At 63.8% G+C, this 55,043-nt stretch carries 59 protein-coding genes (1 of these 59 only partly in view); 22 read left to right on the top strand and 37 right to left on the bottom strand.

Annotation, left to right across the window (positions count from 1 at the left end; all coding sequences use genetic code 11):
* The first annotated feature begins 80 nt into the window (after positions 1 to 80).
* The gene (locus C7411_RS01890) at positions 81 to 1,031 is read left to right on the top strand and encodes a LysR family transcriptional regulator (RefSeq protein WP_110382860.1); all 951 of its coding nucleotides are present in this window, start codon (positions 81 to 83) and stop codon (positions 1,029 to 1,031) included.
* A gap of 201 nt (positions 1,032 to 1,232) precedes the next feature.
* Here the strand turns inward: C7411_RS01890 and C7411_RS01885 are convergent, their stop codons facing one another.
* Positions 1,233 to 2,060, bottom strand: a complete 828-nt coding sequence (locus C7411_RS01885) for an SDR family oxidoreductase (RefSeq protein WP_110382859.1) — start codon at positions 2,058 to 2,060, stop codon at positions 1,233 to 1,235.
* Between the two features lie 99 nt (positions 2,061 to 2,159).
* Here C7411_RS01885 and C7411_RS01880 point away from each other — a divergent pair, with 99 nt between their 5' ends.
* Positions 2,160 to 3,068, top strand: coding sequence for a LysR family transcriptional regulator (locus C7411_RS01880; protein WP_110382858.1), 909 nt, complete (start codon positions 2,160 to 2,162; stop codon positions 3,066 to 3,068).
* Positions 3,069 to 3,632: 564 nt separating this feature from the next.
* Here the strand turns inward: C7411_RS01880 and C7411_RS01875 are convergent.
* Positions 3,633 to 4,574, bottom strand: coding sequence for a LysR substrate-binding domain-containing protein (locus tag C7411_RS01875; RefSeq protein ID WP_165822728.1), 942 nt, complete (start codon positions 4,572 to 4,574; stop codon positions 3,633 to 3,635).
* 254 nt (positions 4,575 to 4,828) lie between these two features.
* On the opposite strand from C7411_RS01875, the gene C7411_RS01870 reads away from it, so the two are divergent.
* Entirely contained in the window at positions 4,829 to 5,245 is a 417-nt protein-coding gene (locus C7411_RS01870) for a limonene-1,2-epoxide hydrolase family protein (RefSeq protein WP_110382856.1), read from the top strand.
* A 713-nt stretch (positions 5,246 to 5,958) separates the two neighbouring features.
* On the opposite strand, the gene C7411_RS01865 is transcribed toward C7411_RS01870, so the two are convergent.
* Positions 5,959 to 6,363, bottom strand: coding sequence for a winged helix-turn-helix transcriptional regulator (locus C7411_RS01865; protein WP_110382855.1), 405 nt, complete (start codon positions 6,361 to 6,363; stop codon positions 5,959 to 5,961).
* Between the two features lie 90 nt (positions 6,364 to 6,453).
* Here C7411_RS01865 and C7411_RS01860 point away from each other — a divergent pair, with 90 nt between their 5' ends.
* Together C7411_RS01860 and C7411_RS01855 are read left to right on the top strand one after the other, a co-directional pair.
* A complete protein-coding gene (locus C7411_RS01860) occupies positions 6,454 to 7,047 on the top strand; it encodes an FMN-dependent NADH-azoreductase (protein ID WP_110382854.1) in 594 nt (197 codons plus the stop codon).
* Positions 7,048 to 7,170: 123 nt separating this feature from the next.
* Complete coding sequence (locus C7411_RS01855; RefSeq protein ID WP_110382853.1) at positions 7,171 to 7,686, top strand: DUF2867 domain-containing protein; 516 nt, start codon at positions 7,171 to 7,173, stop codon at positions 7,684 to 7,686.
* Positions 7,687 to 8,012: 326 nt separating this feature from the next.
* On the opposite strand, the gene C7411_RS01845 is transcribed toward C7411_RS01855, so the two are convergent.
* The 4 genes from C7411_RS01845 to C7411_RS01830 all read right to left on the bottom strand — a co-directional run bounded on the left by C7411_RS01845 (position 8,013) and on the right by C7411_RS01830 (position 10,077).
* Positions 8,013 to 8,258: a hypothetical protein gene (locus C7411_RS01845; RefSeq protein WP_110382851.1), complete on the bottom strand. Its 246-nt coding sequence runs from the start codon at positions 8,256 to 8,258 to the stop codon at positions 8,013 to 8,015.
* A 15-nt stretch (positions 8,259 to 8,273) separates the two neighbouring features.
* Positions 8,274 to 8,690 (bottom strand): type II toxin-antitoxin system VapC family toxin, encoded by a 417-nt coding sequence (locus C7411_RS01840; protein WP_110382850.1) that lies wholly within the window; start codon positions 8,688 to 8,690, stop codon positions 8,274 to 8,276.
* Positions 8,677 to 8,910, bottom strand: a complete 234-nt coding sequence (locus tag C7411_RS38010) for a FitA-like ribbon-helix-helix domain-containing protein (protein WP_110382961.1) — start codon at positions 8,908 to 8,910, stop codon at positions 8,677 to 8,679. The genes C7411_RS01840 and C7411_RS38010 overlap by 14 nt, the downstream gene beginning before the upstream one ends.
* 306 nt (positions 8,911 to 9,216) lie before the next feature.
* The gene (locus C7411_RS01830) at positions 9,217 to 10,077 is read right to left on the bottom strand and encodes an SDR family oxidoreductase (protein WP_110382849.1); all 861 of its coding nucleotides are present in this window, start codon (positions 10,075 to 10,077) and stop codon (positions 9,217 to 9,219) included.
* 114 nt (positions 10,078 to 10,191) lie between these two features.
* Between C7411_RS01830 and C7411_RS01825 the strand changes: the two genes are divergently transcribed.
* Positions 10,192 to 10,923 (top strand): TetR/AcrR family transcriptional regulator, encoded by a 732-nt coding sequence (locus tag C7411_RS01825; protein WP_110382960.1) that lies wholly within the window; start codon positions 10,192 to 10,194, stop codon positions 10,921 to 10,923.
* Positions 10,924 to 11,165: 242 nt separating this feature from the next.
* On the opposite strand, the gene C7411_RS01820 is transcribed toward C7411_RS01825, so the two are convergent.
* From C7411_RS01820 to C7411_RS01810, 3 genes are all read right to left on the bottom strand, one after another.
* Positions 11,166 to 11,975 carry a TraI domain-containing protein gene (locus C7411_RS01820; protein WP_373682554.1) on the bottom strand — a complete coding sequence of 270 codons (810 nt, stop codon included), beginning with the start codon at positions 11,973 to 11,975 and terminating at the stop codon, positions 11,166 to 11,168.
* A 391-nt stretch (positions 11,976 to 12,366) separates the two neighbouring features.
* Entirely contained in the window at positions 12,367 to 12,780 is a 414-nt protein-coding gene (locus C7411_RS01815) for a (R)-mandelonitrile lyase (protein ID WP_110382848.1), read from the bottom strand.
* Positions 12,781 to 12,789: 9 nt separating this feature from the next.
* Entirely contained in the window at positions 12,790 to 13,122 is a 333-nt protein-coding gene (locus tag C7411_RS01810) for a carboxymuconolactone decarboxylase family protein (RefSeq protein ID WP_110382847.1), read from the bottom strand.
* A 103-nt stretch (positions 13,123 to 13,225) separates the two neighbouring features.
* On the opposite strand from C7411_RS01810, the gene C7411_RS01805 reads away from it, so the two are divergent.
* Positions 13,226 to 14,185 (top strand): LysR family transcriptional regulator, encoded by a 960-nt coding sequence (locus tag C7411_RS01805; RefSeq protein ID WP_110382846.1) that lies wholly within the window; start codon positions 13,226 to 13,228, stop codon positions 14,183 to 14,185.
* A gap of 436 nt (positions 14,186 to 14,621) precedes the next feature.
* On the opposite strand, the gene C7411_RS01800 is transcribed toward C7411_RS01805, so the two are convergent.
* The 18 genes from C7411_RS01800 to C7411_RS01725 form a co-directional block, all read right to left on the bottom strand.
* On the bottom strand, positions 14,622 to 14,993 hold the full coding sequence (locus C7411_RS01800) for a type II toxin-antitoxin system RelE/ParE family toxin (protein ID WP_110382845.1): 372 nt from the start codon (positions 14,991 to 14,993) through the stop codon (positions 14,622 to 14,624).
* Positions 14,990 to 15,232 carry a type II toxin-antitoxin system ParD family antitoxin gene (locus tag C7411_RS01795; protein WP_110382959.1) on the bottom strand — a complete coding sequence of 81 codons (243 nt, stop codon included), beginning with the start codon at positions 15,230 to 15,232 and terminating at the stop codon, positions 14,990 to 14,992. The genes C7411_RS01800 and C7411_RS01795 overlap by 4 nt, the downstream gene beginning before the upstream one ends.
* A gap of 422 nt (positions 15,233 to 15,654) precedes the next feature.
* On the bottom strand, positions 15,655 to 16,068 hold the full coding sequence (locus tag C7411_RS38005; RefSeq protein ID WP_243413012.1) for a rhodanese-like domain-containing protein: 414 nt from the start codon (positions 16,066 to 16,068) through the stop codon (positions 15,655 to 15,657).
* Entirely contained in the window at positions 16,008 to 16,271 is a 264-nt protein-coding gene (locus C7411_RS38000) for a rhodanese-like domain-containing protein (protein WP_243413011.1), read from the bottom strand. Before C7411_RS38000 ends, C7411_RS38005 begins: the two co-directional genes overlap by 61 nt.
* Positions 16,255 to 16,737: a rhodanese-like domain-containing protein gene (locus C7411_RS37995; RefSeq protein ID WP_243413010.1), complete on the bottom strand. Its 483-nt coding sequence runs from the start codon at positions 16,735 to 16,737 to the stop codon at positions 16,255 to 16,257. Before C7411_RS37995 ends, C7411_RS38000 begins: the two co-directional genes overlap by 17 nt.
* Positions 16,738 to 16,833: 96 nt before the next feature.
* Complete coding sequence (locus tag C7411_RS01785; RefSeq protein WP_243413009.1) at positions 16,834 to 17,844, bottom strand: ABC transporter substrate-binding protein; 1,011 nt, start codon at positions 17,842 to 17,844, stop codon at positions 16,834 to 16,836.
* Positions 17,845 to 17,943: 99 nt separating this feature from the next.
* Positions 17,944 to 18,681: an ABC transporter ATP-binding protein gene (locus C7411_RS01780; RefSeq protein WP_110382843.1), complete on the bottom strand. Its 738-nt coding sequence runs from the start codon at positions 18,679 to 18,681 to the stop codon at positions 17,944 to 17,946.
* A complete protein-coding gene (locus C7411_RS01775) occupies positions 18,674 to 19,501 on the bottom strand; it encodes an ABC transporter permease (protein ID WP_181431296.1) in 828 nt (275 codons plus the stop codon). The genes C7411_RS01780 and C7411_RS01775 overlap by 8 nt, the downstream gene beginning before the upstream one ends.
* 10 nt (positions 19,502 to 19,511) lie before the next feature.
* Positions 19,512 to 20,885, bottom strand: coding sequence for an LLM class flavin-dependent oxidoreductase (locus C7411_RS01770; protein ID WP_110382841.1), 1,374 nt, complete (start codon positions 20,883 to 20,885; stop codon positions 19,512 to 19,514).
* 40 nt (positions 20,886 to 20,925) lie between these two features.
* A complete protein-coding gene (locus tag C7411_RS01765) occupies positions 20,926 to 22,590 on the bottom strand; it encodes a rhodanese-like domain-containing protein (protein ID WP_110382840.1) in 1,665 nt (554 codons plus the stop codon).
* Between the two features lie 90 nt (positions 22,591 to 22,680).
* Complete coding sequence (locus C7411_RS01760) at positions 22,681 to 23,904, bottom strand: acyl-CoA dehydrogenase family protein (RefSeq protein WP_110382839.1); 1,224 nt, start codon at positions 23,902 to 23,904, stop codon at positions 22,681 to 22,683.
* 74 nt (positions 23,905 to 23,978) lie between these two features.
* The gene (locus tag C7411_RS01755; protein ID WP_110382838.1) at positions 23,979 to 25,136 is read right to left on the bottom strand and encodes an LLM class flavin-dependent oxidoreductase; all 1,158 of its coding nucleotides are present in this window, start codon (positions 25,134 to 25,136) and stop codon (positions 23,979 to 23,981) included.
* Positions 25,137 to 25,168: 32 nt separating this feature from the next.
* Positions 25,169 to 26,791: an ABC transporter substrate-binding protein gene (locus C7411_RS01750; RefSeq protein ID WP_110382837.1), complete on the bottom strand. Its 1,623-nt coding sequence runs from the start codon at positions 26,789 to 26,791 to the stop codon at positions 25,169 to 25,171.
* A 1-nt stretch (position 26,792) separates the two neighbouring features.
* A complete protein-coding gene (locus C7411_RS01745; protein ID WP_110382836.1) occupies positions 26,793 to 27,872 on the bottom strand; it encodes an ABC transporter ATP-binding protein in 1,080 nt (359 codons plus the stop codon).
* On the bottom strand, positions 27,862 to 28,881 hold the full coding sequence (locus C7411_RS01740) for an ABC transporter ATP-binding protein (RefSeq protein ID WP_110382835.1): 1,020 nt from the start codon (positions 28,879 to 28,881) through the stop codon (positions 27,862 to 27,864). The genes C7411_RS01745 and C7411_RS01740 overlap by 11 nt, the downstream gene beginning before the upstream one ends.
* The gene (locus tag C7411_RS01735) at positions 28,878 to 29,741 is read right to left on the bottom strand and encodes an ABC transporter permease (protein ID WP_110382834.1); all 864 of its coding nucleotides are present in this window, start codon (positions 29,739 to 29,741) and stop codon (positions 28,878 to 28,880) included. Before C7411_RS01735 ends, C7411_RS01740 begins: the two co-directional genes overlap by 4 nt.
* The gene (locus C7411_RS01730) at positions 29,738 to 30,763 is read right to left on the bottom strand and encodes an ABC transporter permease (protein ID WP_110382833.1); all 1,026 of its coding nucleotides are present in this window, start codon (positions 30,761 to 30,763) and stop codon (positions 29,738 to 29,740) included. Before C7411_RS01730 ends, C7411_RS01735 begins: the two co-directional genes overlap by 4 nt.
* Entirely contained in the window at positions 30,756 to 32,372 is a 1,617-nt protein-coding gene (locus C7411_RS01725; RefSeq protein ID WP_243413008.1) for an ABC transporter substrate-binding protein, read from the bottom strand. Before C7411_RS01725 ends, C7411_RS01730 begins: the two co-directional genes overlap by 8 nt.
* Before the next feature lie 269 nt (positions 32,373 to 32,641).
* On the opposite strand from C7411_RS01725, the gene C7411_RS01720 reads away from it, so the two are divergent.
* Positions 32,642 to 33,457: an IclR family transcriptional regulator gene (locus tag C7411_RS01720; RefSeq protein WP_110382831.1), complete on the top strand. Its 816-nt coding sequence runs from the start codon at positions 32,642 to 32,644 to the stop codon at positions 33,455 to 33,457.
* A 553-nt stretch (positions 33,458 to 34,010) separates the two neighbouring features.
* On the opposite strand, the gene C7411_RS01715 is transcribed toward C7411_RS01720, so the two are convergent.
* A complete protein-coding gene (locus C7411_RS01715) occupies positions 34,011 to 34,406 on the bottom strand; it encodes a type II toxin-antitoxin system VapC family toxin (RefSeq protein WP_110382830.1) in 396 nt (131 codons plus the stop codon).
* A complete protein-coding gene (locus C7411_RS01710; RefSeq protein WP_110382829.1) occupies positions 34,403 to 34,669 on the bottom strand; it encodes an AbrB/MazE/SpoVT family DNA-binding domain-containing protein in 267 nt (88 codons plus the stop codon). The genes C7411_RS01715 and C7411_RS01710 overlap by 4 nt, the downstream gene beginning before the upstream one ends.
* Here C7411_RS01710 and C7411_RS39110 point away from each other — a divergent pair.
* Complete coding sequence (locus C7411_RS39110; RefSeq protein WP_480285498.1) at positions 34,599 to 35,264, top strand: CppA family protein; 666 nt, start codon at positions 34,599 to 34,601, stop codon at positions 35,262 to 35,264. The genes C7411_RS01710 and C7411_RS39110 overlap by 71 nt on opposite strands.
* Positions 35,265 to 35,739: 475 nt before the next feature.
* Positions 35,740 to 36,141 (top strand): DUF3597 domain-containing protein, encoded by a 402-nt coding sequence (locus tag C7411_RS01695; protein WP_110382827.1) that lies wholly within the window; start codon positions 35,740 to 35,742, stop codon positions 36,139 to 36,141.
* Between the two features lie 257 nt (positions 36,142 to 36,398).
* Here C7411_RS01695 and C7411_RS01690 read toward each other — a convergent pair whose 3' ends face one another.
* A complete protein-coding gene (locus C7411_RS01690) occupies positions 36,399 to 37,604 on the bottom strand; it encodes a hypothetical protein (protein ID WP_110382826.1) in 1,206 nt (401 codons plus the stop codon).
* 173 nt (positions 37,605 to 37,777) lie between these two features.
* Complete coding sequence (locus C7411_RS01685; RefSeq protein WP_110382825.1) at positions 37,778 to 38,770, bottom strand: DNA-binding protein; 993 nt, start codon at positions 38,768 to 38,770, stop codon at positions 37,778 to 37,780.
* 60 nt (positions 38,771 to 38,830) lie between these two features.
* On the opposite strand from C7411_RS01685, the gene C7411_RS37990 reads away from it, so the two are divergent.
* Complete coding sequence (locus C7411_RS37990) at positions 38,831 to 39,253, top strand: type II toxin-antitoxin system VapB family antitoxin (protein WP_243413007.1); 423 nt, start codon at positions 38,831 to 38,833, stop codon at positions 39,251 to 39,253.
* Entirely contained in the window at positions 39,214 to 39,654 is a 441-nt protein-coding gene (vapC, locus tag C7411_RS01675) for a type II toxin-antitoxin system VapC family toxin (RefSeq protein WP_309147566.1), read from the top strand. The genes C7411_RS37990 and vapC overlap by 40 nt, the downstream gene beginning before the upstream one ends.
* Before the next feature lie 57 nt (positions 39,655 to 39,711).
* On the opposite strand, the gene C7411_RS01670 is transcribed toward vapC, so the two are convergent.
* Positions 39,712 to 42,150: a TOTE conflict system archaeo-eukaryotic primase domain-containing protein gene (locus C7411_RS01670; RefSeq protein ID WP_110382823.1), complete on the bottom strand. Its 2,439-nt coding sequence runs from the start codon at positions 42,148 to 42,150 to the stop codon at positions 39,712 to 39,714.
* A gap of 110 nt (positions 42,151 to 42,260) precedes the next feature.
* Between C7411_RS01670 and C7411_RS01665 the strand changes: the two genes are divergently transcribed.
* Positions 42,261 to 43,238, top strand: coding sequence for a site-specific integrase (locus C7411_RS01665; RefSeq protein ID WP_243413006.1), 978 nt, complete (start codon positions 42,261 to 42,263; stop codon positions 43,236 to 43,238).
* Positions 43,239 to 43,304: 66 nt separating this feature from the next.
* Here the strand turns inward: C7411_RS01665 and C7411_RS01660 are convergent, their stop codons facing one another.
* On the bottom strand, positions 43,305 to 43,442 hold the full coding sequence (locus C7411_RS01660) for a hypothetical protein (protein ID WP_243413005.1): 138 nt from the start codon (positions 43,440 to 43,442) through the stop codon (positions 43,305 to 43,307).
* A gap of 400 nt (positions 43,443 to 43,842) precedes the next feature.
* On the opposite strand from C7411_RS01660, the gene C7411_RS01655 reads away from it, so the two are divergent.
* From C7411_RS01655 to C7411_RS38820, 9 genes are read left to right on the top strand one after another with little or no spacing between them, the layout of a single operon-like run.
* Positions 43,843 to 44,604 (top strand): GntR family transcriptional regulator, encoded by a 762-nt coding sequence (locus C7411_RS01655; protein ID WP_110382822.1) that lies wholly within the window; start codon positions 43,843 to 43,845, stop codon positions 44,602 to 44,604.
* Positions 44,601 to 46,340, top strand: a complete 1,740-nt coding sequence (locus C7411_RS01650) for a fumarate reductase/succinate dehydrogenase flavoprotein subunit (protein ID WP_110382821.1) — start codon at positions 44,601 to 44,603, stop codon at positions 46,338 to 46,340. The genes C7411_RS01655 and C7411_RS01650 overlap by 4 nt, the downstream gene beginning before the upstream one ends.
* An 11-nt stretch (positions 46,341 to 46,351) precedes the next feature.
* The gene (locus C7411_RS01645; RefSeq protein ID WP_110382820.1) at positions 46,352 to 46,597 is read left to right on the top strand and encodes a 4Fe-4S dicluster domain-containing protein; all 246 of its coding nucleotides are present in this window, start codon (positions 46,352 to 46,354) and stop codon (positions 46,595 to 46,597) included.
* A 44-nt stretch (positions 46,598 to 46,641) separates the two neighbouring features.
* Positions 46,642 to 48,075 (top strand): ABC transporter substrate-binding protein, encoded by a 1,434-nt coding sequence (locus tag C7411_RS01640; RefSeq protein WP_110382819.1) that lies wholly within the window; start codon positions 46,642 to 46,644, stop codon positions 48,073 to 48,075.
* 49 nt (positions 48,076 to 48,124) lie between these two features.
* Entirely contained in the window at positions 48,125 to 48,985 is an 861-nt protein-coding gene (locus C7411_RS01635; RefSeq protein ID WP_110382818.1) for an ABC transporter permease, read from the top strand.
* Positions 48,982 to 49,797, top strand: a complete 816-nt coding sequence (locus tag C7411_RS01630; protein WP_110382817.1) for an ABC transporter ATP-binding protein — start codon at positions 48,982 to 48,984, stop codon at positions 49,795 to 49,797. Before C7411_RS01635 ends, C7411_RS01630 begins: the two co-directional genes overlap by 4 nt.
* Before the next feature lie 32 nt (positions 49,798 to 49,829).
* Positions 49,830 to 50,825, top strand: a complete 996-nt coding sequence (locus C7411_RS01625; RefSeq protein WP_110382816.1) for a HEAT repeat domain-containing protein — start codon at positions 49,830 to 49,832, stop codon at positions 50,823 to 50,825.
* Positions 50,822 to 51,175, top strand: coding sequence for a gamma-butyrobetaine hydroxylase-like domain-containing protein (locus C7411_RS01620; protein WP_110382815.1), 354 nt, complete (start codon positions 50,822 to 50,824; stop codon positions 51,173 to 51,175). Before C7411_RS01625 ends, C7411_RS01620 begins: the two co-directional genes overlap by 4 nt.
* Positions 51,172 to 51,423, top strand: a complete 252-nt coding sequence (locus C7411_RS38820; RefSeq protein ID WP_110382814.1) for an ATP-binding cassette domain-containing protein — start codon at positions 51,172 to 51,174, stop codon at positions 51,421 to 51,423. The genes C7411_RS01620 and C7411_RS38820 overlap by 4 nt, the downstream gene beginning before the upstream one ends.
* Before the next feature lie 279 nt (positions 51,424 to 51,702).
* On the opposite strand, the gene C7411_RS01610 is transcribed toward C7411_RS38820, so the two are convergent.
* The 3 genes in view from C7411_RS01610 to C7411_RS01600 are tightly spaced (at most 18 nt apart) and all read right to left on the bottom strand, a layout consistent with a single transcriptional unit that may run on beyond the window.
* Complete coding sequence (locus C7411_RS01610; protein ID WP_110382813.1) at positions 51,703 to 52,131, bottom strand: UPF0158 family protein; 429 nt, start codon at positions 52,129 to 52,131, stop codon at positions 51,703 to 51,705.
* Between the two features lie 10 nt (positions 52,132 to 52,141).
* Entirely contained in the window at positions 52,142 to 53,281 is a 1,140-nt protein-coding gene (locus C7411_RS37980; protein WP_243413004.1) for an SWIM zinc finger family protein, read from the bottom strand.
* A gap of 18 nt (positions 53,282 to 53,299) precedes the next feature.
* Positions 53,300 to 55,043: the 3' portion of a DEAD/DEAH box helicase gene (locus tag C7411_RS01600; protein WP_110382812.1), read on the bottom strand. The gene runs 935 nt beyond the window's last position; 1,744 of the gene's 2,679 nt are visible here — the last part of the coding sequence; its start codon lies off the right edge, out of view — the gene reads right to left on this strand; it ends in the stop codon at positions 53,300 to 53,302.

Below are 55,043 nucleotides of genomic sequence, written 5' to 3'. Positions count from 1 at the left end.
TGGATCGGCACAGCACAATGCTGCGCCGTATGCAGCAATTATGGGTTGCAGCAATGCAATTTCATGCTAATTTTAGAGCCATGAATCTGGACCAAGGTCGAGCCGACGAACTCGCCGCATTACTTGCTGTTGCACGGGAAGGCTCGTTCGTCGCAGCGGCCGCGGCACTCCAACGCCATTCGACGGTCATTTCCAGGCGCATCAGCGCGCTGGAGCAGCGCCTTGGCGTGCGCCTGCTCGAAAGGACGACGCGAAGCGTTCGCCTGACAGAAACCGGCGCGCGGCTCGCCGAACGGCTGCAGACGGCAGCTGACGCCATTTTCGAGGCCGAGCAGGAAGCCGCGGCCGGCGGCGTCGAATTGCGCGGCCGCCTGCGCCTGGCCTTCCCGGCGGCGATGGGACGACAATGGCTCGCGCCTGCGCTACCGGCTTTCGCACGCCAATATCCGGGGCTCGAAATCGAGGTTGACTATGCCGAGCGCTATGTCGATCTTGTCGGCGAAGGTTTCGATGCCGCATTGCGTCTCGGTACGCTGGGCGACAGCCGACTGGTTGCCCGCCGGCTCGGCGATCACCGGATTGTTCTTGGCGCTTCGCCGGATTATCTGGAGCGCCGCGGGATTCCCGCCTCTCCAACGGCATTGACGAGCTACAATCTGCTGCGATACACCGGGCCTGTGTCGACGCCTGAATGGCGAATGCGCAAGGGCAACCTGCGCGAGACGATCCTGCCCGCAGGGACTTATCGTTCAAACGACATCGGCGCGCTGCTTGAAGCGGCGCGCCAGGGGATCGGTATCGTCGGTTTTGGCGACTGGTCAATGGCGCGCGACTTCGCTGCGGGTACATTGATCCGCGTTTTGCCGCAATGGCGTTTTGAGGTAGACGAAGGGATCTATCTGGTTCGGCCATCCCGGCAGTTTACCCCGGCGCGGACCGAGGCTTTTATCCAGTGGATCACCACGCTCTTTGCCGGCGGCCTTCCCTGGGACAAACAAATGGAAGCCACACCTGAAGCACAGCAGTCGTGACGGGGACACCAGGGAAACCTGCCAACATCAATCGCCCTGCCTTCAATTTCTGCACGCCGATAGTTTGAGCCTCGGGCCGTCGTCGTCCGATTTGAACGTCGAATAGCGAAAATCAAGCGGTCCGCGCCCCGCGTCCGCGAGGCGTTTCCCGCCCGACGCTGGCGCCGCGTGCGCACGGGCGGCTCCACCGCCGCGCGGTCGTTACGCATGCTCCATCACGGAAAGTGCGACCGCCTTCTGCGGCTCCAGCACGGCGAGGCGTTTGATCAACGCGGCGCGGACCGACTCGTAGGCGGACCTGCCGAGCGCCACCCGGAACGGCGGAGACGGACTGTCAATCGCGGCGAGCATCGCATCGACCGTTTTGCCGGCATCGGCGAATTCGAAATAACCCGCGTCGATCGTGCGCCGCAGTTCGCGCACCGGCGTGCTGTCGTACGCGTCGAGCGGCGCCGCGCGATCCAGGCCCGCACCGAAGTTGGTGCGCGTCGGCCCCGGCGCCACGATCACGAAGTCGATGCCGAACGCTGCCACCTCCTGCGCGACGGCTTCGACAAAGCCCTCGATGCCCCACTTGGTCGCGTGATAGGCACTGAAGCCCGGATAGGCGATCTGCCCACCTTCGGACGACACCTGCACGATGCGTCCGCCGCCCTGCTCCCGTAGACGCGCGATGGCGGCACGAATCAGCTGGATCGAACCGGTCAGGTTGGTGGCGATTTGCCGTTCGATCTGCGCGTCGCCCAGTTCCTCCGCCGCGCCGAACAGGCCGTAGCCCGCATTGCTGACTACAACGTCGATCCGTTCGCGGGTCGCGAAGGCATCCGCGACCGCGGCCCGGATCGCTTCGGAATCGGTCACGTCGCACGCGACGATTTTCAGGCGCTCGCCGTGTTGCGTCTTCAGGTCATCAAGCGTGCCCGGTTTGCGCAGCGTCGCCACCACGGCGTCGCCGCGTGCCAGCAGCCGCCCGGTCAGCCCGCGCCCGAGCCCGCTCGAAGCACCAGTAATCAGCCAGTTTTTCGTCATTGCTCTCTCCGTTCAACGAGTCCGTGACCCATGCTAGGGCGATATGATTGTTGCGAGAAGCACCCTTAGCCTGCATGATGTGTTGAAGGAAATTCACCGATGAGCAAACCCACACTGGCCGATCTGCAAGCCTTCAGGCTGGTCGCCGAGAGGCGCAGCTTCGCACGCGCCGCAGGAGAACTGGGCGTGTCGCGCTCGGCATTGAGCCATGCAATGCGTGGACTGGAGAGCGATCTGGGCGTGCGGCTGCTGCATCGTACGACGCGCAGCGTGTCGCCAACCCAGGCCGGCGAGCGTCTGCTCGCGCGCCTCGGTCCGTTGCTGAGCGATCTCGATCATGCGCTCGATGAAGTTGCCCGCGACGACAAGGCGCTGCGCGGCACACTTCGCATCAACGGCAGCGACGGGGCAATCCGACACCTGCTGCGAACGGTGGTGCCACGCTTCGTCGCGATGTATCCGGACATGGAACTGGACCTGGTGGCTGACGGGCGGCTCGTCGACGTCATCGCGGAAGGTTTCGATGCCGGCGTGCGACTGGGCGAAGCCGTACCAAAGGACATGATCGCGGTGCGCGTCAGCGACGATCTGCGCTTTCTGGCAGTGGCGTCACCGCGCTATCTGCGCAGGCACGGCCGCCCAGCCGTGCCGGAAGACCTGCATGCGCATCAGTGCGTCCGCCAGCGTCTGCCGAGCGGCAAGCGCTATCGCTGGGAATTCGCACGTCACGACGAGGAGTACGCGATCGACCCGCCCGGCGCGCTCACGCTCGACAGCAGTACGCTGATGGTAGAGGCGGCGATCGATGGACTCGGCATCGCGTATGTGCCGGAGTCGTATGCACGCGACGCGCTGGCCCGCAAGCGGCTCGTCGCGGTGTTGAGCGATTGGTGTCCGGTCATTCCCGGCCTGTTCCTGTACTTCCCCGGCAACCGCCACGTTCCGACCGGTCTGCAGGCGTTCGTGAATTTGCTGAGGGAGAGGGACCCGGCGGTACCGGAAGGCTGATTGCCACCGGGGCGCCGCAGATCTCCCGGACCCCTGATCCAGCTTCCACAGTATCGCGTCACAGCGCGATAGCCGATCTGCCGGCCTCGCGGACACGCACAACGGTCTGGCAGGCCTCCGTCCGGTTGGATCTGCAAGGTGAAGAATAATGCTCGCCTCGCCGCGCGAGGCTCAAAGACCGCGTTCCGCGCCGATACCGCGGCTGCCGCCCGTGGTAAAGCGATAAGTCTATTCAGACCTGTATTACTGGCATGAACAGGGGCAACGCTTTTGTTGTGCCTTCGATGAAAAGGCGTCTCTTGGGGTTGAGCTGGCTGCTGGGCACAATAAAGAGGTGCATCACGGATTTCCGTGGAGATGCCGGGATCGGCGATCGGCCATGAAGGGACTACCACCTGTTCACAGTAAGCGACTGTTCGAGCATCACAATGTTTCGGCAGCGGTCATTCTGTTTCGGCAGCGATCATTCGCGATGTGCGTCGCAGCGTGTCCCATTGCAAAGCAGGTCGCGCGTCGAGTCCATCGCAGCCTTTGCCCGCGAGCAACGTTGCCGCAAGTCTGCACTCAAGCGGGTCGCCGAACCTTCTGCCGTTTCGACTCATCGGCGTTAGTGACCAGGTACTCGCCAAAATGGATGTGCACAAAATCCACGAACACCCGCACCTTGGGCGTCATTTTTCGAGTGCTGGGCCACACGACATGGATATTGCTGGATCCCGTCACGTACGGATCCAGTATGGTTTTCAGGCGTCCGTCGGCGAGCGCGTTCTTGACGGAAAAGTCAGGCACGCATGCAATCCCGCGCCCTGCCAGCGCCATATAAAGCAACATGTCCAGGCTGTTGCACACCATCGACAATGGCAACGACGAGCCCGCCGCTGTGAACGTCGAAGGCCGCAGCGGCCATTGGTACAGTTTTCCAGTGGGTGTCCAGCGATAGTGCAAACAGGCATGACTAAAAAGATCATCCGGATTCGCTGGCACTCCCTTTCGTTTCAGATACGCCGGCGAGGCGACCAGACAGGCGCGCCAGGAACCCAGCGGGCGAGAGACGAGCCGTGAATCCAGAAGCGCGCTCCCGCGAATAACGACATCGAATCCTTCATCGATTACATCGACCAGTCGATCAGTGAAATCAAGGTCGAGTTCAATCTCGGGATGCTGCTCCATGAACGCTGAAAGCACGGGAAATGGCAGCCCCGCCGAATGCGATAATCCCACCCTTAACCGCCCTCGCGGATGCCGGGCCATTGCGCTGAGCTCATCTTCGGCCGCCTGAATTTCCCCGAAAATCCGTCGGCACCTGTCCAGAAACACCTCGCCTTCGGACGTAAGCCGGACGCTTCTCGTGCTGCGCTGGAAGAGCCGCACGCCAACGCGCTCTTCCAGCCTGGAAATGCTTTTGCTGATGGCCGACGCTGAGATGCCGAGCTCCCGCCCAGTGGCGGCAAAGCTCCGGGTTCTCGCAGTATGGACAAAGACTTCCAGCCCTCCCAGCGCACTCAAATTCTCCACATGAGGCCCCCACACCTTATTCGTGACATTTTTGTCATGACTAATGTGAACGCTAACCTGATTAATGATGATGAGTCAATGGCCTTACGATGGATCTGAACGACAGCCGGCCCGTACGGGATGCCGGTCGCACTTCATCCAGTCCGCGGCGCACCTGTTGCAGTGATCGAACAAGGGGAGCGCCAGCGTTTTTGGCAACTCAACGCGCCATACCGGCGTACCGGTTCTATCAGGAGAATAGGGTTATGGTCACCACTGAACATCTCGACGCTTACCTCAAGGCCATGGGCAATCGCGACGTCGAAGGGACCAGGGTCCATATGGCAGACAATGTCGTACTCAGAAGTCCAATCGTTCCCGCCCCGTTCGAAGGAAAGGAGCGTGTCGCAACGGTTCTCACGCAGTTGCTCGCGACTGTTGACGCCTTCGAACCGAAGCTTCTCCTGCGCGACGGGGCCGACTTTGTCGCCGTGTTCACGATCAGACTCGGTGACCACGTCCTTGACGGAATGGATCACATGCATTTAAACGAAGCGGGCCTTGTCGATAGCATGACCGTGGCATGGCGGCCACTTTCGTCGGTTGTCGCGGTCCAGCAGAAGCTTGCCCCGAGATTGGGAGGCAAGGCGATGGTGCTGGTTCCAGCGGATCAAACTGCCTGAATCATCGGTCCCAACCGCAACGGCATCACGGCGTTGGCCGCGCATGGGGACGGTACGTGCATCGAACGGCCAACAGGGGGCGCACGGAGTCCTTACCCGGCAGTCTGCGACGAATTCAAAAACGGTGGCGCACAAAGCGCTCGCCAGTTCCAGCAATTGGGAAAGACTAGCCTGCGCACCGCTCCAGCGGGCGTGCGCGTAGGAGAGCGTAACGTCTTTTGTGCCCAGACGCCGCGCCACGCCGGAAGCGAGGGATCGCGCAGTACCCTTCGCTGATGGCGAGATCAACGTGCTCCGCCCCGCTCAGCCCGGCGCCGCCTGGCACCATATACCGCGCGCGCGGCAGCCTCGCGCGTACTTTAGGTTGCACTCCGCGTCCCGCCGCGCCTTCGCCGTCAGGCAGTTCCCCCTGATATCGCGGATCTCTCGCTATTGAACCTGGCAGGCCGGATGGCGAGCCTGGCCGAACCATGTTTCGAGCTGCAGAGAATTGGCCGTACGGTCATGGACTGAGCGCGTGGCATCCCCGCCGGGATTACGGGAGGACAGGAAAAAGTTCGGTCCACAGAAGCCCCCGTGAGCGACGAAAGGATTTACCCCCTTACAAGGGCATACAGGCACCAGATCCGCGTGGCACTTTTTCGTGCCGACTGCGGGTTATCATGGGAGCGATGCTCGTTAACCGACCTGAGCCGCTCTTTCCCCAGCGAACGTCAGGCCCCCCCGGACCCGCGTCGATTGATGCGAGCATCCTTGTCCTGATCAAAGCGTGCTCGGTTGTTCTCGATCTCGTCGAGATGATCTCCCGCCCATGCACCCAGTGCACGAACCGGCACGGCGAGGGATTGTCCGAGCTGCGTCAGGGCATATTCGACCTGCGGGGGCACCGTCGGGTAAACCGTGCGGCTCACCATGCCGTCGCGCTCGAGTGCCTTCAGGGTACGCGTAAGCATCTGCTGCGAGATGCCGCCAACCGTCCGTTTGATTTCGTTGAAGCGGTGTGGCCGCTCGACCAGTACCCTGACAATCATCACCGTCCATTTGTCGCCAACGATGGCGAGCACCTTGCCAACCTTATGGCACTGGGTGCTGACGCCCGATGAGGCAGGCATATCCATTTGACCTGGTCCTAAAAATATGCGTTCTTGGCGAATCGCCTCTAGTTACATAGCATAGTGCTGGTCACAAATCCAGACCGGAGGCCACAAGTGAACCTGCTTCATCTCGATTCCAGTATCATGGGCGTAAACTCGGCGAGCCGCGTGCTCTCGGCCGCAATTGTCGAGCGGATCGTCGAGACAAACGACGCCGTGAATGTCATCTATCGCGATCTTGCCCGCGAACCGCTGCCCCATCTCTCCTTCGACACGTTCATGGCGCTCGACGCCGGTAACGACGTGCAGCAGTTCCTCGACACCGACGTCGTGGTGATCGGGGCGGGCTTCTACAATTTTTCGGTTCCCACCCAGCTCAAGGCATGGATCGATCATATCGTCGTGCGCGGCAAGACCTTCGCACGCGGCGAGAACGGACCGATCGGTCTTGCCCAGGGCAAGCGCGTGATCGTCGCGCTGGCGCGCGGCAATGTTTACAGCGAGGGCTCCCCGTATCAGGCGTTCGAGCACGCCGAGACCCTGCTTCGCTCGGTGTTCACGTTCATAGGCGTCTCCGATATCGAATTCGTCGTCGCGGAAGGGCTCGGGCGCAATGAAGAGGTGCGCCGCGCCTCGATCGCGAGCGCACTTGAGGCGGTGCGCAAGATTTCTCCGAACGCTGCCGCTCGAGCTACCCCTGGAGCTTGACAGCGGCGGTGCCTTCGCGCATTTTCGAGTGCAAGGGAACGTCTCCGTATATATGAGGCATCTGGCAGGACCTCGCTGATCCGTCCGCATGGAGCTGCCCCAACGTCGTCTCCGCGGGGGGATATGCACGCAAACGCGAAGATCGAACAGGCCGGCTTGCCTCCGGCCTCACAACTGACGTCCTGCTACGGCCGAGCCGATTTCGCGGAGGTATTTTCGATCGATCTGCCGGAGGCCGCATCCCACGACGCGGAATGTATGGCCCGGCACATCTTCGACCATCAGCCCGAACGGATTGCGGCGCTGCTGAAATTGCGCGACCTGCTGGTACGGCCGCTGGGTCTGAAGGGCGCTGCGGATCTCCGGGGCGCGGGCGGCGACCGGATAAACGTTTTCCGGGTATTCGAGCGATATCCGAACGAGATCGTGCTCGGGGAGGACGACGTGCATCTGAATTTCCGTGTGTCGGCGCTCGTGCAGGCCTCCTCCGATGAATGCCTCCACCGAGTATTCGTGACCACGCTCGTCTTCTACAACCACCTGCTCGGCCGTGCTTATATCGCATTGATTGCGCCGTTCCATTGTATGGTCGTGCGAGGCTCGCTTCGTCAGGCACGGAGGATCGAATGGCCCGCTTGAGCCGATGCAGGCGTGGAAGCCCCGGCGACACGCCGTCGCTTGTTCATAGGTCCACGTTCATACCTTGGAATCGTTTCACCGACATATGATGGTCGCGCCTACCGCGTGCCTGCCTATGCGACTGAAATTGCCTTGGTACCGGACCTCGATTCATAATTCATCGCCTCGGAGATCTGGTCGAAAGCGAACCCCTTTCCGATCCTTGTCATGAACATCGGTTCGTCGATCAAACCCTCGAGTTCCTTGAGTGCCGCTGTAAGCAGCGCCGGATTCTTTACTGTTTGGCTCTCGAAATTGCTGAATCTTTTCACGACCAGATTCTTTGTTTAGATACTGGAACATCCTGATCTAGAAGGAAGGCAGCAACGCTGCCGGCATTGACCGCTATTCCCGTGTGCAATGTCGAAAAGTCGCTTCAACGAGTCGAGGCCATTGGCTTCATCCTGGGCCCGGATCTCCGCCGCGCGTTGCGCATCAGTGTCGCCGCGCTCGAACGCTTCGATGTGCTGCATGAACGCGTCCGCTTCGCTCTCGGCGACGGTTGTGGTGATTTCCAGATGCCCTTTTCGCATACTGTCAGCTTTCCGTTATTCAAAAGGGTTCAAGACGCGAACTCCTATTCCCGCAAAGTCGTCAACGTTCCGCGTGGCAACAGTCAAGTCATGGATCATCGCGGTCGCCGCAATCAACTTGTCTAGCGCGTGTTCCGGGTGCGGTACTCTCAGGCGCCCCCATACCTGACCGATCTCTTCATCGACCGGCAGAATGTTTTGTGCAAACTCCTGCAACACCGCATTCAGCCACTTTTCGAGACGCGTCGCCTGCGGATCGTCCCCCCGGTGTCGAATCAGCTCGACACCTCGGCGCAACTCGCCGACTGTCACAACTGAAAGATATAGGTCGATATCGTCACGCGCTGCCGCGCGGAAGAATTCCAAGACTCCCTTGTTTGCGCGACCTTGTTTGCGAATCTCGCTTATGACGTTGGTATCAACCAAATACATGTCCCGCCTCGCCGTCGTGCACTCGCACGAAATCGGCGTCGTCACCGACATTCGGCATCGCCATCAGGACTTCTGCGAAGGTCTTGCGTTGCGGTCTGCGCAGGGCCTTCGCAAGAATCTCGCGATGCTCCGCCTCGGCGCTCCGACCGTGCGCAGCCGCACGCTCTTTCAAGCTCTGGACGAGCGCGTCATCCAGATTCCTTACGACAAGATTTGCCATGCTCACCTCTCTTTCAATACATGCTATCAATGATAGCACAATCTCAAGACAATGCAAACATTGCAATCACTTTGTGGGCGCCTTGGATGTCCCAGGGAAGGACGACAGTTTTATCGGCCGCAAGAAGAAAGGTTGGCCGGTGCGGGTTTCGCGGCGCCGAGGCGGCACGCTCCGTACAGGACAGCGCCATATAGGGCGCGTCGCGTTGCATCGCAAGGCGTGCCGCCTGGACGATCGCCGGGTCGGCGGCGTGTTCTTCAATACAGTGATCTTCAACATGGGGCTATTCCAGCTTGATGGATGGCTTCACTGTTTCAGAGTGGCCGTGAGCACTTCGCGCATCGTCTGTGGTGGGCGGCCGAGCAGCCTTTCCAGTGTCGGATCCACCGTCGCGAAATCGCCGCGCCGCGACGCCTGGAAAATCCCCACCAGCAGGTCCGCCTGAGCGTCAGGCGCGCCATGTGAGATCAGGGTCTCGCGCCATCGCGCATCGGAGACGACGATACGCTTGATCTGTCGCCCGGCGATTTCAGAGGCGATCGCGGCGAGATCATTGAAATCGAGCGCTTCCGCCGCCGTCAGCGGCGGGGTGAGGCCCTCGAGCCCCCTTTCGCCGCCGAGCGCTATTGCGGCCGCTTCGGCAAGGTCCGCGTGCGTCGTCCAGGCGACCTTGCCGTCCTCGGGGGCGTAGATTTCCCCGCTCTTCAATCCCTGATCGAGCAAACGCAAGGCGTTGGCGGCGTAGAACCCGTTGCGCAGGGAAGTGAAGGCCACACCGCAACTCTGGAGCGCCTCTTCGGTCGCGACGTGGTCGGGCATCGGCGGGAAAGGCGAATCCGGCCGCGCGCCCATATGGCTGGTATAGAGGATGCGCTTCGCACCGGCTTTCCCCGCGGCCTCAATGGCCTGGGTGTGCATACGCTCGGCTCTCTCGCCGGTCGTATCCGTGGAAACCATCAGCACCTGGCTCGCGCCCTCGAATGCATCCGCGAGGGATGCCGGATCGGCAAAATCACCTCGCCGTACCCGAACCCCCTGTTCTGCGAGAGCAGTTGCCTTCGCTGGATCGACCACACTGACGCCGATCTGATTTGCCGGCACTCGCGCAAGAAGTTGCGCAACGATGGCTCCGCCAAGCTGGCCGGTTGCCCCGGTCACGATGATCATAAAGCGCCTCCTTCATCGACGTTATCACCGCTAATGATCGCAGCATAACACCGATATTTCATCGATATCAAGATCGCGATATCGATGATACAAAATTTGCGATATGATCTACTCATGGATCAGGCAAACACCATCGAAGAAAGCGAGAACGGCCCGAACGCCCGGCAGCGGATTTTGGTCTGTGCCGCCGGGTTGCTGACGGATGGCGGCCGCGAGGCCCTGACGACCCGGGCGGTGGCAAGCGCAGCAGGAGTACAGCAGCCCACTATCTACCGGCTGTTTGGCGATAAGGACGCCCTGCTCGACGCCGTCGCCGAATATGGGTTTCTTGCTTACCTGAAACAGAAAAGCCCCGATGAGCCGGGACAGGATCCTGTCGATGCCCTTCGGGCAGGGTGGGATTTACACGTTGGCTTCGGCCTGGCGAACCCGGCCATCTTCTCGATCATGTATGGTGATCCACGCCCCGGAAAGACGTCGCCTGCCGCCGCGAAGGCCGTCGATTTTCTTCGTCGACGGATGCGACTGCTAGCGGCCTCGGGACGACTTCGGGTCAGCGAAGAGCGGGCGGCCAATTTGATCCGGGCTGGCGGATGCGGAACAGTCTTCACACTGCTGGCGATGCCGGAAGGCGAACGTGATATCGACCTATCGATCGTCGCACGTGAAGCGGTGCTTGCAGCCATCATCACGCAAACACCTCAATGGAAAGCGTCGGGCGCCGTGTCGGCGGCGATCGCACTTCGCGCGACCCTGCCTGAAACGACAGCGCTTACGACCAGTGAGCAGCAATTGCTCTCGGAATGGCTTGCCCGGATCGCTGCGCCCGGTGGCGGAGCGTCGTGAGCCTTCACGGGCGAGCTTTCGACACCCACAACATGAGGAGTCTTAACGTTTATGACCTAACATCGTAGGCGCAACCCGCTTGCAGGAGATACCCCTATGTTCACCGATACGGCCGCTCAGCTTGTGCATGCGCGCGGCGCGAGCATCGATGAGAAGTCATCCGCCGATGCGTTCGAGGATCTCTCCAACCGCGGAATGCCATGGTTCGCGGGCAAGTTGAGCGCCGGCACCAGGGGTGCGCGTCAATCGCGTCGAATACCGCGAGCGCGATGGCGCGGATCGCGGCCCTGGGCTCCTCTTCCCTGGCCCCTTTCGCTAGGGCGCGGGCGAGAACATCGCCCGTCGCGGTGGCAAGGAGGCCGTTCCTGTGGGCGATATGCCAGTAGATTGCCCCGCTGCCCGTCGCCAGGCGTGTCGCCAGTGCCCGAAATTCGTCCTTGCCCGCCTCGACTACGCGGACTGCTCCGGGCGGCAGTGCACGGGGATACCGCGCCGGATCCGCGTGCAGCCGGTCGAGCGGAAACCGCGACCGTGAACGTCTGCTTCCAGGTCACGACCGTTACCACGATAACCCAGATCGCACTACCGTCCGGCGTCGGCATGAGCGCGCCGTACTCCTGCCAGGTATCGAAGAGCCGGTTGTTATCGGACGGGATACCGCCCGCGCCTGGTTGTTGCTGCTCGTTGCTGCCGAGAAACGCTCGCACCGTTTCGGCAAGCGTCTTCGCGACGCACCACAGCGATTCGCCGTCGCAGTAGCCGGTGGCGCCCGCGCGATTGAGCGGCATTTCATCTTCCGCCAGCAGCCGGCGCAGCCCTCCCATCAGCCGCTCGATCAGCTGGACGCTGCGGGCGGTCACGAGCCGTGTGCGCGGCCCCGTGAGCAAATTCTGTGCGACCGAGCGCCGGTCCGCCTCGCCGACGATCTTCGCAAGTGCCCCTTCCTTTGCCTCGGCGTCATCCGACAGATACGCGGCCAGCTCGTCGAGTACGGGAGGGTACTGTGCAAACCAGCCTAGTGATGCAGAGGGAACCAGGCGCTGGAGCAGCACGATCGACAGGCGCGCGTGCGCACCGTAATCCCGTTGTGGAGGTTCCGGAAAATCGACCCGGTACCACTGGCTACCCCTGGCCGCGGTGCGCTCATCATCGAAGTGACGATGGTCTCAGCACCAGCGTCATACACAGGCAACAAGCCAAGCTGATGCTGTCAGTCCCGTGCTTCGCCGGCATCGGCCACTGTCGTTGGAACGGTCGTTCGTCTACACGGCAGTTTGCTGCCGGCTCTACGGTCCTGGCCGCGAGCGTATCGAGACCGTCTCCGGGCTGCGTACGCAGAACGCGGGCGCGCTGTGCCGCTCGGCGCCGGGCCATTGCTCCACCGAAACCATTGCGTGCGACATTGGTGACCATCACCTGCCTTATGTCGTGGTTGCCATATTTTCAGCATTGCTGCGGCGGCCCGGCGAAGTATTGCTCGTCGGTCACTGGCTCCAGCCACTCGACGTTCTTGCCGTCCAGCGCTTCCTGGATCGCGACGTGTGTCATGGAGGTCGTCGGTGACGCACCGTGCCAATGCTTGTGGCCTGGAGGACACCAGATCACATCGCCTGCGCGGATCTCAACGATGGCTTCGCCTTCGCACCGCGTCCAGCCGCAGCCTGCGGTCACGAGCAACGTTTGCCCAAGCGGATGCGTATGCCAGTTCGATCGCGCGCCGGGCTCGAAGGTCACGCTCGCACACGACACCCTCGCAGGCGGCGGCGGAGCGTTCAGCGGGTCGATGCGTACGGTGCCGGTAAACCATTCGGCCGGTCCCTTGATCGACGGCTGTGAACCGGGTCTCTTCAGTTCCATGGTGTTCTCTCAGTTGTCAGTTTTCGTGGCCGCGAAAAGCTCCCTGAGCTTCGACACGGTCGACATTGCATTGGGCCAGCCCGCGTAAAACGCGAGGTGGGTCGTGAGTTCGACGAGTTCGTCCCGCGTCACGCCGTTCTCGATGGCGCGCGGAATATGGAAGTTCATCTGCTCGGTCTTGCCGAGCGCAATGAGCGCGGCGCAGGTCACGAGGCTGCGATCGCGCTTCGACAACTGCGGACGCTCCCAGACGTCGCCGAACAGCACCTCGTCGCTGAGTTCGGCCAGCTTCGGCGCCAGATCGCCGAACGACTGGCGCGCGGCTGTGGGCTTTTCGGACATTCTGCTTCTCCTTCATTGACCATGAACCAATGCCATTGTGGAGTGGCCCGTCGCCGTCGACTAGGCGCTAGAATGAACCAGGACTTATGAACAGGGCTCATCAATGCTGCGCGAAAACATCTCGGATATCCTCGCCTTCATCGCAGTCGCCCAGGAGGGCAGCTTCACCCGTGCGGCAGCGAAACTCGGGGTCACGCAAAGCGCGTTGAGCCATACGCTGCGCGCACTCGAAGTGCGGATGGGCGTCCGGCTTCTCAATCGCACCACCCGCAGCGTGGCTCCGACTGCCGCCGGTGAGCGGCTGTTGGGAACCGTCACGCCGCGCCTTGAGGAGATCGAGGCCGAACTCACCGCCGTGGTCGAAACGCGTGAGAAGCCCGCCGGCACCATCCGTATCACGGCTACCGACTACGCTGTCGATATGGTTCTCTGGCCACGCCTGTCCAGCGTCCTGCACGACTACCCGGACATCAAGGTCGAATTCGTCGTCGACTATGGCCTGTCCGACATCGTCGCGGACCGTTTCGATATTGGCGTGCGCTGGGGCGACCAGGTCGCGAAGGACATGATCGCGGTTCGCATCGCCCCCGATATGCGTCTGGCTATCGTTGCTTCGCCGGACTATCTTCGCAAACACGCAACTCCGAGGCAACCAAAGGACCTGCTCCAGCACAACTGCATCACACTGCGACTGCCGACGCGCGGCGGCCTGTACGCGTGGGAGCTGAAAAAAGGGAAGAAAAAAATCCAGGTGCGTGTCGACGGACAGCTCACGTTCAATGGCACGTATCAGATGCTGAACGCTGCGATCGACGGCGCCGGGCTTGCGTTTGTTCCCGATGACCTCGCACAGCCCCATATCACAGCCGGGCGGCTCAGGTACGTGCTCGAAGACTGGTTCCCGACCTTTCCCGGGCTCCACATCTACTATCCGACCCGCCGTGAATTTTCGAAAGCACTCGCTGTAGTTGTGGATGCGCTGCGCAACAGCGCTCGCGCGCGGGAAAATGACATGTGCCTCGATCGCAATGCCAGTGGCCAGTCAAAGTTGGGGGCACGCTGAATGCACTTGCAGCCCATCGAACGCGCTATGCTCAGCGATTCAAGGTTCGTTCAATGCTGGCAGCAACGCTTTCGGTATCGATTCATGCCACAAGCAAACGCTTCTGCACGCGGAGCCGTCCTGGTTCATCTGCTGCGACGACGCTCCATGTCCGGCATTCCACAGTCGTCCCGCGCTGCGTGCGATAAGCTGGCATTTGTAGCAAAACCGTGCTCTCGTCCACTTCCAGCAAACGCCCGGTTACAGGCTCGCCGTCGCTGAACTCCACCAGTATTTCGTCTCCCGGTGACAGTCGTGCGCGGCCAGGCGCTTCGAGGTTACGTAGCAGTGAACCAGGGTATAGATGCGTGTGGTTGGCAGAAAAACGCCAAGGCATGAGAGCGCCTCCATCGCGTCCAGCGATACCCGATCTGCGTGACACCAGGCACGCGAAGCATTACCTCGGCGAGTTCACGGTCTGCTCTGCTCGCCGCCTGGTTAATGCCCGTCCAGCCGAACGGTGGCTCCTAGTCGTCGTCTCCAAGACTGCCGGGAAGTCCATCTGTTGATGAAGGATACGGACGACGTCGATCAGGGACGGGGATTCCCTGAAAAACACGACATGCATTCCAACCCGCGCCTTCCTGTAGCCTTCCCGCACGTCTGCGGCGGACAGACTGGGCTGGGTTCCCTCGACCAGACCAGCCACAGAACTTTCGATGCTCAGGATGTAACGCTCCGCCTGCGCCTCGCCCCATCTCCCGACGGTGTAATCCCAGATATCATCAAGGTCACGTTCGGCCGCGGGTGAGAGAACATACGCTCTCATGCAACCTTGTTCCGCTTGCCCGCGACGTACCGGCGGAAATCAAACGGGCGCGATGGTCCAGACTGCTCACCTTCAATCAAGGCGTTTCGCAACGCCTCCAGTCTAGCCTCCTCGCTCTCGAGCAGGCGCAGGCCGGCCCGCACAACATCGCTCGCGGTGCTATATCGGCCGCTGCGCACGCGGTCATCGACGAATTCCGAGAAATGTTCACCGAGCGTGAATGATGTGCTTTTGCTCATGGCCTGATCCTCCTCGACCAAGGATACCAATTTCTGGTATTCGATGCCAGCGAATCGACTTTCCGGCGTCGGGGCTGGTGCATCTCCTTGCACGGACGCGCCACTGTTTAGCATGAGCGCCTCAGCCTTTGCCGTCCTTTATTCCGCCCCTTTATATCGCGTACACCCCGAAGTCCGACGAAAGTAATCACGCGGCTTCCACACGGTGTGCGCTATCCGCCCACGCCCCCCACGACGACGTATTATTCCCGCAGCAGGCCGCCGCAGATTTTCCGCACCGCTTATCGCTCCATCACCCAATCAGTGTCGCGTCCGGCGCAGTCATCGATATTGCGTGGCCCCCGCCCGCTGCACCTCGTTTGCGTTCATTCCCTGGACCCCAGCGCGGCGTCCGTCAAATTCCTTTCGCTCCGTCCTCTGCTTCAGGCTGACGCTTTCAGCGGCCGAAACCCGTTGCGCTTCTCGTCATCCAGTTGTGCGAGCAAACCTAGCTCCCACGCGAGGTACTCGCGCGACGCCGCCTTGTTGCCGGTATGCCGGTCGTGTACGAAGAACAGAAAATCGATCCGCTCCGCCGGGGCAAGCGCGTCTGGCGCCCGATGCACGGCTTCACCCTGTGCACGCCACGCAGCCAGACCGCCATCGAGCACAGCGAACGCGTGCCGCCCCGCCTCTGCGAGATCGGCAACGGCCCACGCAGCGAGCCGCGGATCATCGGCCACCAGCGTCACGTGCTGCGGGCCGCCGGCGAGCGGCGCCGCAAGCCCCGGACGAATCAACCACCGGCTGCCGGGAACATGCCCTTCGAGCCAAGCCGCGCTCGACCGCAGATCCACGACGGCCGTGCTGCCGTCGCGACATGCCGGGCCAACGTGCCGACATCGATCACCGGCAGCGCGAGCGGGCCCGGCACGCGGGGATCCGGCAACGCGAGTCCGCTGTCGATTCCACCAGTCAACACCCACGCTTCATGACCCAGCTGCCGCAGCCAGCTCGCCGCGACCGGCGCGCGAATGCCGTCGTCATCGAACACCACCACCCGCGCGTTGCTCACGCCGATGTATTGATCGGTGGCCTGTTGCAGCTGGGCCACCCGGCGCATGCTGTGCACTGGGCAGCGTCCCGGCGGCGAACTCTTCCGGCGTACGCACATCGCACAGATACACCGTGCGCTCGCCCGCGTCGGTCCAATCGCGCACCGTCTGTGCATCGACCCATTGCACACCCGCACGCTCCGTCAGGGCCCGTGCCGCGACGCGTCGTTCGGCCACCGGCTGCACGTCATCACGATACCGGCTCTGCTGACCGTGCTCCAGCGGCAAATCCGCCAGCACCCAGCCCTGCGTGCCGTTTTCAAGCGCATAGACCGGATTGCGAACGCCGAGGTTGCGCAGCGTCTGCGCACCGATGATGCTGCGCGTGCGGCACGCGCAATTGATCACGACCGGCGTGCGCTCGTCCTCGATGAATGTATCGATGCGATACGCGAGTTCACCGTTGCCCATGTTCGCGCACGTCGAACAGCGCGAGTTCCTGGCCTTCGTGCGGCCAGCGTTTCAGTATCGCTGCGGAGATCGTGTCCGTCATCGATCGGACCTCGCTCAGTTTTTCGAAGGAATCGGCCAGATGGCTTTCTGCACGGCGTTGAAGCGCGGATCGTATTCGACGTCCACTTTCACCTTCTTCTTGATCGCGTGTCCTTCGTAGAGGATGTCGGCGATGTGCTGCTCTTCGCCCAGCAAACCGCTGTCGAATTTCACGAAGTTGCCGCTGCGCACCTGATACTCGAACGCGGCGCGTTCGTCCGGGATCTTCAGCGTGTCCTTGAGCACCGCGATCACGTCGTCGCGATGCGCGTCATGCCATGCCCAGTAACCGGACAGCCGTGAAAAAAAGTCCTGCAGCGCCGCGACTTTCGCCGGATCCTGCAGATCCGCGGACGTGGTGGTCCACACGTTCAGCGCAGGAATCTGCGTATCGCGGTCTGTCAGCAGGATGTGGCCAGCACCGGATTTGATCGTCGGCAGGACGGGGCCGAGCGCGCCCGCGTAGACGTCGACCTCGCCCGCATTGAAGCCGGCAGCCGAAGTCGCACCATCGGCGAACTTGACCGGCCGGATGTCCTTCTCGGTGACGCCGGCCTTCACCAGCGTAGCGAGGTACTCGGCGTGGTTGTAGCCGCCGTAGTTGTAGCCGAACGTGTGTCCCTTGATCGCCTGCACGTTGCCGATACCGGCACTGGCACGCACCGCAGTGACCTCGGGCGGGTAGTCTTTCGAATACGCGTTGCGCCAGCCCGCGACGATGTGCAGCGGCGGCGTCTCTTTCGTCCAGTCGGTGCGCGCGTTGGCCTGCTCGATCGTCAGCGACGTATCGCCCATATGCCCGAGGTCGATCCTGCCCGCGTACAGCGCCGACAGGTTGGCTGCGGGGCCCGTCAGCAGTACCCATTCGATCTGGTACGGCGCGCCGTCGACCACGCCCGATTTGCGGATCAACGCGGGAAACGCTGGATCCTGGTACGCGATGACGAGTTTCGTGCCCTTGAGATCGACCGGTTTGGTCTGCGCGGCAACGGTGCCGGACGCCACGAGCGTCACAGCGGCGAACAAGGCCGCAAGCCCGGCATGAAGTGATTTTTTAATCGACATAAACAGGTGATTGGAAAAATGAAGAGAGGCGAAAGAAACACGAATCGAAACGACAGTCAGTCAGGCCACGCTCAGCGAGAACTGGCCGAGCAGTTCACGCTTGAGCGCATTGAATTCGGGTGATGTCACGTCGCGTTCGCGCGGCAGATCGACCCGCGTTTCATGGCAGATGCTCCCTTTGGACAGGATCACGATGCGGTCGGCCAGAATCAGCGCCTCGTCCAGATCGTGCGTGACGATCACGAGGCCAAACCGGTAGCGCGCCCACAGCTTCAGCACGAGGCTCTGGATGCTGCGGCGTGTGAACGCATCCAGCGCGCTGAACGGTTCGTCGAGCAGCATCAGGTCGGGGCGCCGGTACAGCGCACGCGCCACGGCCACGCGCTGCGCCTGACCGCCGGACAGGCTCACCGGCCAGCTCGCGAGCTTGTCTTCGAGGCCCACGTCGTGCAGCGCGGCACGTGCCAGAGCCTGCGCATCCGGCTTGTCCGCGTCGTCGAGCAACACGTTCTTCCACACCCGCAACGCATGGATCAGGCGCGGCTCCTGGAACACCACGGACGTGTTGCCCGACACCTCCGTGCGGCCGCCCGTAGCCGATTCGAGCCCGGCAAGCAGCCGCAGCAGCGTGGTCTTGCCGGTGCCGGACGGCCCGACGAGCGCCACGACCTCGCCCTTGCGCACCGTGAAATCGACGTAATCCAGCACCGTGTGGTCGCCGTAGCGTTTGGCGACACGTGACAGGCTCGCGACGACGGGCGCGGCCTCCTGCTCCACCGGATGAACGAGTTCAGACATGCGCACCTCGCCAGGCCAGCGCCTTGCGTTCGACGAAGCGCAACAGCGCATCGACGCTGATCCCCAGCACGGCATACACGAGGATGCCCGCGATGATGATGTCGGTGCGCTGGAACTGGTTCGCGTTGTTCAGGATGTAGCCGATGCCGGCGCTCGCGTTGATCTGCTCCGCAGCCACCAGCGCCAGCAGCGAAATCGCCGCTGCGTAGCGCACGCCAACGAGGATGCCGGGCAACGACATCGGCAGGATGATCAGGCGGATCTGATGCGCGCGCGACAGGCGAAACGTGCGGCCGAGTTCCAGCAGCTTCGGGTCGATGCCGCGGATCGCGTGATATGTGCTCAGGTACATCGGCGAAATCGCCGCACCGACGATCAGTGCCACCTTCGACACCTCGCCGATTCCGAACCACACCACGAAAATCGGTACGAGTGCGATGAACGGAATGGTGCGCAGCATCTGCAGCACGCTATCGAAACCGCGTTCGGCCGATTTGCTGAGGCCTGCGGCGACACCGAGCAACAGCCCCGCGCCGCCACCGATCAGCAGCCCCACCGCTGCGCGCGCCAGCGACACCTTGAGCGCATCCTGCAGATCGCCCGATTGCCACAGCTCGCGATATGCAGCCAGCACCGACGCCGGCGACGGCAACACAAATTCGCTCGCCACGCCCAGCGACGACGCGAGTTGCCACAGCGCAATCAGCAGCACCGGCACGAGCGCCCGCAGCAGCGGTTCGCGCAGCGTGGCGAGCCGCGATGAAGCCGTGCCCGCAACCGGCACGGGTCCCACGGCGAGAGTCGATTCCCGGGTAGACATCGTCACTCCTTCAGATGGCCACATGCGAGGCCAGCGCCCCGGACGTAGCGGTATCGGTCACGTCAGCACGGCCGGCATAGCGGCTCGTCGGACGCGGCAGCCCATAGTGTTCGCGCAGCGTGGTGCCTTCGTACTCGCGACGGAAAATGCCCTTGCGTTGCAGCAGCGGCACGACGTGATCGACGAAAGCCGCGAGCCCAGACGGAAACACATCCGCGTTCAGGTTGAAGCCGTCTGCCGCGCGGCCGGCGAACCAGCGCTCGATATCGTCCGCGATCGTCTCGGGCGTGCCCACCAGCATCCGGTGTGCGCCCGGATTGCGATCGAGCAGTTCGCGTACCGTCAGGTTCTCGCTGCGGGCGAGCAGCACCGTCGAGCGGATGAAGCCGCTCGACACATCGGAACGCGTGCCGCTGTCGAGCAGGTCGTATGGCAGCGGTGCATCGAGTTGCAGCGCGTCGGATGTGACGCCGAGCGCGCCCGCGAACTTCGCGAGTTCGGCGCTGCGGTCCAGCAGTGCATCCATCTCCGCCTTGCGCTGGCGCGCTTCGCCCAGCGTGCCGCCGATCACCGGGTACAGGCCCGGCAGGATCAGGAAATGGTCGGGGTTGCGTCCATGGCCGACGGCGCGTGCCTTGATGTCGCGATAGAACGCCTGCGCGCCGTCGAACGTGGTCTGCGCGGTGAACACGGCATCCGCGTGGCGTGCGGCCAGTGCGACGCCCGCCTCCGAGCCTCCGGCCTGGACCAGCACCGGACGGCCCTGCGGACTACGCGGCAGATTCAGCGGACCACGCACCTGGAAGTGCGGACCGTCGTGCGCAATGGCATGCACACGCGTTGGGTCGGCATAGCGGCCGCTCGTGCGGTCGGCGATCAGCGCATCGTCTTCCCAGCTGTCCCACAGCTTCTGCACCACGTCGACGAACTCCGCTGCACGTTCGTAACGCGCAGTCTTGTCGAGCGCGGCGCCACCGCCGAAGTTGCCGGCCGCGTCCGTATCGTAGGTGGTCACCGCATTCCACGCGACGCGCCCCGCGCTCAGATGATCGACCGATGCGAAACGTCGAGCGAGGTTGTACGGATCATTGAACGTCGTCGACGCGGTGCCGATCAGGCCGACGTGCCGCGTCACGGCCGCAAGCGCGGTGAGCAGCACCGTCGGTTCCAGCGACTGCGCCGGCCCGTGGGCATGCCCACGCAACGCCAGCGCGTCGGACAGGAACACCGCATCGAGCTTGCCGCGCTCGGCGGTCTGCGCGATCTTCGTGAAGAACGCCAGATCGATGATCGACTTCGGGTTGTCGAGCGTACGCCAGCCGGCCGGATGGCGGCCGGTGCCGGTGACGTTGGTGTTCAGATGGAGGGTACGGGCTGCACTCATAATGGGTTCTTTACGGCAAGGGATCGCGGTGTGCCGCGCGTCACGCGGTGGCTCGAAGCGACGCGAGCCACGCTGTGCTGCGCTCGTGATTCGGCGTGCCGAAGTCGAGCACGTCGATCGACGCAATGCCGTCGCGCTCGAGCTGATCGACCAGTTGCAGTTCCCACGCGAGGTAGGCCTGCATCTGCTGTGCGGCCTGCCCGGGCCCGTAGTGATACGGGCTGTACCACGCGTCGTCGTCGCCGGTCAGGTTGCCGTCGTCGCCCGTGGCGTGCGGCAGGCCCAGCGCGAGCCAGCGGTCGGTACCGCCCAGCAGCGCAAACACCCCGGCGCGCCGCTCGAGCAACTCGTCGGCCAGCAGACCCGCGAGCGCGCCGTCGGCCGACGTGAGCACGAGTTGACGCGACGGGTCGTCGATCTGCGCGAGCAGGTCCTCCAGCGCGCTCGCCGCGACGAAGCGCGCACCGGCGATATGCGCGCGGCGAAACGCGAGACTGCTGTCCACGTCCACGACCAGCGCACGTTCCGCTTTCAGCGCCTGCGCGAGCTGATCCGCTTCGATCCATGGCGTGCGCTGCGGCGCGCGCAGCAACGGCCGCGGTTCAGGACCGGCTTCGAAGCTGTCCTGCGCGACGTCGTCGGCCACCACGAACACCTGCAGATAGCCGAGCTGCACGAGCCACGACGCGGTCATGCGAGCGCGCACGCCGTCATCGTCGGTGAGCACGACGCGCGCGTGCAGCGTGCCGACGTATTCGTCGGTGGCCTGCACCAGCTGACCGCCGGGCGCCGAGCGCCAGCCCGCACGATGCGCGGCCTCGTATTCCAGCGGGCTGCGCACGTCGAAGCGGTACAGCGTGTGGGTCGCGGCTTCCCGCTCGAAACGCGCCAGCGTCACGGCATCGATCTCGACGACGCCGGCATGAGCAGCGGCACGGCGCGCAAGCGCTCGCGCGCTGTCGAGCGTGGCGGCGTCGGGACGCGGCGCGGTACGGATCTGGCCGTGTTCGAGTTCGAGCCCGGCGAGCAGCCACGACATCGAGCCGCCCGTCAGCGCGGCGACCGGATTGGGAATTCCGGCATTCACGAGCGACTGCGCGCCAAGGATGCTGCGCGTGCGTCCCGCGCAGTTCACCACGATCAACGTGTCCGGCGACGGTGCCGCCGCCAGCGCGCGATAGACGAGTTCCGCGCCCGCGCATTCGACGCCGCCCGGAATGTTCATGTTCTGAAATTCCGGGAACGGCCGGCTGTCGAGCACCACGAGGTCTTCGCCTGCGTCCTGCAGACGCTTCAGCGTGTCGGCATCGATGTTCGGCGTGTTCAACCGATGCTCGATCATTTCTCCGAAAGTCTTGCCGGGCACATTCGTGCCGCTGAACACCTCGAAGCCAGCCGCCTCCCAACCCGCCACGCCGCCATCGAGAATCGACACGTTCGTGTAGCCGAAGCGGGCCAGCAGTGCAGCGGCGCGTGCCGTATATTCGCCGGCTTCGTCGACCAGCACGACCGGCGCGGCGCGGCGCGGCACGAGCTGCCTGACCAGCAGACCGAGCCGGCCGACCGGCGCGATCGATGAATAGAACAGCCGGCGGCGGGCGGACACGCCCTCCTCACGCACATCGAGAATCGCGAGCTCGTTGCGGGCGGCAAGCGCCGCGCGCAGCGCGGCCGGGGTAATCAGCGGAACGGTAGAGTGACTCATCGTCAGGCGTCAGGTGAAAAGCGGTGATCGGGGTCTGCGTGCTGCCTTCGCAGCACGCAGACATGGACAGCGAGATGGGCCGGCAACAGGTCAGAAGAACGCGGCGGTCGGCAGCGGCACGCCGTTGAGCGCATGGTTGCCGACCACCCGCGCCTTGTAGAGGCCGGGGTTGTGCGAGGCGATCGTGCGGATGTTGCGCCAGTGCCGGTCGAGTTGCGCGACCTGGCGCGCAGCGGATGCGCCGCCCACGTCGAACAGTTTCGTGGCGCCCTGCAGCGCGAGCGGGTCGATCACGACCTTCGCCTTCGCGCTGCGCAGCGCAGCTTCGACGAACAGCCCCTCGTCGGGCCGGCCGGCGATCGCGCTGTCGAAAGCGTCGCCGAGCACGGCGGCGGCATTCAGCACTGCGGCCTCGGCCACGAAGGCCGCGCTCTGCAGTTCACCGACGGTCTCCTGCAGCAGCGGATCGTCGACGGGGCGCGGCGCGACCGCGTGGTAGTAGTTGCGCTCGCGCCGCTGCACGAGCTCGACCGCGTCCTTCGCGACCCGCCGCAGGACGCCCGCGATGATGGTCGTGAGGTAGAGCTGCGCGAAGGTAGCCTGGTGCGGCAGCTTGACGTCGTCGGCAAGGACCAGCACGTCCCCGGCCGCAACCTCGACGTCGGTGAACACAGTGGTGCCGCTCGCCGTCTGGCGCTGTCCGATGCCATCCCAGTCGTCTCGCACGTCGACACCGGGTTGCCGCACCGCCACGCGGACGCCGGCGAAGCGGCCATCGGGCGCCTTCGCGTTGACGATGATGTGATCGAAATACAGATTGCCGGTGCTGTAGTACTTGACGCCGCTCAACCGATAGCCGTTACCGGCGGGCTCGAGCCGGGTGTTGCCGTCGCCGTCGCCGATGTTCTGAGTGCCCAGCTCGCTCGCGCCGAGGCCGAATAGCCCGCCATCGCGCACGAGCGCCGTCCAGCGCTGGTATTGGGGCAGATGGCGGGCACGCAGCGCTTTTTCGACGAAGGCGAAATGATTGCGCAGAATATGCGGGATGTTCGAGTCGGCCTCGGCAAGGTCCAGCACCAGCTCGAAAAGTTGAGGCAGCGTCGCGCCCGCGCCGCCTTCGCTTGTCGGAACGCGGAACAGGCCAAGACGCGCGGCGCGCACCAGCTTGATGGCCTCACGCGCATCGGCTTCGCCGCGCTCGCGCGCCGCCGTGCCGGCCGCAATCGCCGCGACGAGTTCGCGCAGGGCGGCGGAGCCGGCCTGCACGGGTGCGACGCCGGGATCGGTGGCCAGTTTCGAATCGATCGTTCCCATCAACAAGACTCCTCGTGAATTCGGATGAACCCGGCTGTACGCCGGGTCGAGTGTCGGTCCCTGCCATACAGCCTTTACACCGCAGACCGCACGCGCACCCGCAGCCCGGCCTGCTCCAGCAGCGGCAGCACCGCCTCGCCGAAATACGCCAGGTCGGGCTCGAAATCGAAAAAGGTGAGCTGCACGCCATCGATGCCGGCTGCCTTCAGACGCAGCAGATCGTCGACGACATGCTCGGGTGAACCGATGATCTGGATGTTGCCGCCCAGCACGCGCTGCTCGCGCTGGTGGCCCTTCCAGGCGCGTGCGTCGCTGCGCCGTCCGGTGAAACCGTCAACGGCACCGAAATCGGCGTGCGACAGGATCGCGTCGTGATACGCGCTCGCCTCGTGTTCGGTCGGCCGGCACACGATGGTCGGATTGATCAGCGTGCGTACCTCGCGCCCATGCGCCTGGGCCGCGGCGCGCACTTGCGCCGTATGCGCGGGCAGCACGTCGAGCGCCGCGTCGATCTGTGCGCCCGCCGAGCTCGTAATGAAGATCAGGTCAGAGTGTTTCGCCGCATAGTCGATCCCGGCCGGAGAACTCGTCGCGTTCACGAGCACAGGACGGCCAAAGCGGGGTTTGGGCGAGACGAAGGCGTTGCGGGTGCGGTACCACCGACCGTCGAACGTGAGGTTGTCGTCGAGCGACCAGAGTTGCTCCATCAGGTCGACGAACTCGCTCGCCATCTCGTAGCGCTGGTCGTGCTCGAAGTGCCCGTCACGGCCGAACATCTCGGCCTCATCCACGGAGTGACCGGTCACCATGTTCAAGCCCCAGCGGCCACCCGAGATGTGGTCGAGCGTGGCGCCGAACTTCGCGAGATGCAGCGGATGCCAGTTGCCGTACAGGATATGCAGCGTCGACACCAGCAGGATGCGCTTCGTGACGGCGGCCAGCGACGCGATCGCGATGAACGAATCGAGCGACTCGCGCCGGTAGCGCGTCGTGCCACCGTGGCCATCCTTGCCGAGCCATTGCGCGAGACCGAACACGAGATCGAAGCCGAGGTCTTCCGCCGTGCGGGTCAGCCGCGCGTTGTAGTCGAAGCTCCAGTCGGTCGTGCGCGGCAGCGTCGACATCGACCAGCCACCGCTCTGGATCGGCAGGAACAGGCCCAGCATCAGCGGTTGTGCCAGCGCCTGCGAGAGCGGGCTGGCGGGGAATCCGGCGGGTGATGAAATCGACATGAAGCACCAGATAAAAAGTGGACGAAGCGCGCTCAGGCGTCGCGAACCGACGCAAGCGACGAATATGCGCCCATCGGCGTGTTGCTAAAGCCGTTGAGGCTTGCCGCATGGATCGCGTAGAAATGCAGTTCGAGCAGGTTCACCGACGGCACCTGCTCCTGCGCGATCTGCTGGAGCTGGTCGATGAACGGCTTGCGCGCTACCGGGTCGCTGACCGTCACGAGACCCTCGATCGCGCGGTCCATCTCCGGCGTGGCATAGCCGGTTGCATTACTCGAAGTCGAACCGGGCTTGATGGCCTTGCTCCAGTAGCGGCGCGTCACGCCGAGCTGCGGATCGGCGAAGGCCGCGTACCAGTTCACCGTCGTATCGAAATCGTAGTCCGCGTACACGCGGCGATTGAAGGTCGGCACGTCGGTCGGTACCAGCGTGAGCTCCACGCCGATGTGACGCAGTTGCGCCTGGATGAATTGCGCTGTCAGCACGTACTGGTTGCCGAATGGCAACGGCAGGTTGTTGATCCGTACCCGCACGCCATCCGCGCCGCGGTGGAAACCCGCGGCATCGAGCAGCGCCTCCGCATGCGCAGGGTCGTAGTTGTACTGCGGCAGATCCGGTTTGAAGAAACGCGTCTGGTAACTCGGGATCGGCCCCTGCGCGGGCTTCGCGAGGCCGTACCAGACCACCTTCGCCAGCGCATCGCGATTGATCGCGTGCGCGATCGCCTGGCGCACACGCAGATCCTGGAACGGCTTGCGGCGCAGGTTGAAATCGAAGAACGAGATCGGCGCGATACCGTCGAACACGTGACTCGACACCACGAAGCGCGCATCGGTCCGCAGCCGCACGAGATCGGGCAGCGCGACGGCATCGGTGGGCGCATAGCGCAGGTCGCCGGATTCGAGTGCGGTCAGACGCGTGCCTTCATCAGGGATGATGCGGAACACGATGCGCTCGAAATGCGGCGGATTCTGTCGATCCCAGTAATCGGGATTGCGTTCGAGCACCACGTAGTTGCCGCGCGCCCACTCCTTGAACACGTACGGGCCGTTGCCGACCGGATGCGCGTTCAGCGGATTGGTCAGCGGCGGGCTGCCCGCATACAGATGCTTCGGCAGGATCTGCGTTTCGTAGCCGCCGAGTGCGGACCACACTGCCGGCACCGGCGACGTGAAGCGGAACACCGCGGTGTGGTCATCGGGCGTATCGACGGCTTCCAGCGTGGCGAAGGTCGCATTGCCGCGCGGGTGGAAGCGTTTCGTGACTTCCATCAGCGAGTACTGCACGTCCGCCGATGTGAACGGATGACCGTCGTGCCATTTGACGTCCTTGCGCAGATTGAACGTGATGGTGCGGTGATCGGCCGATTCGGTCCACGACTGCGCGAGCTGCGGGACCGGGTGGAACGCGTCGTCGTAGGTCACGAGTCCGTCGAAGATGTTCACCGACACGATCACCGCGGGATTCGAGATGTTCAACCCCGCGACCCAGCCCGCTGGCTCCGGCACGATCACGGCTTGCAGCACGTCGTGACCTGCGGCGGTCTGCGGTGTCGGACTGGCCGCGAAGGCCACCCCGGGCAGCGCGGCCATGCCCGGCAGCACGGGCGCGGCCGCGGCTACGGCGAACTGGAAGAACTGGCGACGCGTGATCAACTCAGAGACTCCTCGTGATTTCGGGTTGCGGCTCGACGGGTTCGGCCGCAGGCGCGCGGTCAGCACGCTGCGCGTTGACTTGAATGGGGTGCAACGGCGTTTGCGGTTGCGTTGATACCTCGGTTTGCGTTCGACCTGGCAGCTGTGCATCGCCGCGATACAGATGACAGGCCACGACATGCGCACCGTCGATCGACGCCAGTGCGGGCGGCGTCTCGCCGCACACCGGTAGCGCATGCGGGCAGCGTTGACGGAACCGGCAGCCGCGCGGCGGCGCGAACGGATCGGGTAGCTCGCCCGACGACGATGCGGGCAACGTCGCACCACGCGCCGGAATCGAGTCGATCAGCAGTTGCGTGTACGGATGTGCCGCGTTCCGCCACAGCGCTTCGCGTGGCAGCACCTCGACGATCTGGCCGAGGTACATCACCGCGATGCGATCGGCGAGGTAGCCGACTGCCGCGAGATCGTGACTGATGAACAGACATGCGATGCCGCGCTCGCGCTGCTGGTCGGCGAGCAGGTTCAGCACCTGCGCCTGCAGCGACACGTCCAGTGCGGAGACGGGCTCGTCGCAGATCAGCACCTCGGGGTCTACGCTCAGCGCACGTGCGATGTTGACGCGCTGGCGCTGGCCGCCCGACAGCTCGTGTGGCATCCGGCCGGCAAACGCCGGGCTCAGTCCGACCTGATGCAGCAGTGCATCGACACGCTCGCGCCGTTGGGCAGCGCTGCCGATACGGTGCACTGCGAGCGGTAACGTCAGGCTGCGGCGCACCGTCTTGCGCGGATCGAGCGCGCTCAACGGATCCTGGAACACCATCTGCATGCGCCGGCGCCACGGCAGCCGCTGCCGGTGCGTGAGCTGGCCGAGATCCTGGCCGTCGAGACGCACTGTGCCTGCGGACGGTTCGATCAGACGCACGATGGCCTTGCCGAGCGAACTCTTGCCGCAGCCGGATTCGCCCACGAGGCCGAGTGTCTCGCCGCGCTGCAATCGCAGCGACAGCGTGTCGACGGCGGTCAGCGTGCCGCGCCGCGTCGAGTAGCGAACGCTCAGACGATCGACGTCAAGCAGCATGGCTTCTCCTGTCGTGGAGCGCCGCGCCTGCGGCGGGCGTATCGAGGATGCAGCGCAGGCCGCCGTCACCAAGCGTGCGCCAGGCCGGCGCCGACTCGTGGCAGGCGCTCTGCGCGAAGGTGCAGCGTGGCGCGAACGCGCAACCGTGCGCAACGGTACCGGGGAGCGGCACCGAACCGGCAATCTCGGCGAGCCGCGTGCGCGTGTCGCCGCGCTGCGGGCGCGCCGCCAGCAGACGTTGCGTGTAGGGGTGCGCAGGCGCGTCGAACAAGGCATCGGCCGATCGCTCTTCGATCTTGCGACCGGCATACATCACGGCGACACGATGCGCGAGCTGACCGACGATGCCGAGGTCGTGCGTGATCAGCAGCAGCGCCATGCCGGTCTGCTGCTGCAGCCGCGCGAGCAGCGCGAGGATCTGCGCCTGGATCGTGACGTCAAGCGCTGTGGTCGGCTCGTCGGCGATCAGCAGACGCGGCTTTCCCGCCAGCGCCATCGCGATCACGACGCGCTGACGCATGCCGCCAGACAACCGGTGCGGATAGTCGTCCACGCGCCGCGCGGGTTCCGGAATGCCCACTTCGCGCAACAGTTCGAGCGTTTCGCTACGCGCGGCGCGGCCCGTGAGCCCCCGGTGCAGCTTCAATGCTTCAGCGATCTGCTGGCCGATTGTGCGAACCGGGTTCAGTGCCGCAAGCGGATCCTGAAAGATCATGCCGATGCTGCCGCCGCGCAGCGCGCGCCACGACGCTTCGGATTGCGTCAGCAGATCGGTGCCGGCAAAGCGCAGCCGCGTGGCCGACACCCGCGCGACGCCCGCGTCGAGCAGGCCCATCAGCGCAAGCGCGGTCGTCGATTTGCCGCAGCCGGATTCCCCGACCAGCGCGAGCGTCTCACCGGTGCGGATTTCGAACGACAGCCCGTCCACGGCAGGCGCAGGCGCCTGGCCGCGCGCACCGGCGAACGCGATATCGAGTTGCTCCACGTCGAGCAGCGGCGCGCCGTTCACAGCGCCCCCCTGCGGCGCGGATTGACGAGGTCGTTCAGCCCGTTGCCGATCAGGTTCAGGCTCAGCACCGTCACGAGCACCGCGCAGCCCGGCAGCGCGGTCATGTACCACGCGGTCTGCAACGCCTCGCGTCCCGAGCCGATCATGCTGCCCCACGTCACCACGTTCGGATCGCCGAGACCCAGGAACGACAGCACCGCTTCAGTCAGGATCGCGTTGCCCGCGAGGATCGACAGCATCACGATTGCGGTCGTTGCGACGTTCGGCAGCACATGGGTGATCACGATGCGCGGCCGGCTCATGCCGATCACGGTCGCCGCCTGCACATACTCCGCGCGGCTCACGCGCAGCGCATCGGCCCGTACCAGCCGCGCCACCTGTGGCCAGTTCGTCAGCGCGACGCCGACCACGATCGTCGTGACGCTCGGATGCACGACGACCACCAGCACGATCGTGAACAGCAGCGCGGGCATCGTCTGGAACAGGTCGGCCACGCGCATCGTCAGGTCGTCGACGAGGCCGCCGTAAAACCCGGCCGCCGCGCCGACCAGCCAGCCGGCGAGCGTCGCGAGCAGCCCTGCGGCGACGCCGATTTCGAGCGACACGCGCGCGCCGAAGGCGATGCCGCTGAACATGTCGCGGCCCATCATGTCGGTGCCCAGCAGGAAAGACGGATCGGTGCCCGGCCACGTGAACGGCGTGCCCACCATGTCGAGCGGATCGTTGTGTGTGAAATATGGCGCGCCGGCCGCAAGCACGCAGATCGCGACGAGCAGCACGACGCCTGCGCTCAGACCTGGCGATTGCGCGATGCGCCGCCAGATGCGCGTACCGGCTCGCGTCAGTGTGAGGTCGCTCATCGTTCCACCTCGATGCGCGGGTCGAACCAGCCGTACGTGAGGTCCATCGCCAGATTGACGAGCAGCACCAGCACCGAACTGAAGAACAGGATGCCGAGCAGCAGGTTGAGGTCGCGCGATGCGACGGCATCGAGCGCGAGCTGGCCGAGGCCCGGCCAGCTGAACACGGTCTCGATCGCCACCGAGCCGCTGAACAGCGTGCCGAACTGCAGCGCGGTCATCGTGACGATCGGTAGTAACGCATTCGGCACCACGTGACGGCGGATCGTCGCGACGCGCGACACGCCCTTGGCACGCGCAGTGCGGACGAAGTCGAGGCCGCCCACTTCGAGTACGGCGGCGCGCATCAGGCGCGCGTAGATCGCGAGGTAGTACGCGGCGAGGCAGAACACTGGCAGCACCATGTGCGCGGCAACGTCGCCGACGTGCGCCCAGCCTGTCGCGACGACGCCTGGCGTGGTGATGCCGCCCGCCGGAAGCCAGTGCAGATGCGCGGAGAACAGCACCATCAGCATCAGGCCGAGCCAGAACAGCGGCGTCGCGAAACCCAGCGTTGCCAGAACGGAAATCACGACGTCGACCCAGCGCTGCCTCGACACCGCCGACACGGTGCCGGCGAGGCAACCGAACACCAGCGCGATCGCGAGCGCGCCGCCCATCAGCAGCGCAGTGGCGGGCAGTCGATCGAGGATCAGATGTAGCACCGATTCGTTGTAGCGGAACGACCAGCCGAGATCGAGATGCGCCATCCGCTTCAGGTAGGCCAGAAACTGCAGCGCGAGCGGCTGGTCGGTGCCGAACTGATGGCGCAGCGCTGCCAGGTATTCGGGCGTTGCGGCGCCGGCCTCGCCCGCCATCACGTCGGCGAGATCGCCCGGCGCGAGCCGCAGCCAGAAGAAGTTCAGCACGGCGATCACCACCACGAGCGGCAGTGCCTGCAGCAGCCGGCGCACCGGCCACGGCAGCGAACGGCGGGCTCTGGCCGGCGCTGGTTCGCCCGAACGAAGCGGCACGTCAGCCATGACTCGGCGCGCTGACGCTGACGTCGTCGAGCGACGCGTAGACGCCGATCGGCGTCGTGTTGACGTTCTGCAGCCTGCGCGAATAGATGCGGAAGAACTTCAGTTCAGCGAGCGAGATCGACGGCAGATCGCGCTGCGCGATCACCTGCAACTGATGGATCGCCTGCGTGCGTTTGTCCGGGTCCTGCTCGGTCTGGATCGACTCGATCACCTGATCCATTTCCGTCGACGTGTAGCCGGAGCCGTTACTCCACGGTGCGCCGCTGATGATGTTCTTCGACCAGAAGCGGCGGATCACGCCGATCTGCGGATCCGCGAACGCTGCATAGAACACGTTCATCGTGTCGAAGTCGTGGTCCGTGTAGATCTTGCGCAGATAGGTGGGCAAGTCGTAGTTGACCAGCGTGACCTCGATGCCGATCCGCTTGAGCTGCTGCTGGATGAACTGCCCGGCGCGCTGGTAGTCCTCGCCGTAAGTGTGGTTCAGATGGTTGAAGCGCAGGCGCACCCCGTCGCTGCCGCGCGGAAAACCCGCTGCATCGAGCAGCGCTTCGGCTTTCTGCGGGTCGTACGGATACTGCGGCGTATCGGGTGTATAGAACTGCCTCTGATAGCTCGGCACCGGTCCGGTGGCGGGCGTCGCGAAGTCGTAGAAGACCGTCTTCGCCAGCAGCTTCAGGTTGATCGCATGGGCGATCGCCTGCCGCACGCGTACGTCCTGGAAGCGCTTTTGCCGAAGGTTGAAGTCCATGAAGAACATCGGCGCGTTCGAGCGCCAGCCCTTCGAATCGACGACGAGATTCGGGTTCTGCTCAAGGCGGCGCGCTTCGACGAGCGACACCGGCGTGAGCGGCGCGTACTGCACACTGCCGTTCTGCAGCGCGATGCTGCGCGCGCTCGCATCGGGAATAATGCGGAACACCAGTTCGTCGACGCGCGGTTTGCCCTTGTCCCAGTAATCCGGATTTTTCGCGAGGCGGATATAGTTGCCGCGGTTCCATTCCTTGAAGACGAAGCCACCCGTGCCGATGGGTTTCGCGTTGTACGGATTGGTCAGCGGATCGGTGCCGGCGTACAGATGCTTCGGGAAGATAAACGCCGACGACGTGTCGAGGTAAGCCCAGATCACCGGCGACGGCTGCGCGAGGCGGAATACCGCGGTGTACAGATCGGGCGTGTCGACGGCCGTGATCTGCGCGAAGGTCGGACGCGCGATCGGGTGCACCTTCTTCGACACTTCCATGATCGAATACTGCACGTCGGCCGACGTGAACGGCGTGCCATCGTGCCATTTCACGTCGTTGCGCAGCTTGAAGGTGATCGTGCGGCGATCGGAGGACTCGGTCCACGAGGTGGCGAGCTGCGGGACCGGACGGAAGGCCTCGTCGTAGGTAATCAGCCCGTCGAACAGGTTACTGGACACCACGTTGGTCGGATTGGCCGGCGTCGAACCGGCAGCCAGACCCGCAGGCTCCGGCAGCGTATTCGCGACGAGCGTCGTGCCGGAGGCCGCCCGGGCGAAGTCGCCGAACAGACTCCCTCCGACGATGGCGCCGGCCCCGATGAGAAATTCTCTGCGTGTGGACATCAGTGCAGTGTTATCGATCAAGATAGGCATCCTGAATGGACGCCGGACCAGGCGCTGGACGCATCGGGCCTCGGCCCTCGCGGTGAAACCCGCCTCGAGACGTCGCTCAGGGCTATTCCACTAATCCATCAATCTGTACAATATTTCGGAATGAAATTTCCGATTTATTGTATGAGTGCCCCCTGCACTACCCAACCAAGCAATTCATATATGCAATTCTGTTCAGCCGGTTTCGCGATGCACTTTGCATGTCGGCAGCGTCAGCCTGATCTCGCCGCGAGCTGCTAACCATGGCCTCGATTCCCACTAGCGAAGGCGTCGCGGAACGACGCGAGACGGAATCGGGCGCCCTGGCCCGAGGCCTGACGGTGTTGTCGCGGCTGCATGAGGCTGCGCGACCGCTCAGCCTGCAGGAGATCGCCGATAGCGTCGGGCTGCCCACGACGACCTGCCATCGCCTGCTGCAGTCGCTCGATCAGGCGGGCTATGTGTATCGGGAGGGCGCGCTGTATTGCCCGACGCCCCGCGCCGCGTGTCCGCTGCCGCTGGAACATCCGTTGAACCGGCTACGTCGCGACACTGCGCCGCTGATGCGCGAACTGCAGGAGCGCCACGGTCCGTCGGTGCTGCTGATCGCGTTCCTCGGCAACCATCGCGTGACCGTCGATTCGGTGGCGGGTAGCTACAGCGTGGCGCCCTACTTCGATACGAATGTGTCGGCGCCGCTGCATGCGTCGGTGTCGGGGAAGATCCTGCTGAGCGACCGGACGCCTGAACAGCGCGACCTGCTGCTCGGCCCCGAGCCGTTCGCGGCCCGCACCGAACTCACTATTCGCGATCGCAGCGTGCTGTATGCCGAACTGGAACAGGTGCACCAGCGCGGCTGGGCCACCAATGAAAACGAGAACGTGATGGGCATCAGCGCGGTCGGTACGCGGCTGGCAGCACCGTCCGGGCGTGCGCTGGGCGCAATCGTGCTGACCGGGCCGAGCCGCTTCTTCTGCAACGGCAATGAAGCGATGCGTGACGATCTGCGGCAGGCGTCAGAACTGCTTAACACCACGTCGCATGCAGTGCGCGCGATGTCGCAGTTTCTCGGTATCTAATGCCCGTACGCGATGCGCGTCGATCGAACTGCAGCAACCCGGCAACCAGCCGGCCTACGACGGCTTCCGGCTGCCGGACGACTTCCACCGCAGAACCCGGGGCCGAGAAACGCAAGGAAAGGCGGTCGCGTCCTGCATGCTCCTGTCGTCTCTTCTTATTCGAAAACGACGACTACGGCTGAGCCGCAAACTGGTGCTTCACGTCGATGTACATACAAATTTCGTCGCAGTTGTCGTAGAGCGAGCGATAACTACCAAGTGCGCGCTCACAATCGTCAATCTATGACTCGATCCCGACCGACCGTGATCGGCCGATTCTGTTGAAAAACTCCCCGCCAAATCGAATTTTGGCTATCCTGGAAGACATTGATCGACGGGGGGTGAACGTCATGACGGGTCAACAAGGTGGTGGTCAGGAGAAACTCTTCTATTCCTTCACGATTACAACGTGCGCACTTCGCGATGGGCTTGACTACGCTGCGGGAAAACCGGCGCGAAACGGGTAGTTCATCGCGCCTGCTGGATAAAGGTGGTCGCAGGCCGGCGACCTTCATTACAACAGTGTGGCGGAATGGCCCTGCTTCGTCAGGAGCGACACGGCCTTCTTGTCGAACGAGATGAACTGTTCCCCGCCAAGAAATCGGCCATCCCAGGCAATGACGCCATCGGCAAAATCGCCACCCAGCTCAAGCAAGGCAAGACCCGCTTCGGCAGCTGGCCGGTTCGCGACAACATTACGCGTATCCAGCAGCGCCCGGATGGCCGATGCGATATCCGGCTTCGCCACCTTGTATGCGCTGCGCAGGACCCACACCAGCTCGCACAATGTCTGCAAGCTTACAGCCACCATGTCGGCCGTATCCAGCAACGCGGTGGCCTTGTCGGCGTGTTCTTCATCATCGGCAACGATGGCGCGCAGGAGGACGTTCGTATCCACGGCTATCTTCATGCCTTGCCGGCTCCCGCCTTCGCTCCGGCTTTAGCGATTGCCTCGTCGATTTCCTCGATGCTCAGTCTGGCACCATTGGTCTTTCCCTTCAGGATGCCCCGAAGCTGGTGAAAAGACCCGCCAGCCCGTGCGGCCCTGAGTTCGGCCCGGCCGTCAGGCAGCAGATCTACCTCGATCCTTTCCCCCGGCTGGATGCCCAGATGCTGCAGGACTTCCTTCCGGAACGTCACCTGGCCCCGGGATGTGACAGTTAGCGTACTCATAACGACCCCTTCAGTAGATACCGCCATTGTAATGCAAATTTACATTACTTGTATGAGCGCTGATGATTCATCTGAACGTCGACTCAAACTTGCTGTTGCAAGGCGACCGCCCTATCGATACTGCATAAAAACGCAGTATCCGAGGGAACCCGCCATGGAGTATCTGATCAGGATCTATACGGAGAAGGACCGGCAGGTACTTGAATGGTTGCGCCAGCGCGTGGGCGACGCAGCGATTGCACAAGCCGTCGAGCAATGTGGTGGCGCCGCGAAGCCATATCTGCCCGCTGTATGCAGGCGCCTCGGAGTGCGAATCCCGATGCTGGCGAAGCCTCGCGTGATCGAGCCTGGTGCCGTGGCCGGGCAGTCGCTTGCGACCATTCGGGGTATCCTTGCTTCCCGTTCCCCGGGCGCGGGTTCACGAGCCAGCGCTCGCACGATGATGGCATCTCGCGACCAGGAACACGTCGTCCGGATTCCAGTCCCTCTCGAGTGGCGGAAACGTCTCGTACTCCTGCACCGTGGTTCTGGACGGTGCGAGCGGTGGCACGATGACATTGACACCGTCCTGATCGTTAACCACCGTGAACAGTAACGGACATGGACCGAAACGTGATGAGGTCGCTGCATTGCTCGCAGTGATGGTGCCAGGCGAGGACTACACGACGGGCGCTCTGGCCACGCAGCCTGGCTGGTCGCTCTCGACCGCGCGCACGATTATTCATGCTGCGGAGGACACAGGCATCGTCTGGAAGCACCGCTGCGCATGCAAGGGACCACTGGTGTGGGTGCGCCGCGATCGCATGCGTTGCCCATCCCGACAGCTTTCCATACCGGCTGGAGAGTTGCAGGGGTACGAGCAAGCATGGCGGAGCTTCCGCGACATCTGCATGCTGGCGCACGCGTCGTCGTAGTGATGTGCGCTTCGGCGTGGTTCGGCCAGGTAGTCTTGACCTTTCCTGAAAAATATTCGACGCAGCCTGGTGCATACTTGCCAGGCTGAACGTCGCGCGAAGCAGGATGGCGCGCGCCTTGCCAACCGGCGAACTTCTGAGACAAAGGAAAGACAGATGAGTATCTTCGGCGACATTGTGAACAAACTGTTCCATAAGGCCAAACCCGACGCGGCGCCGCCCGCGGCCGAACCGACCCCGGATCCGGCGGCAGCTCAGGCAGCTGTACCGGACGCAGCACCGGCACCTGCACCGCTGGCTGACGTCGACGTGGCTTCGGTGATGGACCAGCTCGTTGCGGAAAGCGGTCAGACCTTGAACTGGCGCACGTCGATTGTGGACACGATGAAGGCACTGGGAGTCGACAGCAGCCTCGAACATCGCAAGCAGCTGGCACAGGAATTGAAGTACACCGGCGACATGAACGACTCGGCTAGCATGAACGTGTGGTTGCACGGCCAGGTGATGGCGGCGCTGGCTGCAAATGGCGGCAAGCTGCCGGCAGACCTTGCAGGCTGACGATTGAAGCGTCGGGTCCGGGCGTTTCACGCCCGCCCCGTCGACATGAGTGGCGGACCGGCACTCTGGTACCCGGTGCGCATCAGCACATCGGTTCAGTAGGGGGCGAACAAGATAAGCAATTTCCTGTCATAGGTGTCCAGGTTATTATGACTTGGTCAAAACGCCGAAAATTGGCATATATGCCGGGCGTGCCATGTGGGCTCAGAGTTCATCCCAGATTTGAGGAAATGATGCAGCAGGTCAGGCCAGGGAGGCTAAGACTTGGGTTGCCACAAATACCCCGCTTTTTGCAGCCGGGCAAGCCAGGCTCCCCGCTTGCCGTGACTCGACATCAATTGCGCCAGACGCCGCCGGAACACGGCATTCCGCCTGGCGTGTGTATACGCTTCGGCGAGATCCTGCAACTTCTGGAATGCCTTATCGTAGGCGCTGCCCGTTGTGCGTCGCAGTTGTGCATCGATGCCTGACCACGCCGTGTCTTCCTGCTCGAGAAGTGATGTGAGGTACCGTGTGCGTTCCTCACGACGACGGGCCTCGGCCGCCTGGCGTGCTTGCTGCTCCCTTTTTTCACGGATGGCACGATGAGCGGCGACCCTTGATTCGATTTCGGATATTCGACGGCGCCTGGGCGAATGCAATTGCTTTGTATTCCTACCATTCTCCCATTTGAGAAAAGCGTTTCGAAGCGTTCGCTCCGCTTCACGGCTGCGTCCCTGTAGCAGCATGCGTAGTTTCGCCCGCATTTCCTCAACCGGCAACTCACGTAACCAGGGATCAAGGCGACTGTCTTCGCTCCCACTGGATTCTGGGGCCAATAATGACGGGCTGGCCTCTGCGGCGGCGGCGAGCCAATCCGCATCCAGCATCAGAAACTCGGCCAGTGCTACCTGTGCGGGCGTCAACGCCTGTAATCCGGCAGGCACCGGCGGTTCGATTTCGTCATCGTGTAGCTCATCATTCCCGAGGCGGGCAAGCCACCCAAGATAAAGCGGGCGAGCATCGCCGCCGAGCAGCTCGTCGCGTACAGGCAGCAGGCGCGTCATCCACCCTGCACCATCCATCTCATCCGGGAAGCGGGCGTGTTCGCCCGTGTCATCGTTGAACGACCAGTCGAGGATGCACCAGCCATCAACGTCCATGGCCTCGAATGCTTTCCCGAAACGGGAGCGCCTCTTTCGTCCAGCCTTGACGTAATCGCGGATGGTCGCCGCGTCAAACGTCCCGCGCGGCAGGCGAAGAAGCAGGCGGCAGCTCCCCCAGTTGGAGGAGTAGACGTGGGCATCGAAATATTGCTGGACCCACTCGAGCGGGTCGCCCTTGAGGTTTCCCCAGTGATATTCGTTGACGAAGCTTGAGGCGGTGATCGTGGCCCGCGTGGAGAAACTGCGCAACTCTGCCTGCTGGGCCGCCGTAAGCAGCCGGTCGACGCATGCAAACTCGTAGTATTGGTATTCGCTCATGCCAGATTCCCGTAGCGAAGCGCATGGAAGAGAAGAAGGTGAACGTGCTGGCGCGCAACCCGGCAGAGCCATGAGACTCCGGGCCGACGCGAAAACCAGAATGCTTCGTGACCAGCGCCGGAAGGCGTGCGCGTTGCCATTGTGATGTCCTTTCGGCACGCGATGAGGCGCTTTCAGCCCGCCGCGTCCGCGCCGCCCAGCCGCATCCGGTAGTCCACCAGGAGCTGCTGCTGTGCTTCGAGCTGCGCGGCCAGCTTCGTGAGGTCCGCGCGAAGCGAGTCGCAAGCCTCGCGCACCTGGAGCAGCTCGGCTGCCCGCGCGTCGGCTGCCGCCTGCGCTGCGTCGCGCTCGGCCTCGGCGCGCGACCGATCGGTGAGCGCACGATTGAGGGCGGATTGCAGCGCCTCGCCATGTGCCTGCTGATCGCGTGCGAGCCGGGTCGTGGCCGTCACTTCTGCGACGAGCCGCGCGTTGTCCCGGTTCAGCTGCGTGATCTCGTTCTGCCGGACGATGGCCGTCTGGTTCGCCTGGCGTAGCTCAGCCTGCACCTGCTGGACCTGCTGCTCATGTCGGCGCGCTTCCTGTTCGCGCTGCTCGCGCGCGGCCGTACGGAAGTGCTCAAGGGAATCGCGCGCATGCACGAGCTTGGCCTCAAGCGACAGGCGGAAGCCCTCCTGCTCGGCAAGGCGCTCGGTCTGGTCGCGTACCTGCTGGGTGAGCCGCTCGACGTCCAGGTCGCGCTGATGCAGCGCCACGCGAGTGCCGGCGTGCGCCTCCTGCTCCGCGGAAAGGGCGGCGGTCGCGCCAGCGAGCTGCTCCCGCACCGTGGCCAGCTCAGCGCCGAGCCTTGCGATTTCGGACTGCGCCTGCTGGCGCTGCGCGGCCGCAGCGGCGGCCTGCTGGTCGACGAGGGCTTGTGCTTCTTCATGCAGGCGGGCCGCGAGCCGGGCCACCAGATCCTGGATCGCGTCCGAGAGCGACCCGGCGCGTGTGAGTGACGCGCCCTCATCTTCCTCCAGTTCCTTCAGGTACCGGTGGATCGTGGTTTTCGAGCCCGTGTTGCCAAGCGCGATACGTATCGCGTCGATCGATGTGTGCTGCCCCTGCGCGAGCAACGCGTCGCGGGCGCGCTTAACGTCGTTGCGCGTAAGACCGGTGCGGGCCATCTGCTTCCTCGCTCGAATATCGTACTGTATTACGTACCATGTATATACGTATTGTCGTGCATGGTCAATGACGGCGTGATGCGGGCATTGCTGGTCTGCGATAAAGGAGGATTATCCAGTGTGATGGCCCGAATCCGGCTTGTTCCGCCGCACAACCGGTACGAAATATGGAAATTGACGATCTCGGGGGGATTGCTGGTCAAATTGGGATGTCGCAACCCGGAGCGTGGACCACAAGCGTTTGATGTGTATAATTCAATTGTTTTATACACATTTACGAGGCGCGCCATGCGTACCAATATCGAGATCGACGACCGGTTGATGGCCGAAGCGCTTGCCGTAACGGGCATCCGGACCAAACGTGAAGCGGTCGAGCTTGGCCTGAAAACGATCATCCGGCTCAAGCAGCAGGAGCAGATTCGCCAGTTCCGCGGCAAATTACCGTGGGAAGGCGATCTGGATGCCATGAGGCGCGACCAGTGATACTCGTCGATTCAAGCGTGTGGATCGACTACTTCCGGGGGCTGGCTTCACCCCAAGCCAGCCGACTGGATGCCCTGCTGGGCCGGGAGGTGCTGGTCACCGGCGACCTGATCGTCGCCGAGGTGCTACAGGGATTTGCCGCCGAGTCGGCGTTCAATACTGCCCGGCAGCTGATGACGACGCGATTCGATGTCGTCTCGCTGGTGGGGCCGGATAACGCCATTCAGGCGGCCCGGAATTACCGCATCTTGCGAGCGCAGGGCGTAACGATCCGCAAAACCATCGATACGCTGATCGCGACGTGGTGCATTGAAAACGGTGCGCCGCTGCTCTTCAGCGACCGGGATTTCGATCCGTTCGTCGAGCACCTAGGTCTTCAGTCTGCAATGCGCGACGACTAACGTGCCGGTGACAGCAAACAGCAAGAAACGATACGGAATACGAATTCACCACCGGTTTCAGGCCAACTGGGGCTGGATATCTTCTCCGGGCGTGCGGACCTGATAGCCCATTGCCCGGTAGCCGCGCTGGCGTTTCTCCCACATGCGCTGCAGCACCGGATGGCCGCCATCCACATAATCGATCACCCGTACGCCGGTCTTGCCCGCATGCTCGCGGTGCAGCCGGCCGGCGTACTGCTGCAGCGTGCCCCTCCACGCAACCGGCATGGCCAGCACCAGCGTGTCCAGCGCCGGATGGTCGAAGCCTTCACCTACGAGCCTGCCAGTCGCCAGCACCACGCGGGGCGTGTCACCGGCCAGCGCGTCAAGGGCAGCCAACTGGGTGGCGCGCGCTTTTCTGCCGAGCCGTCCGTGCAGCACGAACAGCGACTGCACTGTGTCCTGCAGCAGATGCTGCAGGCTTTCGAGATGGTCCGTCCGCTCGGTGAGTACCAGCACGTTCCGCCCCTGCCCGTACTGTTCACGTACAGCCGTCGCGATCATCTGCGTGCGCGGAGTGTCCTGCGCGAGCTGGGCGAACACCGCCTGGATTGGCGCGTCGGCCGCAACGTCCACTGCGGAGGTGAGCCTTTGCGGGAACACCTCGAGCACCTGCGGCGCGCTGGCCGGGGATTTCGCTGCATGCCGGATCGGTCCGCACAGCATGAACATGACGGGCTGCTGGCTGTCGCGCCGCACCGGAGTCGCGGTCAGACCCAGCACATAGCGCGCATGAACGGCCTTGAGCACCGCCTCGAAGGAATCCGCGGAGACGTGGTGACATTCATCGACGATGACCTGGCCGTAACGCCGCAACAGCTCTCCGCGGGCACCATCGGGTGCCACGGATTGCAGCATCGCGACATCGATCCGGCCCGTCGCCTTCGACTTGCCGCCGCCGATCGTGCCGATCTCGCGCACGTCGAGTGCGAGAAACGACTGCAGGCGCTCGCGCCACTGGTCAAGCAGTTCCCGGCGGTGCACGAGCACGAGCGTGTTGACGCCGCGCTGGGCGATCATCGCGGCCGCCGTCACGGTCTTGCCGAACGCCGTCGGCGCATGCAGGATGCCGGTGTCGTGTCGCAGCAGGTCGGTAACGGCCGCCTGCTGGTCATCGCGCAACGTGCCGGCAAATGGAACTGGAAGCGGGTCGCCGGTGCACCGCTCGTCGCGGATGTCGCAGGCGATGCCGTTATCGCGCAGCAGCGTCATGACGTCGTCAAGGCATCCGCGCGGCAATGCAATGTGGCGCGGACAGTTCTCGGCGCGACCAATGATGCGTGGCTTGTCCCATACGCTGAAGCCCCGCGCCTGGGCCCGGTAGAACTCCGGATTCTGGAAGGCGGCCAGCCGGATGAGCCGGTTGAGCAGTGCCTGCGGAAGCTGCGCCTTTTCAAGATAGAGCTGGTTCGCGAGCGTCAGGGTGAGCGACGCCGGCATCGTTCCGGCCAGCCGCTTCGGCTGCGCGGGTGGCGGCTTCCACGGTTCGGCCTGGTCCTCCTCGGCGATGAACGCAACGTCGAGCGGGTGCGCACCGCCCGTGGCGCGAAAGATCACCCCCTCGATGTCGCGGCTGTCCATGGTTTGCACGGACGCGAGATACGACCACTGGTCAGCGTACGGCTGAAAGCCGTCATCGACAAACACGCTCCAGCCATGCTCGCGTGGCTGCTTCTGAAGCGGCAGGGCAATGAGGTTACCGAAGCCGCCTTTGGGCAGCACATCCTGGTTCGGGAAGAGCCGGTCGTAGGACGTCAGTTCGAGCTGACGGGTCCGGGTACAGGTGTGGCTGATGATGGCAGAGCCCATCCGTCGCGCGTCACGTGCAGCAACGGCCGACGAGAAGAAGATCCACGCGTGCGCGCCATTGCCTGAACGCGAGATTTCGAGCGATACGGGCACGTCCATCTCGAGGCAGGATTGCCGGAACGCCTGCGCATCTTCACGCCAGCCTTCCTCGTCGAAGTCGACAGCGAGCAGGTAGCAGGTGCCGTCCGGCATCAGTGGATAGAGGCCCACCGTGCGATCGCCGGCCAGGTGCGTATAGACGACCTGGTCGTCCAGCGTCAGCAGTACACGATGCCCGCAGTCGGCGCACCGGATGCGGGGCTTTTCGCAGATCCCGGCGCGCCATTCGTTGGCGCACGCCGGCGCGTAGCCGGATTTTCCGGAGTTGCGGCTTTCCCAGCGTAGCGGATAGACATCCGTGCGACCGCGAAACAGCCGCCGGAAGAGCTGTACCTTCTGCTCGGGCGAAAGTACGGGGGCGCGCGTGTTTCGCACTGCTGGCGATGGTGCGTTCCGGGCCACCCGCACGGGCTTTGCCTGCGCCTGCAGCGTTGCCGGCAGCAAGGCGGTGAGCCGCGCGATTTCGGCCTGCAGGCGGGTGAGCTCCGCGAACAGCTCCTCGCGGGTGAAATTTTCCCAGTCTGCCTGTAGCGGCTTGCCGTCGTTCATCGCTTCACCGGCCGAAATCCTGGCTCCCGTCGAGCACGCCGGCTGGCGCACACGTTCGTTGTTGCATATCATCGTCTCCGATACCGATCACCTGATTTTACCCACGAGCCATGTCTGCCATCGATCGCTACGTCGAAGCCGCGACGCGTGAAAACACCCGGCGCAGTTACCAGTCGGCGCTTCGGCATTTCGAGGTTGAAGGGGGCGGCTTTCTGCCCGCGAGCGCTGACATGGTTGCGCGGTACCTTGCCGATCACGCAGAAACCCTTTCGGTCAATACCCTGCGCTCGCGGCTTGCAGCCCTCGCGCAATGGCATCAGACGCAGGGTTTTCCGGATCCGACGAAGGCCCCACATGTGCGCAAGGTTCTCAGAGGTATCGTCGCGCTGCATCCCGCAACCGAGAAGCGGGCGAAGCCCATGCAGCTCGCGCAGCTCGAAAAGCTCACGGCCTGGCTCGATGAGCAGATCGCCAGGGAAGCCGACGGGCGCGAGCGCCTCGCGTGCCTTCGCAACCGTGCCCTGATGCTGCTGGGTTTCTGGCGCGGCTTTCGCTCGGATGAACTCAGCCGACTGAGAATCGAGCACGTAGCCGTTGAGGCGGGCCGCGGCATGACGTTGTACCTGCCGCGCACGAAAGGCGACCGCGCGCAGCTGGGCACGACCTTCAAGGCCCCGGCACTTTCACGCCTGTGTCCGGTGGCGGCTTACGAAGCGTGGATTGCGGCGTCCGGCCTGACGGAAGGGCCCGTGTTCCGGAGCATCGACCGCTGGGGAAACGTCAGCGACGAGGGGCTGCATGCGAGCAGTTTCGTGCCGCTGTTGCGTGCGCTTTTCCACGCAGCAGGCCTGGCCGCGCCGGACAGCTACAGCAGCCATTCGCTACGGCGGGGCTTCGCAACGTGGGCCAACTCGAACGGCTGGGATCTGAAGATGCTGATGCAGTACGTTGGCTGGAAAGACGTGCGTTCCGCGATGCGCTACATCGATGCCGCCGATCCGTTCGCGCAACACCGCATCGAATCGGCACTCGCAACACCAGGTACGACCGTGCAGGAGCTACCCGTCATCGCATTGCCTGCGCCATAACCGCTGGATCGAGGCGTTACTCCACATCCCGTGACGGATACGTACCGGGGGAGATTCGCTGCAAGCTCAATCTTGATCCGGACCAGCCAGATCTTCATGGCGGAGCGCTTCGAGCGGGCGCAGCACATCGCGGATCGATAAAAGTCTGGCGACGTAGTGATCGATCTGGTCAAGCACGTCTTCGATCTGCCCGACAATCGACACGTCCCGGGTTGTCGCCGCGAAGTTCGCGCCGTTGACGAGTGCATGCTCCCACGCTGGAGATCTTCGCCGACCTGTTCCTGGATCTCATTCTTGAGCCAAGGGTCCTCGGGTTTTTCGTTGTCGGACACGCCCCGCTCCCGGTGTTGCCTGACCGTCTGTTTGCCACGTGACGCCCCTTGTCCGTGAGATCTCCAAAGCCAGCACGAAAGTGATCGGACACGCGATTCTGCACCGGTCACACCCGACGCTCGAACATCCGGATCAACGTTACAGCACCCAACCCGCGCGTCAGAAGGCTTTACATCGGACATCTGAATTACATATCAGAAATGGTTTGTTTGTCCCAAATCAAACCCTGATTAGACTGCCACCCATCTTGTCATTACAAGCCGAACCGACCATGTCACGGAGCAACCTGGTGCCGCTGTCGCCGCAGCCGCTCTATGTCCAGATCAAGGACACATTGCGTGCGCGCATCCTCGACGGCACGTACGCGCCGCACAGCCAGATGCCATCCGAGCACGAATTGTGTGCGATGTTCGAGGTCAGCCGCATCACCGTGCGCCAGGCATTGGGCGACCTGCAAAAGGAAGGTCTGCTATTCAAGGTGCACGGCAAGGGCACGTTCGTATCGAAACCCAAGGCGTTCCAGAACGTGACCTCACTGCAGGGCTTCTCGGAGGCGATGTCGTCGATGGGCTACGAGATCGTCAACCAGTTGCGCAGCTTCAGGATCGTGAAAGCGGATCGTCATATCGCGTCACGGCTCAATCTGCCGGAAGGCGCGCCGGTTGCGGAAATCCATCGCGTGCGGATGCTCAATCGCGAACCGGTGTCGCTGGAACTCACCTGGGTACCCGAAGCGATCGGCAAGCGGCTCGCGAACGCGGACCTCGTCACGCGCGACATCTTCCTGATTCTCGAAAACGACTGCGGCGTGCCGCTCGGCCATGCCGATGTTTCGATCGGCGCGATTCTCGCCGACGACGACATCGTCGACGCACTGCATGTCGAGGACGGCAGCCCCGTGCTGCGGATCGAGCGCCTGACGCACGACGCGTCCGGCGCGCCGATCGATTACGAATACCTGTACTTTCGCGGTGATGCGTTCCAGTACCGGCTGCGCATCGACCGCCAGAAATCCCGAAGGAAAGCACGATGAAAACCGAGGTGCTCGAATACGACGTCGTCGTGGTCGGCGGCGGCACGGCCGGCCCGATGGCCGCGATCAAGGCGAAGGAGCGCGACCCTGCGCTCAAGGTACTGCTGCTCGAAAAAGCGAATGTGAAGCGCAGCGGCGCGATTTCGATGGGCATGGACGGGCTGAACAACGCGATCATTCCGGGTCACGCGACGCCGGAACAGTACACGCGCGAGATCACGATCGCGAACGACGGCATCGTCGATCAGGAAGCCGTGCATGCCTACGCGACACACAGCTTCACGACCATCGAGCAACTCGACCGCTGGGGCGTCAAGTTCGAAAAGGACGGCAATGGCGATTACGCGGTCAGGAAAGTCCATCACATGGGCGCCTACGTGCTGCCAATGCCGGAGGGACACGACGTGAAGAAGATCCTGTACCGCCAGCTCAAGCGCGCCCGGATCGAAATCACGAACCGCATCGTCGCCACGCGCGTACTGACGGATGCGCAAGGCCGCGCGTGCGGCATCCTCGGCTTCGACTGCCGCACGGCTGAATTCTACGTGGTGCGAGCGAAGGCGGTGATTCTGTGCTGCGGCGCGGCCGGCCGGCTCGGCCTGCCGGCGTCCGGCTATCTGATGGGCACCTACGAGAACCCGACCAACGCCGGCGACGGCTACGCGATGGCGTACCACGCGGGCGCTGCGCTCGCAAACCTCGAATGCTTCCAGATCAACCCGCTGATCAAGGACTATAACGGCCCAGCATGCGCGTACGTGACCGGCCCGCTCGGCGGCTTCACCGCGAACGGCAAGGGCGAGCGCTTCATCGAGTGCGACTACTGGAGTGGCCAGATGATGTGGGAGTTCTACCAGGAACTCCAGAGCGGCAACGGCCCGGTGTTCCTGAAGCTCGACCATCTCGCGGAAGAAACGATCCAGACCATCGAGCAGATCCTGCACACGAACGAGCGACCGAGCCGCGGGCGCTTTCACGCCGGACGCGGCACCGACTACCGGCGGCAGATGGTCGAGATGCACATCTCGGAGATCGGCTTCTGCAGCGGGCACAGTGCATCGGGTGTCTACGTCAACGCGCGTGCCGAGACCACCGTGCCGGGCCTGTATGCGGCCGGCGACATGGCCGCCGTCCCGCACAACTACATGCTCGGCGCGTTCACCTACGGCTGGTTCGCAGGCCACAACGCGGCCGAATACGTCGCGGGCCGCGATCATGCGCCGGTGGACGACGCGCAGGTCGCTGCCGAACGCGCGCGGATCTACGCGCCGCTCGAACGCGACAGCGGCCTCGCGCCTGCGCAGGTCGAATACAAGCTGCGCCGCATGGTCAACGACTATCTGCAACCGCCGAAGGTGACGCGCAAGATGGAAATCGGCCTGCAACGCTTCGATGAAATCGCCGACGACATCGACACAATCAAGGCGAACAACCCGCACGAGCTGATGCGCGCGGCCGAAGTCCGCGCGATCCGCGACTGCGCGGAAATGGCCGCGCGCGCGTCGCTGTTTCGTACCGAAAGCCGCTGGGGCCTGTACCACCACCGCGTCGACTATCCGCAGCGCAACGACGCCGAGTGGTTCTGCCACACGCATCTGCGCAAGGATGGATCGGGCCGGATGACGAGCGAGAAGCGCCCGGTCGCGCCATACATCGTGCCGCTCGCCGAGTACGAACGCGGCGCGTACGACCAGTTGCGCATCCGCGAAAACGCGGCGCTCGCGACCGCGAATTGAGGAATCCAGTCATGTCCTATACGCCCCACGAAATCTTCCAGCGCAGCAGCGCGCCCGTGACGATCGATGAAGAGCGCTGCATCGCCGACAAGGGCTGTACCGTCTGCGTCGATGTCTGTCCGCTCGATCTGCTCGCGATCGACCTCACGAAGGGCAAGGCCTACATGCAGTTCGACGAATGCTGGTACTGCATGCCCTGCGAACGCGATTGCCCGACCGGCGCAGTGAAGGTCGACATTCCCTATTTGCTGCGCTAACGGCTGTTACCCACGCACCGTTCCACACCTACGCACGCGAGACCATGAAAACACGACAACGGATTGTTCGCCTCATCGCCGCGCCGCTGCTGTTCGCGGCGGCCGTGACCGCGCACGCAGAAACCCTTCGCGTGGCGATCGGCACGCAGGACACCACAATCAACTGCGCGACCGGCGGCCTGCTGATTCGCGAACTGCATCTGCTCGACAAGTACCTGCCGCATACCGGCAAGTACGCGAACGTCACATATGACGTGCAGTGGAAAGACTTCACGTCAGGTGCGCCGCTCACGAACGAGATGGTGGCCGGCAAGCTCGACTTCGGCGCGATGGCGGACTTTCCCGGCGCGCTGAACGGAGCCGCATTCCAGAAGGCTGGTAGAAAGAGCCTTTTCATCACCGTGCTCGAAGGCAGCATCGACGGCAGCGGCAACGGCATCGTCGTGCCCGTCAATTCTCCGGTACATTCGATCGCGGACCTGAAGGGCAAGACGATCTCGGTTCCGTTCGCCTCCACCGCGCATGGCATGCTGCTGCGAGCGATCAAGGCGCAGGGCTGGAACCCGGACACCGACGTGAATATCATCACGCAGGCGCCGGAAGTGGCCGGCAGCGCGCTGAAGGCCGGCAAGATCGACGCGCACGCTGACTTCGTGCCGTTCGCCGACCTCTTCCCGTATCGTGGCATCGCGCGCAAGATCTACGACGGCGCGCAAAGCCATGCGCCGACCTTCCACGGCGCGCTGGTCGACGCCGCGTACGCACAGAAGTATCCGGAAGTCGTCGTCGCGTATCTGCGCGCGGCCATCGAAGCGAACCGCCTGATCGCGCAGGACCCCGAGAAGTACAGCCTGCTGATCGAGAAGGTGACGGGCATCGAGGCGCCGGTCGACTATCTGTATCACGGCCCGCTCGGCCTGCAGACGCGCGATCTCACCTGGAAGCCGGAATACCGGCAGGCCGTCGCGACCGCAATCGATACGCTGAAGCTGCTCAAGAAGACGGACGTGAATCTCGATGCGAACACGTTCGTCGACGATCGCTACATCCGCGAGGCGTTCAAGGAGTCGGGGCTCGATTACGACGCCGCGCTGAAGAACTACGCAAGACAGCCGCTCGTCGCGAACGACGCGCTGACCGGCAAGCCGATTCGCGACTTCAACGACGTCGCGCAGATCTGGTTGCCGAATGAAGCGCACGTGCGCAACTACGCGAACGTCGGGGAGGCGTTCGCTACGCTCGCGAAGCTCGCGCCGTCTGCCCGCAAGCCCCGCGCGGTGTATGTGCAGGACCACGACAGCGGGCTGAAGCTGTTCGCGTCGGACGCGTGGTATGTGCGTGACGCGCACGGCAACATCACCGCGTTTCTTCAGAAAGCCGGTGCCGACGCATATGCGCAGCGCACATCCGGGGCCGTCGTCGACTATGCGGCGGCGGTGAAGACGACGGCCGCATCGCAGGCCGTCGCGGCGCGCTGATTTCGCACCTGTTGCCGGCATTGATCATCCCCCGCTTCGAGGAGTCCGCATGTCTGCCACACTCGACCTCACCGCACGCCAGCGCTCCGCGGCGACGGAACCCGCGCCGGCGGCGCCGGCCGGCCGCCGCTCGCCAACGTTCCGGCGAGCCTTGCGCATCGCGTCGATCGCGTTGTTCATCGCCGCCTGGCAACTGGCCGTGCACTACCGCCTGTCGCTCGGCGTCGTCACGTTCGCGAACATGCCGTCGCCGGCCAATACGATTCCCGCGCTATGGGACCTGCTGCACTCGCCGAAACTGCCGATGCATCTGGCCGCGAGCCTCACGCGCGTGCTGGTCGGCTTCTGCGCGGCGGCCGTCGTCGGTGTCGGGCTCGGCCTCGCGATCGGCCGCTACCGCGCGCTCGAGGACATCCTGTTGCCGCCGCTCGAAATGTTGCGCCCGATTCCGGCCGTCGCGTGGATTCCGCTCGCGATCCTGATGTTTCCGTCGTCCGAGTTGAGCATGATGTTCATCACGTTCATCGGCGCGCTGTTTCCGATCCTGCTGAACACGATCCACGGCGTCGAGGCGGTCGATCCGCGGCTCGTCGCGACCGCGCGCGGGCTCGGCACCGGCACGCTGTCGCTTTATACGGAGGTCGTGCTGCCCGGCGCCGCGCCGTCGATCTTCACCGGCCTGTCGATCGGCATGGGCACCGCGTGGTTCTGCCTCGTCACCGCGGAAATGATCGCGGGCCAGTACGGCATCGGCTACTTCACGTGGGAATCCTATACGTTGCAGAACTACGCGGACATCGTCGTCGGCATGGCGCTGATCGGCGTGCTGGGGATGGGCAGCAGCCTGCTCGTCAAGCGTGTCGGCAACGCGCTCACACCGTGGTACCGGCTGCGCGGAGCACGTCAATGAGCACCCCGGCCGTCGCCACTACCGTTGCCGCCGCGCCGCTCGCGTCCCACGGGCCGGGCCGCATCGACATCCGCTCGCTCACAGTCGAGGTCGGGCCGCCGCACGCGCACTTCGCTGCGCTCGACAGGCTCGACATCGACATCGCGCCCGGCGAATTCGTCTGCGTGCTTGGGCCCTCAGGCTGCGGGAAATCGACGCTGCTCGGCGCGATCGCCGGCCATGTTGCGGCGACGCACGGCGAAATCGTGGTCGACGGACTCGCCGTCGACCGGCCGCACCCGGAGCGTGGGATCGTGTTCCAGCAGCACACGCTGTTTCCGTGGAAGCGCGTGATCGATAACGTCGCGTTCGGTCTCAAGATGAAGGGCATCGGCGCGGGCGAGCGCCGGCGGCAAGCCGCCGATCTCCTCGCGCTCGTCGGACTGGCCGGCTTCGAATCGCACTACCCGGCGCAGCTGTCGGGCGGCATGCAGCAGCGCGTGGAAATCGCGCGCGTGCTGATCAACCGTCCACGCATCCTGTTGATGGACGAGCCGTTCGGTGCGCTCGACGCGCAGACGCGCCGCATGATGCAGACGCTGCTGCTCGACATCTGGACGAAGATTCACACGACCGTCGTATTTGTCACGCACGACATCGACGAGGCACTGTTTCTCGGCGACCGCATCCTGATGCTGTCGCAGCGGCCGGCGCGGCTCGTCGCCGATATCGCGGTGCCGCTCGCGCGCCCGCGTACCGACGACAGCACGACGGAAGCGGCGTTCGTCGACATCAAGCGCCGCTGCCTCGCGCTGCTGCGCGACGCAGGCTAACGCCCACCTCCCCCAGACATTCTCCGCTACCCATGACCGTTTCCCCGTTGCCCCTCGCGAACGCGCAGAACCTGCCCGCCGAAGCCGCCGCGCTGCTCGCGCGCCTCGCCGACGCCGATCCCGCTGTGCGCCGCATCGCGTTATTCGAACTCGCGGATCTGGAAGACCCCGCGCTGCTGCCGGCATTCGTTGCGGCGCTGCGCGAGGACCCCGCACCCGACGTGCGGCGCGAGGCCGCCGCGGTGCTGGCCGCGTGGGAAGACGACGACGTCGTCGAGGCGCTCTGCGCCGCGTTGCTCGACGCCGACGACGACGTGCGCGCGGCGGCTGCGCAGAGCCTGTCGGAACTGAAGGAGCCGTCGTCGGGGCATGTGCTGCACCGCTGGGCCGCGCGGCCTGAGCCGTTCGTGCGCCGCTCGGTGCTGCGGGGCCTGCGCGAACTGCGCTTCGCGCAGGCGTTCGAGCCAGCGCTGCATGCGCTGCCCGACGCAAGCGCCGACGTCCGGATCGAAGCCGTCGCGGTGCTCGGCTGGTTGAAGGACGCGCGCGCGCTCGCCCCGCTTGCCGCGCTTGCGGCTGGAGACGCGCATGCGGACGTGCGGCGCGCGGCGGTCGGCGCGCTCGGCTTCGCGTTACCGTCTGATCCGACGATCGTCGATGCGCTGCTCGCGGCATTACGCGACGACGCGTGGCAGGTTCGCGAAGAGGCGGCGACCACGCTGGGCAAGCTGCGCGCGACGTCGGCAAGCGAACCGCTGATCGCTGCGCTCGATGACGCGTACTGGCAAGTGAGGCTCCGTGCGGTTCGCGCGCTCGGACAACTGCGCGATGCACAGGCGGCGTCCGCGGTCGCGGCGCTGCTCTCGCACACGATCAGCAATCTGCGCAAGGAGGCCGCGCTCGCACTCGGCGAACTGGGCTCGCGTGACGCGCTGCCCGCGCTGCAAGCCGCACTGGAAGACCGCGATCCGGATGTGCGCAAGGCGATACGCATCGCGATCGGCCAGATCGAAGGCGCCACGCAATGAGAACGCCGGACGAGATCCGTCTCGACGCCCCGGCCCGCGTGCTCACGCTGCACTGGCCGGACGGCGAGACCCAGCGCATCGCGTATGCGCAACTGCGCGCCGCGTGCCTCTGCGCGGGGTGCCGGCGTATCCGGCTCGCCGGCAGCACGGCCGCAGCAGTCGTCTCCCCGCACGTGACACTGAGCGGCATCGAGCCGATGGGTTACGGCGTGCAACTCCTGTTCAGCGACGGCCACGCGCGCGGCATCTACCCATGGTCGTTGCTTCATGCGCTGGGCCGCGACGAACCGGCCGGCGAAGCCGTGCCGCCCGCACGCTCGCCTGCCCGTCTGCCCGAGGCCAGCCGATGAGCGCGAACACCGGCCACCTGGAAGTCGCACATCTGTCGATCGCCTTCGAAGGCCGTCGCACCTCGCCGTGGCGGCGACCTGCGGCGGCGGTGCAGGCACTTGATGATGTGAGTCTCGAAGTTGCTCCCGGCGAGTTCGTCGCGGTGATCGGCCCGTCCGGTTGCGGCAAGTATTCGTATCTCAAGTATCCGAACGAATCACTCGCTCTGATCGCTGACGGCCCGCTAATATTATGCATATCTAATTAACTAAATTGAACAACCAATTTTTAATGGCACGGCCAACGATCGCCCTATTACTGTCGGCAAGGCTATGCGAGCTCCCGGAATTCGAGCCCGATTTCGCAGCGATCGGCGAGTTGACAAATGTCCGCAAAGCCCGATCGAGGCGCGGCGTGGTACTCAACGCCCTGGCTGGCCCACGCCATTGAGTTTTCGTACGCCTACGCGCGCCTGCGATAGATTGACGTAAAGATGGTACGCTGCATAATGAGAGACTTTGGCCTGCGTGAACCGACGCGTCGCGTCTCAATCAAGAATTTCGATCCCGTTTTCAGCGCACCATTGCCTCATTGCCTTTTCGACAGAGTCGGCTTCAAACGCATACCAGCGTTCCAGAGCACCTTCGTGCTCGAGTAAATCCTTGAAGCGGGCGTATGCCCCTCGCCGCTGGAAGAACCGTTCAACCTGGCCAAAACGTGCAGGTAGTTGCTGTGCGGCAAAGCGCAAGGCGAGACTGCTTCCGAGATCAAGTTCGCTCTTGTGCGGTATCGCGAGGTAGCGATCCGAGTCTTCCAGGTCCTCGGGAATCTCCTCCTCCGCGATCGTGTCGATGGCATCTGAAATCCAGTAGATTTTTCCCGTATCGAGCGAGATATACGCCTGGTGTTCCATCGGCGCTGCGTAGCTGACGAAGTCGAAGGCCGAGGAAACATCATCGAATTTGACAGCGACCATGACGTTGACCTCATCGGGATGCTTTTGCGTTCTGTGGCGATCGTGGTGTCGCCGACGAGCGGGGGGGCGACTTTTGCGTGGCGATTGAACGGGGCGCCTTTGGCGCGTCCGCGCGCAGCTTGCCAGCAGGTTTTGCGGCAACGACGGCTTTGACCACCGCTTTGGGCGCTGTCGTTTTGCCTTTCGAGGTCGACTTCGCGCTCGCTGAACGGGTCGCCTTTGGTGCGTCCGCACGCGCCTTGCCAGCAGGTTTTGCGGCAACAACGGCTTTGACCACCGCTTTGGGCGCTGTCGTTTTGCCTTTCGAGGTCGATTTCGCACTTGCCAAAACCGGTTGCGCTAGGGTCGATGGCGTGGAAACCCGGCTCCTTCGCGCAGCGGATTGTTTGCCTGCCCGTTTTCGTGCAACAGGTGGCGCGCTGAGCGGTTCGCTGCCGGTGTCGATCTCGATACCGAATACGTCGCCCAGGGCAGCGGTGTCGAGGATCTTGCCCGGCGCTGGCGCGGCTCCCGCTGCAGACAGGCCGGCACCCGTGCTGTCAACGAGATCGGCGGCGTCCACACCCCGGAGCGTGAAGAGCAACCCGGGCTGCTGGTCGAGCCGGGCACCGGCACCATACAGCACGGCGGCGACATGCTTGCACATCGACGCCCAGTCCGGGCAGCTGCAACCAAACCGGATATCCTTCGGTGACGGAAAGAGCCCCGTGCCCGGCTTGCAGATCCGTTCCAGTACGGCGCCCGACAGCTTGCCCTGCAGCAGCTCGACCATGGAATCGATCGATGATGCGCAGTCGGCGCTCAGCGCACGCCAGTGTGGATCGGGACACACCACGACATCGATTTGGACCGTATACAGGCTCGATCCCATGACCTGGGCATGTATTTTTCCCGCCGTGATCTGCAGATCGATTACCGAACCGTTACGCACATAGGTGCGCCCGCGCGGCAGGCGATTGCCGTAGTCGCTGTAGCGCTCCAGATTATCGCACCACGCCTTGCCCCAAAAGGTTTTCGCGATGGCGCCGCGATACGGGGCGATCGGCGACAGCGTCCGGCCGGCCTTCATTGCTTTCGCAACCTGCTGTTCGGCTTTTCTCCGGCGCTCAGCCACCGGTACATAAGGTTTCCATCCACCGTAGTAACCCATTACATTCCCTTTGAGTGGTCAGGTTTCCTGCGCACGATGTATATCGAGCCTGACGAGATCGAGCAACTCCCGATCGCTCATTTCGGTCAGCAGCAGCTCCGCTCCGCCTTCGAGCACATCCTTCACCAGCTGCTGCTTTGCTTCAATCAGCTGGTCAATCCGGTCCTCGACCGTGCCCCGGCAAACAAATTTGTGTACCAGCACGTTCCTGCGCTGGCCAATGCGAAAGGCCCGGTCCGTTGCCTGATTCTCGACCGCGGGATTCCACCAGCGATCGAAGTGGATCACGTGAGAGGCGGAAGTGAGATTCAGCCCCGCTCCGCCCGCCTTGAGCGAGAGCACAAAAAACGGTACCGATTCATCGTCCTGGAACTGCCTGACCAGTTCGCGCCGTTTGCCTACGGGCGTTCCCCCATGGAGAACCAGGCCTTCGCGGCCGAAAAGCGATCCGAGGTACGCGGCAAGCGGCTCAATGGTTTCGCGGAATTGCGTGAACACGAGGACCTTTTCCTGCTTCGCTGCGATCACGTCGACCAGTTCCTTCAGGCGGGCAAATTTGCCGCTGGCTTCCGGCCTCCACGCCGCGTCGCCCAGCCACTGGGACGGATGGTTGCAGATCTGCTTGAAGCGCATCAGATAGCTCAATACGATCCCCTTGCGTTCAATACCCTCGGTCCCATCGAGCGCCGCCGCCAGGTCTTTGACCGCGCGCTCGTACAAGGCGGCCTGGAGGGGGCTCAGGTGGCACCACGCCTTGAGTTCGGTTTTTTCCGGGAGATCCGCGATGACACGCCTGTCTGTTTTCAGGCGGCGCAGGATGTAGGGCCGCACAAGGGTGCGAAGCGGGCCGAAATGTTCGATTTTCGCCAGACGCCGGGTGAGACCGGCAAACTCCTTCGCCGAGCCCAACAGGCCTGGATGCGTGAAATCGAATATCGACCACAGATCCGACAGGCGATTTTCCACCGGGGTGCCCGTCAGGGCGATACGTGAGCCGGCCTGGAGCCTTTTGACCTGTTTCGTTTGCCGGGCGCCAGGATTCTTGATCGCCTGGGCCTCGTCGACAATCGCGATGCGCCACTGGATCGCTTCCAGAACGGGCTGACGCAGCAGCGACCCGAAACTGGTAATGACAAGGTCCGTCTGCATGAGCCGCGTGCTGTCGAGCGCCCGCAGCTCGGGCGCAGGCATCATCGACGGGTGAGCAACGAGCACGCGCAGGCCCGGCGCGAAACGTTCCGCTTCCGCGGCCCAGTTTGCCAGCAGGGATGCGGGCGCGACCAGCAGGCTCGGGCGCGGACCGGCCGGGTCGCGCTTGAGGATCAACAGCAGCGAGAGGACCTGCATCGTCTTTCCAAGGCCCATGTCGTCGGCAAGACACGCTCCCAGCCCGAGCTGGCTGAGCAGGTACAGCCACCGCACACCCGCACGCTGGTATGGCCGAAGCTGCGCTCGCAGTTCGGGGCCCGGATCGACCTGCGCCAGCCCTTCCGGCTGGCGCAACTGCCGCAGCGTCTCTGCGAGCCAGTCCCCTGCCACGACCTGTGTCCAGTCGCGCTCGTCAGAGCCGTCCGCTTCGTCGCCGGATACGCCTGCCAGCAGACGCAAGGCGTCGTTCAACGGCAGCCCCGCTTGCGCGTCCTTCTCCAGACCCTCAAAGCGCTGGAGCAGCCGGCCGAGCTTTTTCGTGTCCACCTCGATCCAGCGCCCGCGAATCCACTGCAGACCGTCGGCTCCCTTGAGCAGATGCCGGATCTCGGCG

The sequence above is a fragment of the Paraburkholderia silvatlantica genome, assembly GCF_003096715.1.
Taxonomy (GTDB): domain Bacteria; phylum Pseudomonadota; class Gammaproteobacteria; order Burkholderiales; family Burkholderiaceae; genus Paraburkholderia; species Paraburkholderia silvatlantica.
The sequence above is the reverse complement of the archived record's forward strand: the minus strand, read 5'-3'. Positions and strand labels throughout refer to the sequence as shown.

What these genes read in the sequence shown, in the direction of transcription:
- C7411_RS01870 (WP_110382856.1), top strand. Translation starts at nt 4,829, where the DNA reads ATGGTCACCACTGAACATCTCGACGCTTACCTCAAGGCCATGGGCAAT.
- C7411_RS01845 (WP_110382851.1), bottom strand. Translation starts at nt 8,258, where the DNA reads ATGCGAAAAGGGCATCTGGAAATCACCACAACCGTCGCCGAGAGCGAA.
- C7411_RS01890 (WP_110382860.1), top strand. Translation starts at nt 81, where the DNA reads ATGAATCTGGACCAAGGTCGAGCCGACGAACTCGCCGCATTACTTGCT.
- C7411_RS01695 (WP_110382827.1), top strand. Translation starts at nt 35,740, where the DNA reads ATGAGTATCTTCGGCGACATTGTGAACAAACTGTTCCATAAGGCCAAA.
- C7411_RS01655 (WP_110382822.1), top strand. Translation starts at nt 43,843, where the DNA reads ATGTCACGGAGCAACCTGGTGCCGCTGTCGCCGCAGCCGCTCTATGTC.
- C7411_RS01745 (WP_110382836.1), bottom strand. Translation starts at nt 27,872, where the DNA reads ATGCTGCTTGACGTCGATCGTCTGAGCGTTCGCTACTCGACGCGGCGC.
- C7411_RS01625 (WP_110382816.1), top strand. Translation starts at nt 49,830, where the DNA reads ATGACCGTTTCCCCGTTGCCCCTCGCGAACGCGCAGAACCTGCCCGCC.
- C7411_RS01720 (WP_110382831.1), top strand. Translation starts at nt 32,642, where the DNA reads ATGGCCTCGATTCCCACTAGCGAAGGCGTCGCGGAACGACGCGAGACG.
- C7411_RS01735 (WP_110382834.1), bottom strand. Translation starts at nt 29,741, where the DNA reads ATGAGCGACCTCACACTGACGCGAGCCGGTACGCGCATCTGGCGGCGC.
- C7411_RS01645 (WP_110382820.1), top strand. Translation starts at nt 46,352, where the DNA reads ATGTCCTATACGCCCCACGAAATCTTCCAGCGCAGCAGCGCGCCCGTG.
- C7411_RS01730 (WP_110382833.1), bottom strand. Translation starts at nt 30,763, where the DNA reads ATGGCTGACGTGCCGCTTCGTTCGGGCGAACCAGCGCCGGCCAGAGCC.
- C7411_RS01815 (WP_110382848.1), bottom strand. Translation starts at nt 12,780, where the DNA reads ATGGAACTGAAGAGACCCGGTTCACAGCCGTCGATCAAGGGACCGGCC.
- C7411_RS01800 (WP_110382845.1), bottom strand. Translation starts at nt 14,993, where the DNA reads ATGAGAGCGTATGTTCTCTCACCCGCGGCCGAACGTGACCTTGATGAT.
- C7411_RS01830 (WP_110382849.1), bottom strand. Translation starts at nt 10,077, where the DNA reads ATGATCATCGTGACCGGGGCAACCGGCCAGCTTGGCGGAGCCATCGTT.
- C7411_RS37995 (WP_243413010.1), bottom strand. Translation starts at nt 16,737, where the DNA reads ATGGGCAACGGTGAACTCGCGTATCGCATCGATACATTCATCGAGGAC.
- C7411_RS01780 (WP_110382843.1), bottom strand. Translation starts at nt 18,681, where the DNA reads ATGTCTGAACTCGTTCATCCGGTGGAGCAGGAGGCCGCGCCCGTCGTC.
- C7411_RS38820 (WP_110382814.1), top strand. Translation starts at nt 51,172, where the DNA reads ATGAGCGCGAACACCGGCCACCTGGAAGTCGCACATCTGTCGATCGCC.
- C7411_RS01880 (WP_110382858.1), top strand. Translation starts at nt 2,160, where the DNA reads ATGAGCAAACCCACACTGGCCGATCTGCAAGCCTTCAGGCTGGTCGCC.
- C7411_RS01765 (WP_110382840.1), bottom strand. Translation starts at nt 22,590, where the DNA reads ATGAGTCACTCTACCGTTCCGCTGATTACCCCGGCCGCGCTGCGCGCG.
- C7411_RS37980 (WP_243413004.1), bottom strand. Translation starts at nt 53,281, where the DNA reads ATGGGTTACTACGGTGGATGGAAACCTTATGTACCGGTGGCTGAGCGC.
- C7411_RS01610 (WP_110382813.1), bottom strand. Translation starts at nt 52,131, where the DNA reads ATGGTCGCTGTCAAATTCGATGATGTTTCCTCGGCCTTCGACTTCGTC.
- C7411_RS01640 (WP_110382819.1), top strand. Translation starts at nt 46,642, where the DNA reads ATGAAAACACGACAACGGATTGTTCGCCTCATCGCCGCGCCGCTGCTG.
- C7411_RS01770 (WP_110382841.1), bottom strand. Translation starts at nt 20,885, where the DNA reads ATGAGTGCAGCCCGTACCCTCCATCTGAACACCAACGTCACCGGCACC.
- C7411_RS01620 (WP_110382815.1), top strand. Translation starts at nt 50,822, where the DNA reads ATGAGAACGCCGGACGAGATCCGTCTCGACGCCCCGGCCCGCGTGCTC.
- C7411_RS01855 (WP_110382853.1), top strand. Translation starts at nt 7,171, where the DNA reads ATGCACGCAAACGCGAAGATCGAACAGGCCGGCTTGCCTCCGGCCTCA.
- C7411_RS38010 (WP_110382961.1), bottom strand. Translation starts at nt 8,910, where the DNA reads ATGGCAAATCTTGTCGTAAGGAATCTGGATGACGCGCTCGTCCAGAGC.
- C7411_RS01775 (WP_181431296.1), bottom strand. Translation starts at nt 19,501, where the DNA reads ATGTCTACCCGGGAATCGACTCTCGCCGTGGGACCCGTGCCGGTTGCG.
- C7411_RS01805 (WP_110382846.1), top strand. Translation starts at nt 13,226, where the DNA reads ATGCTGCGCGAAAACATCTCGGATATCCTCGCCTTCATCGCAGTCGCC.
- C7411_RS01635 (WP_110382818.1), top strand. Translation starts at nt 48,125, where the DNA reads ATGTCTGCCACACTCGACCTCACCGCACGCCAGCGCTCCGCGGCGACG.
- C7411_RS01710 (WP_110382829.1), bottom strand. Translation starts at nt 34,669, where the DNA reads ATGAGTACGCTAACTGTCACATCCCGGGGCCAGGTGACGTTCCGGAAG.
- C7411_RS01650 (WP_110382821.1), top strand. Translation starts at nt 44,601, where the DNA reads ATGAAAACCGAGGTGCTCGAATACGACGTCGTCGTGGTCGGCGGCGGC.
- C7411_RS01690 (WP_110382826.1), bottom strand. Translation starts at nt 37,604, where the DNA reads ATGAGCGAATACCAATACTACGAGTTTGCATGCGTCGACCGGCTGCTT.
- C7411_RS01670 (WP_110382823.1), bottom strand. Translation starts at nt 42,150, where the DNA reads ATGAACGACGGCAAGCCGCTACAGGCAGACTGGGAAAATTTCACCCGC.
- C7411_RS01665 (WP_243413006.1), top strand. Translation starts at nt 42,261, where the DNA reads ATGTCTGCCATCGATCGCTACGTCGAAGCCGCGACGCGTGAAAACACC.
- C7411_RS01840 (WP_110382850.1), bottom strand. Translation starts at nt 8,690, where the DNA reads ATGTATTTGGTTGATACCAACGTCATAAGCGAGATTCGCAAACAAGGT.
- C7411_RS01715 (WP_110382830.1), bottom strand. Translation starts at nt 34,406, where the DNA reads ATGAAGATAGCCGTGGATACGAACGTCCTCCTGCGCGCCATCGTTGCC.
- C7411_RS39110 (WP_480285498.1), top strand. Translation starts at nt 34,599, where the DNA reads ATGCCCAGATGCTGCAGGACTTCCTTCCGGAACGTCACCTGGCCCCGG.
- C7411_RS37990 (WP_243413007.1), top strand. Translation starts at nt 38,831, where the DNA reads ATGGTCAATGACGGCGTGATGCGGGCATTGCTGGTCTGCGATAAAGGA.
- C7411_RS01825 (WP_110382960.1), top strand. Translation starts at nt 10,192, where the DNA reads ATGGATCAGGCAAACACCATCGAAGAAAGCGAGAACGGCCCGAACGCC.
- C7411_RS01810 (WP_110382847.1), bottom strand. Translation starts at nt 13,122, where the DNA reads ATGTCCGAAAAGCCCACAGCCGCGCGCCAGTCGTTCGGCGATCTGGCG.
- C7411_RS01885 (WP_110382859.1), bottom strand. Translation starts at nt 2,060, where the DNA reads ATGACGAAAAACTGGCTGATTACTGGTGCTTCGAGCGGGCTCGGGCGC.
- C7411_RS01795 (WP_110382959.1), bottom strand. Translation starts at nt 15,232, where the DNA reads ATGAGCAAAAGCACATCATTCACGCTCGGTGAACATTTCTCGGAATTC.
- C7411_RS01865 (WP_110382855.1), bottom strand. Translation starts at nt 6,363, where the DNA reads ATGGATATGCCTGCCTCATCGGGCGTCAGCACCCAGTGCCATAAGGTT.
- C7411_RS01760 (WP_110382839.1), bottom strand. Translation starts at nt 23,904, where the DNA reads ATGGGAACGATCGATTCGAAACTGGCCACCGATCCCGGCGTCGCACCC.
- C7411_RS01630 (WP_110382817.1), top strand. Translation starts at nt 48,982, where the DNA reads ATGAGCACCCCGGCCGTCGCCACTACCGTTGCCGCCGCGCCGCTCGCG.
- C7411_RS01685 (WP_110382825.1), bottom strand. Translation starts at nt 38,770, where the DNA reads ATGGCCCGCACCGGTCTTACGCGCAACGACGTTAAGCGCGCCCGCGAC.
- C7411_RS01755 (WP_110382838.1), bottom strand. Translation starts at nt 25,136, where the DNA reads ATGTCGATTTCATCACCCGCCGGATTCCCCGCCAGCCCGCTCTCGCAG.